Here is a 57,671-nt window from a genome sequence, read left to right as displayed (position 1 = left end):
GGGCAGGGTCGCGCGGCTGAGTGCCAGGTCCTCGCCGATGCTCGGCAGTGCGACGTTCGCGATCGTCACGTCGAGGATGACCATGAACTGCGCCAGGCACAACAGGACCAGGACGCGCCATCGTCCCGGGGTGGGTGCGGCGTGGCCGTGTCCGTGGTGCGTTGCGGGGGAGTGGCTCACCGGGAGCTCCATAAGTCGAACGGGCGTGTAAAGGGAAGCTAGCCCCGGTGGGCATCTAAGTCAAACAGGGCTGTAAAGGTTGCACAGTGGGGAGTGAGGGGGAGGGAGTGAAGGCGGGGGTTACAGGCAGTCGAGGGAGACGAGGGCCAGCAGGCCGGCGAACGCTCCGACGACCGGGAGGGTGACGGCTGCGGCGCAGGTGGCGGCGCAGGTCAGGCGGTTGAGCGCGCGGCTGCGGTCGCGGCTGGGGAGGGTCAGGCGGTGCAGGCGCACCTCGACCGCGTCGCGGCCCATCGCCAGCGCCGAGCCCGGCGAGCCGTGCTGGGACACCCGCACGAGCGCGGCCCGGACCACGTCCACGCCGCACGTCCGTGCGGCGACCGCGTCGGCGGCCAGTTCGACCAGGGCGCGGACGGCGGTCGGGACCTGCCGGAACAGGGGGAGGAACGGCAGCATCGTGGCGATGGCCTCGCTCACCGCGATGAGCAGGTGGTGCCGGCCGCGGAGGTGGGCGCGCTCGTGCGCGAGGACGGCGGTGACCTGGTCGTCCGTGAGATGGCGGTGCAGGCCCTCGGTGGCGACCACCACGCCGGGCGTCCCGGCGAAGCTGAACGCCAGCGGCACGTCGTGGTCCAGCCACAGGGTCGAGGGTGACCCGGGTTCCCGACGTGCGGCGACGTGCAACGCGGCCAGGTGCTCCCGGCGGGTGCGAGCCCTGCGTCGGGCGGCACGCACGCTCGTGATGGCGAGCCGGGTCAGCAGCGCGGCGAGGAGGGCTAGTCCGAGCAGGCCGCCCGTCTCCTCGTGGTCCGGGGTCATGCCGTGGTCGAGGGTTGACCAGCAGTCGTGCAGGAGGCGCAGGGTGTGCGTGCCGTGGTCGGGGATGAGGAGCAGCGCCACGGCGAGCGTTGCCGTGACGACCACGCCGACGGCCGAGGCCAGCCAGGCGGCGATCGAGACGACTGGGTCGATGTCCCGTGCGGCCAGCTTGCGGAGGAGTCGGGGTGCCAGCAGCCCGATGAGGGCCGCTGTCAGCAGCAGGGCCGCCGCGACCGTCACTTCTGGTGCGGCTTTCGTAGTTGGGGTGTGGGTGGGAGTCCTCGCGTGCTCCGCATGGGCTCATTCTAGCTTCGGGAGGTTGGGGTGACGCTCCGCTCTCGGGGAGTTACGCGCTGACGTGCTGGCGCGCTGGCGCGCTGGCGTGCTGGCGTGCTCTCAAGATGAAGATCAAGAGCGAAGAGCCAAAAACTGAAAAGCGGCGCTCGCCGCGCGGCAGGCCCCCGGGGGTGGAAGGGCGTCGGTTCGTTCCCGTGGCTTGGCAGCCCGTTGGAAGCGGATCGCCGGGGGGTTGTATACCCCTAGGGGGTATGTTACGGTCCTGCGCCGTAGGTACCCCCTGGGGGTATGTGAGAGACTGGAGGAGAGATGACTCCCGATCCGCGTCGGTGGTGGGCGCTCGGTGTGCTTGCCACCGCTCAGTTCATGGTCATCATGGACACTTCGATCATCGCCGTGGCGTTGCCGGACATGCAGGATCAGCTCGGCTTCACGCCCAGTGGTTTGCAGTGGGTGTTCAACGCCTACGCCGTCGCGTTGGGAGGACTTCTCCTGCTCGGCGGTCGGTTGTCGGATCTTTGGGGCGCTCGCAAGGTGTTCGCGGCGGGCTGGGGCGTCCTCACGGTCGGGTCCGTTGTGGCCGCTGCCGCGGGTGACGCCGGGACCGAGGTTGTCGGGCGTGCCGTGCAGGGTGTGGGTGCGGCCTTGCTCGCGCCTGCCGCGATGACGTTGTTGATGGTGTTGTTCGCCGGGCAGCCCAAGGAGTTGCCGAAGGCGTTGGCGTTCTACGGCGCTGCGGCACCCGCTGGTGGCACGGCGGGTGTGTTCCTCGGTGGTGTGATCACCGAGTGGCTGACTTGGCCGTGGGTGTTCATCATCTACGTCCCGATCGGTCTGCTCACCCTGGCGTTGACGCCCCGGCTGCTGCCCGCCGTGCCCGGACGGCCCGGTGGGTTGGACGTCGGGGGCGCGATCGCGGTGACCGGTGGGCTCGCGTTGGCCGTCTACGCGATCGTCCAGGCCCCCGAACGCGGTTGGACCTCGACCGCCACGCTGCTCTCGCTGGCCGGCGCGGCCGTGCTGCTCCTCGCGTTCACCCTGATTCAGCGCGGCGTCCGCAACCCGTTGATGCCGCTCGGGGTCTGGCGCACGCCCGATCTGGCCGCCGCCAACCTGGCGATGCTGCTGCTGGGCGCGGCGTGGATCCCGATGTGGTACTTCCTCAACCTGTACGTCCAGCAGGTGCTCGGGTTCGGGGCGTTCGCCAGCGGCGCGGCGCTGTTGCCGATGACGGCTCTCATGATGGTCCTCATGACGACCACCAGTGGTCGACTCATCGGGCGGTTCGGCACGAAGCCGCTGGTCGTCGTCGGGTTGGGCGTGCTCGCCCTGGGCCTGGGGGTGCTGGCCACGGCGGACCCGGGTGGCAGCTTCGTCGCCGACGTCCTGCCCGGTTCGCTGATCTCGGCGGTGGGCATGGCGCTGGTGTTCATCCCGGCCACCATGGCCGCCATCGGCGGCGTCGCGCCCGAGCGGGGCGGCCTGGCGTCGGGCATCGTCAACACCACCTACCAGGTCGGATCGGCGCTCGGCCTGGCCGCGATGACCGCCGTGGCGAACTCGCGGGGCGGCGACCGGCTCGGTGACGTCGTCGCCCTGACCGACGGCTACTCGGCCGCGTTCGTCGCGGCGGGCGTGGTCGCGCTCGGCGGGGCGGTGCTGGCCGCGGTCACGCTGGGTCGCAGGAAGGCCGCCGACCGGGCCGACGTGGCGCTGGTCGACTGATCCCCACCCCGGCGCGGGTGTGTTAGTGTCGCTGTTAGATACCCCCTGAGGGTATGAGACGGAGGATGTGTCGAGATGAGCAACGAGAACCCGGGCGTCGACTTCGTGGTTCAGGGCATGACCTGCGGCGGCTGCGCGGCCAGGGTCACCGGTGTGGTCCAGGGCGTGGCCGGCGTGACCGACGTCAAGGTCGATCTCAACGGCGGCAGGCTCTCCGTCGCCGGCTCGGCCGACGAAGCCGCCATCACCGCCGCGGTCGAAGGCGCCGGTTACGCGGTCTCGCGGGCCTGAAGCGCACGTGGTCGCCCCGGTTCCCCCGCGCGGGAGCCGGGGCGACGTCTTGTCCGGCACCAGCACGGGAGTGGGCATGAGGGGTCTGCGGGGCGGCGCGCTGGTCGTCCGGTACGAGAGCAGTCAGCGGGTCGCCCCGGTCGAGGAGCCCGCCTGCCCGCGGCAGTGGTTCGTGAGCGTGGACCACGTGGACGAGCACGGCGACACCGTCGAGACGGTCGGTTACGTGGTCCTGCGGGCGTCGGCGGAAGGGCTGGTCGTGGACGCCCTGCGGTTCAAGGCGCAGTGGCGGGAGCGCGGGCTCGAACCGCTTGTCGTGGGGATGGCGATCGACCACCTGGGCGCGGGACGGCCCGTGGTGTGGCGAGCGGGGGAACCCGGACCGGTCGAGCGGCTCGGGTTCGAGCCGGTCGGGGACGGCCGGTGGCGGCTGGACCCGGCGTCGGTGCGGCTCGCCGACGTGCTGGAGGACCTGCGGGCGGACCTCGCCTGAACCCCGCACCACGCCGTGGGCGTGGTGCGGGGGCGGGGATCAGCCCCTCAGGAGGGCGTTCATCTCGTCGATCTCCTTCTGCTGGGCCTCGATGATCTGCTGGGCCAGCTTCTTGGCCTCGGCGTTGACGCCCTGCTGGAGCTCGGTGTTGGACATGTCGATCGCGCCCTGGTGGTGCTTGACCATGCCTTCGAGGAAGAGCTTGTCGAAGTCGGCGTCCTTGGCCTGCTCCAGCTTCTCCATCTCCTCGTGGCTCATCATGCCCGGCATGGACGTGCCGTGACCGTCGTGCCCGCCGGTCGGGGCCGCGCCCCAGGCGGTCAGCCACGCGGTCATGGTCTTGATCTCCGGGTCCTGGGCCTGCTCGATGCGGGCGGCCAGGTCGAGCACCTTCGGGTTGGTCGTCCGGCCCTGGGCGAGCTTGGACATCTCGATCGCGCCCTCGTGGTGCGGGATCATCCCCTGGGCGAACGCGATGTCGGCGTCGTTGCGCTCGGTGGACGCGCTCGCCGTGGCGGCGGCGGTGGTGGTCGTGGTGTGCGTCGAGCCGTGGCTGCCGGAGTCGGAGCCGCCGCAGCCGGCGAGCACGACGGCGGTCAGGGCGGCCAGCGCCGTCCCGACCAGGTTCTTGCTGGTCATGGTGTCCTCTGTGAGTGGTCGTGTGTCATTCCTGTCCTGTGTGGACGGATTGCTCACAGTCGGAGGACGCAGAGGGTCGCCAGTAGTGCCGGTGTGCCGCGTGGTCCGGGTGGGCGGTGGACGGCGCGGGTGAGGGGTGTGCCGGGGCGTTCGGCGGTCTTCCGGAACGCGGCCAGGGCCAGTGCGGCCAGGGCCAGCGCGGCCCCGAGGACCGCTAGGCACAGGTGCAGGGTGTCGTGCTCGTGTTCTTGCGGCGCGTCGTGCGCACAGCAGGCGACAGCGGTCGTCGTGGTGTGTGCGGGTGGCTGTTGCGCGCTGAGGTGGTGCATGCCCACGACCGCGAACACGACCGTCCACACCAGGACCCAGTGCGGGACCCGGCTGCGGACGAGAGCGGACACGCGACCCAAGATACACAATCTACGATGACCCATAGTGGTGACCGGCCAACAGGCTGTGGTTGATCACACAGACGTGTTCGCGGGGCGGCGGGGAATGTTAGCCTTCCTCGCATATTACCCCCGTGGGGTATGGAAGCAGGGGAGAACCATGCAGGACGACCACGCAGCGCACCACGGCCACCAAGGGCATGAAGGGCACCACGGCCACCACGGCGGTCATGAGGGTCATGGGGCTCATGGTGACCACGGTGGACATGAGGGTCATGGTGCGCACGCTGGGCCGGTGAGCTGGGGGATGGCCGCGTCGGCGACCCTGCACTGCCTGACCGGCTGCGCGATCGGCGAGGTGCTCGGCATGGTGATCGGCACGGCCCTCGGCTGGGGCAACCTGCCCACCATCGCCCTCGCGGTGGCCCTCGCGTTCGTCTTCGGCTACGCCCTGACCATGCGTGGCGTGCTCAAGGCCGGTGTCGGCTTCCGCCAGGCGCTCAAGGTCGCGCTCGCCGCCGACACCGTGTCGATCATCGTCATGGAGGTCGTGGACAACGGCGTGATGCTGGTCGTGCCGGGCGCGATGGACGCCGGTCTGGGCAGCCTGCTGTTCTGGGGCGCGCTGGCCTTCGCGTTCGCGGTGGCCTTCGTGGTGACCGTGCCGGTGAACAAGTGGCTCATCGCCCGGGGCAGCGGCCACGCCGTCGTGCACGCCTACCACCACTGAGCGACGGGACCGGCCCGGGGACGGACCCCGGGCCGGTCCGACGCCTACCGCGTCGTCGAGAACAGGTACAGGCCGTCGTCGCGGTCGCTGCCGGCCACGTACGTCGTCCCGTCCCGGGTGAACGCCTCGACGCCCCAGAAGTCGTTGCCGGTCGGCGACAGGTAGCCGCCGGTCTCGACCAGTTCGCAGCTGTCCGGGCCGGTGCACATGATCTCCAGCGCGCGCATCCCGCCCGAGTAGTACGACAGGTACGCCCGCCGCGCGTGGTTCGGGTCGGTCGCCACCTCGTGCACGGTCAGGTCGCCGAACCCGACGGCCCGCGCCTCCCCCATGCCCTCCTCGATGGCGTAGGTGTCCAGCTCGGGGAACTTGCCGCCGGCGTCGAGCCGGTTGGCGAACAGGTGCACGTAACCCCAGCCGTCGAAGGCCGCGGTCGCGCGGACCCGTTCACCGACGGTGCCGATCGCCGGGCCGTCGGGGTAGGTGGTGCTCACCGGGGTGCCGAACATCCGGTGGTAGGCCTCGTGGCTGGTGCACACGGCGACCACCAGGTCGTCGAACCCGCCTGAGCCGCAGTACGGCGGGTTCTCCGGACCGCCGTGCCGCTGGACGACCACGACCGCGTCCCACCCGGCGGTCACGGCCTGGTGCGCCTTCTGGCCGGGGAAGCACGCCGGTTCGGGCGCGCTCGGGTCGCCGGCCGGCCCGCGTTGCAGGACGACGATCCTCTCCTCGCCGGGCTGCAACGACGCCTCGTAACCGGGGATCGAGCCCGGCGTCGGCACCGCGGCGGAGTCCGGGCAGCCGTAGCCGCCGTACACCACGGGCCCGTTGAGCACCTCGTCGGACAGCACCACGATCGGCGCGGAGCCGGGCACCGGGACCGACGGGTACGGTCCGGCGGAGGCGCCGGTCGAGATCGCGAAGTCCGTCGCGCCGTACGGGGTGAAGTCCTCGTCGGTGCCGAGGAAGTACTCGTCGTCGGAGGTGAACTCGGCCTGGTGGCCGTTGCCCTCGGGGGTGCGGGCCTGGCCGGTCGACTCCAGCAGCTGCGGGTCGGGGTGGCTGAAGTCGGTGTCGCCGATCAGCGTCGGCTGCGTCGGGTTGTCCACGTTGAACTGGATGTAGCCGCCGTCCCAGTAGGACAGCAGCAGCACCCAGTGCCCGTTGATCCGCTTGACGGTCATGTCGTGCAGGAACACCTGGGTCAGGCCCAGTTGCGGCTGGGTGAGCTGCGGGTACGCGGCGTTGATGTCGATCTCGTGGATCAGCCGCGGGCGGCGCGGGTTGGTGATGTCGAGGATGTCCACGTCCGGGCCGCCGGACTCGAAGTTGTCGGTCACCACGACGTAGGCGTTCGCGCCGGCGTCCCAGGCGAACGCGCTGTGGATGTCGTTGCTGTCGCCGAGCGAGAGGTTGGCGCGGTCGCCGAAGTGCTCGGAGAGCTTGACGGGCTTGGCCGGGTTGCTCACGTCGTACAGCGAGACACCGCCCTTGCCGTTCTTGCCGCAGTGCTCGTTGTTCATCACGAGCATCGTGCCGTTGTAGAACCTGGTGCCGATGGGGACCGCCTGCATGCCCTCGCCGGGCCGGCTGTCCTGGGAGTGGGGGATGAACCCGATCCGGCGCGGGTTGGCCAGGTCGGTGATGTCGACGACGTACGCGCCGGCGTCCGGGTCGCCGTCCTCGCGGTTGGCGTCGCAGGTCGGCTTGCCCCAGTTCGCCAGGTAGGCGTGGGTGGAGCGGGGGTCGATCGCCACGTCGGCGATCAGGTCGTCGGTGTCGGTCAGGTCCGCCTTGCCCAGCAGTTGCAGGTCGCCCCACGCGCCCGGTCCGAGCAGGTGGCCGTCGAGTGGACCGTGCTGTCCGGGATGGGCCGCGGTGACGGCGGGTGTCGCCATCGCGGCGGTGAGGGCGGCGGCGGTGAGTGCGGTGAGAAAGCGTTTGGTGCGCATGGTTCGTCTCCTCGGGAAGAGACCCCTGATGGAGTATCGCTCACCCGGGGACGCGGGTTAGCCGGGTCTTGACCGGTTCGGGCGGAACGGGTTTCGCCGCACCGGGCCCGGCAACTCTGCGTGCATGGCTCTCACCGCACCGTTCCGCCGGATCCGCGCCGCCCACGCCGCCGGGGAGGGACGTCCGCTCGGCGGGTACCTCGTCTCGCTGGCCTCCTACGCCGCGCTGGCCGGTGGCGCGGTGCTGGTGGGACGGCGGCGCGGGGTCCGGCCGCCCGAGCGGGTCCGGGTCGCCGACGTGGTGCTGTTGTCGGTGGCGACGCACAAGGCGAGCCGGTTGCTGACCAAGGCGTCGGTGACCGCCGTGCTGCGCGCGCCGTTCACGCGCTACGAGGAGCCGGCGGGGTTGGGCGAGGTCAACGAGTCGGTGCGCGGGGACGGGGTCCGGCACGCCGTGGGCGAGCTGGTGACGTGCCCGTTCTGCGCGGGGGTGTGGGTGGCGGGGGTGCTGACGGCCGGTCTCGTCCTCGCGCCGCGCGCCACGGGTGTCGTGGTGACGGTGCTGGGCGCCGTCGCGGGCTCCGACTGGCTGAACCTCGGGTACGCCCGCGTCAGGAAGGCGCTGGAGTGATCCGCCCCGGAGTGATCCACAGTGGACTCACCCGCCCGGCGCGAGGGGTGTCCTCGCGCCGGGCGGGTGGCTGTGGGTTCAGCGCCGAAGGGTTCAGCGCCGAACGCGGCCCGCGCGGGTGGCGGTTTCTCGGCAGCCCGCGCGGCCCGCGGAGGTCAGCGTCCGCGGGCGGGGGTCTGGCCGGCGACCCCGTGCCGCAGGGGCGTGTTCGGGTCGGGCGAGTGGGCCGGCGAGACTTCCGGTGTGCGGCGTGCGCTGTCGGCGGGCGGGGTGGCGCGTTGGTCGCCGCCGGCGGGTTCCGCGCCGCCCTCCACCTCGGACAGGCGGGCCGTCAGGGCTTCGACGACCGCCGTGCGGTGGGCGTGGGCGCGTTCGTGCTCCAGCACGACCCGGAGGTCTTCGGCCGTCAGCGACCGGATGCGGTGGCGCAGGTCGCCGAGCGCGAGGTGGTCGTAGTCCCGGATGGGGAAGGCGTCGTCCATTGCGGTCGGCTACCCGGGCCCGGGGTGCGAAAACCTCCCGACCGGGTAACCCGGGCGCACCGAGGAGGGAGTCCCACCATGACCGCACCGCAGGACGACCGCGAGCGCGAGTACGACGCCGCGAGCCGCGCGTCCCTGGACGAGCAGGCCGACGGGCCGCTGGACCAGGACAACCCGCCGGGCCGCTCCGACACCGGCTCCGCCCACCCCGAGGCCAACCCGACCGGCAGCATCGGCGTCGCCGACCACGCGGTGGGCGAGGACCCCGACCGCGGGTGACCGCGTGTTCACGCATTTCGCCGCCCTCGTCAACGGTTACACCCGACCGGACGAACGTCTCCTCGCCTGATCGGGTGCGACCATCGTGGCTCCCTGCACGCCGCCGCTTGAGGAGAGCCATGCGAAAGCTCCCGGGCACAACCCTGTTCGCGGCCCTGCTGGCCGCCGCGGTCCTTCCCGCACCCGCCTCCGCCGCCGGGGCCGAGTCCTACGTCGTCCTGCTCCAGGACGGCGCGGCCCTGTCCGCGTTCACCGCCGACCCCGCCGTCGCGGTCACCCACCGCTACGAGTCGGCGGTCCGCGGCTACGCCGCGCGCATGACCCCGGCCACCGCCGCCCGCCTCGCCCGTGACCCGCGGGTCGCGCTCGTGCAGCGCGACGGCGTGGCCACGATCGCCGCCCAGTCCGTGCCCACCGGCGTCGACCGCGTGGACGCCGAGGTCAGCCCGACCGCGCGCATCGACGGCGTGGACGAGCGGGTGGACGTGGACGTGGCCGTCATCGACACCGGCGTTGACCTCGACCACCCGGACCTCAACGTTCACACCGCCGGCGCGAAGAACTGCTCCAGCGGGCGTTCTGCGGACGACGGCAACGGCCACGGCACCCACGTCGCCGGCACCATCGGCGCGAAGGACGACGCCAACGGGGTCGTCGGCGTCGCGCCCGGCGCCCGCGTGTGGCCGGTCCGCGTGCTGAACAACAAGGGCAGCGGCTCGTTCTCCGACATCGTCTGCGGCATCGACTTCGTCACCGCGCACGCCGGCGAGATCGAGGTCGCCAACATGAGCCTGGGCGGCTCGGGCACCGACAGCGCCTGCGGCTCCAACCGCGACGCCATGCACGAGGCGATCTGCCGTTCCGTCGCCGCCGGCGTGACCTACGTCGTGGCCGCCGGCAACAGCGCCGCCGACTCGGCCACGTTCGTGCCCGCCGCGTACGACGAGGTCATCACCGTCTCGGCCCTGGCCGACTTCAACGGCAAGCCGGGCGGCGGCGCGGCGTCCACCTGCCGCGCCGACGTGGACGACACGTTCGCCGACTTCTCCAACTACGGCGCGGACGTCGACCTGATCGCGCCGGGCGTGTGCATCCTGTCCACCTGGAAGGGCGGCGGCTACAACACCATCTCGGGCACGTCGATGGCCAGCCCCCACGTCGCCGGCGCGGCGGCGCTCTACAAGGCGACCCACCCGACGGCCTCGCCCGCCGCGGTGAAGTCGGCCCTCCAGGCCGCCGGCACGTCGGACTGGACCACCTCCACCGACCCGGACGGCACGCACGAGGTGCTGCTGAACGTCGCGACCTCCTGACCCGATCAGTCCACTGTGGACCCCGGCTCGCCCGACGGGCCGGGGTCCACGCGCGTCCCGGGCACTCGTCACGGTGAACCTGGAAAAACGTGTCGTTCGGTCCGCGCCGCACCGGGTATCCCCCCACCAGAACGGAGGAGGTGGAGTGGTGATGGCTACCTGTGGCGATGCGGTGGCGATGACGGGGTTCTCCGGTGTTCGCGGCCGGGGTGCCAGGAGCCGCGGGCCCGCCCTCGCGTTCGCCGCCGCGGTGTTGGTGGCGGGGCTGGGGGCCCTGGTGGTGGACGGACCCGCGCACCCGGGCGACCTGCGGGCGCAGGTCAGCCTCGACGTGCCGGCTCCGGGCAACGGCTGGCAGATGGTCGCCGAGTGACGAACAGGGCGGCGGTCGCGGCCAGGAGGGTCGCGCTCGCGAAACCCGTCACGCCGCAGGTCCTCGACACGCTCGCCCGGCGGCACGGCCGTTTCGAGGGCTGCGAGGACGCCGTGCAGGAGGCCGTGCTGGCGGCGACCCTGCAATGGCCGGTGGAAGGGGTGCCGGACAACCCGCGCGGCTGGCTGGTGACCGTCGCGTCGAGGCGCTTGGTCGACCAGGTCCGCAGCGACCACGCCCGACGGGAACGCGAGTCGACCACAGCGGCCGAGGTGCCGCCCGGGGACGTCCCGGACACCGACGACACCCTCCTGCTGCTGTTCCTGTGCTGCCACCCCTCCCTGACGGCGGCCTCCCAGGTGGCCCTGACGCTGCGCGCGGTAGGCGGCCTGACCACCGCCGAGATCGCCCGAGCCTTCCTGGTCCCGGAACCGACGATGGCCGCCCGCATCAGCCGGGCGAAGCAACGCATCAGGGCGGCCGGCAGCGGGTTCCGCCTACCGGAGGCACAGCCGGAACGAGAGGAGCGCCTACGGGTGGTCCTGCACGTCCTGTACCTGATCTTCAACGAGGGCTACACGGCGACGTCCGGCAACGGCCTGCACCGAGCCGACCTGGCCACCGAGGCGATCCGCCTGGCAAGACTCGTCCACACCCAACTCCCGGACGACCCGGAGGTGACCGGCCTGCTGGCCCTGATGCTCCTGACCCACGCACGCCGAGACGCCCGAACAACGGAAACCGGCGACTTGGTGCCCTTGGCCGACCAGGACCGAACCAAGTGGGACCGGAGGCTGATCGAGGAGGGAACGACCCTGGCCAAGACTTCCCTGGCCGGCCCCGCGCTGGGCCCGTACCAGCTGCAAGCCGCCATAGCCGCCACCCACGCCGACGCCACCACTGCCGACGAGACCAACTGGGCCCAGGTGCACGCGCTCTACCTGATCCTGGAACGGATAGCGCCCAACCCGATGGTCACCCTGAACCGAGCGATCGCACTGGCGGAGAAGTCCGGACCAGAGGCCGGCCTGGCTCTCCTGTCCACTCTGGACGATGACACCCGAATGGCCGGCCACCACCGACTCCTCTCCGCACGGGCACACCTGCTGGAGAAAACGGGAGACTCGACGGCCGCATACGAGCACTACCGCTTGGCGGCGAAGGCCACGGCGAGCATCGCCGAACAGCGCCACCTGGAAGCCCGAGCAGCCAAGCTGAAACGCTGACCACCAGCGCGCAGCTTCCGCTCTTCAGGGCGCGCAGCGCCCTCGCTTTTGGGCTTTTCCGTCCTCCCCGTATGGCCTGCCCGAAGGGCTACCACACTTTCCCGGGGTTGGGCCAAAAAGTTTTGTGAGGAACGAGCAAAAGTTTTTCGACCAACCCCGGGAAAGTGTGGTCGGCTCCGCCAGGCCATACGGGGAGGACGGAAAAGCCCCCTCTTTTTCTTTTCCTCCCCCGGCGGCCTGCCCGCCGGCGAGGCTCTTTTACGCTTTGAACTGAACGCTGACGCTCTCAAGCCCACGCTTCGCGGGTCCTCACGCAACGCGCTCCGCTGTCTTGACCTCGAACGCGCTTCGCGCTTGGGAGCGCTTCGCGCTTGGGAGCGCTTCGCGCTTGGGAGCGCTTCGCGCGTTGAAGGACGCGCTGGCGCGCTCTAAAGCTTAAAAGCGGCCGGGAGGCCTCCAGTGGGGGAAGGGCCTGCGTGTTCCCCACCGTATGACCTGGCGGAGCCGACCACAGATTTCCGGGGTCGGTCGAAAAACTTTTGCTCGTTCCTCGCAAAACTTTTTGGCCCGACCCCGGAAATCTGTGGTAGTCCTTCGGGCAGGTCATACGGTGGGGAACACGGAGGCCCCTTGTGGCTGGGAGCCCGGCCGCGCGGAGCGCGGCGAAGAGCCGCGCTTCGCGCGAAAGCGTGCTGGTGGTGGCTAGCTGATCGACCACTGCTGTAGGGCCGACCCGCTGTTGACCTCCTGGGTCACCAGGGCGCCGTTGGCCGTGGACGCCGTGGTGAGCAACAGTCCAGAATGGACATTGGTCAACGTGTAGAGCCCGCTGGGCAGCTTCGTCGCTCGCCAGCGCTGGTTGGCCCCACCGGTGCAGGTCCATTGGATGACCTTCGTGCCCGGAGTGGTCGCGCCCGCGTAGTCGTCCACGCACAGGTTCGAGGCCGTGTTCACGATGGTGTACGTGCCGTCCGCCTGCTGCGTGAACAACCACCGCTGGTTGGCCCCGCCGTTCGGGGTCCAGGTGATGAGCTGCGTGCCGCTCGTCGTCGAAGACCCGGGGTTGTCCAGGGCCTTGCCCGACGTCGTGACGGTTCGGGTGCCGTTCAGGGACGGGTCCGCTGCTCCGCTCGGGGTGATGGTCAGGGTCTGTTCCGCCGCCGTCCGCGAGCCGCCGACCGGGTTGCCCGTCGTGTTGGTCCAGAAGCGGGCCGGGGTTGTCTCCGCTGTCCGGGTCGTGTCGGCGGAGAGGGCCAGGACCAGGCCGCTGTAGCGGTTGACCAGGCGGTGTGTCGTGCCGCTTCGGATGACGAACCACTGTTGGCCCACGGTCGGGGAGTTGCCGGCCGTCGCGGTCGGCTTCGTGCCCCACGCTCGGGTGGACGTCGAGGTCGTGCCGACGCCCAGGAGGTGGCCCGTGGCGGCGTTGGCGACGCGGTACGAGCCGTCGCCGTTGGCGGTGAAGCGCCAGTTCTCCGACGCCGCGCCGGTCGGCGCGCCGGACGTCGTGGCCGAGCTGCCCGAGACCTGGGACAGGACGCGGCCCGAGGCGCCGATCGTGTACGTCCGGGCCGGGTCGAACAGGACCGGTTCGCCCGTGCTGGACGTGATGGTCGTGTTGGCGTACTGGCCGTCGGAGTTGGTGCACGCGATCGAGCAGTACGAGCGGTAGTCCTTGCCGATGATCGTCGAGCCGGTCTTGCTGGTGCTGTCCAGGAACCAGCGGTACCAGGAGGCGTTGCGGTAGTTGCCGGAGTTGCCGATCAGCGTCCACTTCTGGGTGGTGAGGTCGTCGGTGGCGTAGACCTCCTGCGGCGCGTTGCCGGACTGGTCCACCGCCTGCGGGGTGCCGAGGTAGAGGCCCAGGTGGGCGTTGTAGGCGATGTTCATGACGAACAGCGGCGAGGTCGGCGGCATCTTGCCGGCCGCGATCTGCTCGCTGGACGTGCCGGTGTTGAGCGGGTTGTACTCGGCGGAGGTCGGGACGTACCCGTTCGGGTTGGTGGCGGTCGGCACCATCGTGCTCTCCCGGCCGCCCACGCCCGGCTGCGACCACGAGCCGTTGTACCACTTCTGCCACGACCCGGGCGCCATCTTCGACGCGATCGGCGCGCGGGCGACGTGCCCGTAGAAAGCCCGCCAGCTGCCGCCCTTGTCCACGATCCGCGAGCCGTAGAAGACGTAGAAGTAGCCCGAGGCCGTGTCCACGAACAGCCGCTGGTCACCCGCGCCGTAGTGGTAGGTCTGGTGCGGGAACGCCGTGGTGTCGCCGCGCTTGGTGCTGTACGGCGAGGTGATGACGTGGTCGCGGATGGTCCACGTCCGGCCCTGGTCGGTGGAGACGGCGTAGTCGATGGCGTCGTAGTGCAGGCCGTCGCCGAACGGCTGGGGCGTGAACTCGTTGTGCACCAGGCCGTACCAGTGGCCGGTGTCCGGGTCGACCCACACGCCGACCAGCACGCAGAAGTTGCGCTGCGAGTACCCGGACCCGGCGGGCGCGTAGGTGGACTCCAGGCCGGTCGGGCTGTTGTTGCACCGCCACGTGGTGTCGTTGTTCTTGTCGTTGCCGTTGGCGGGGTTCACCGCGTCGCTGATGGGGGAGCGGGTCGCGGTGTCGAAGTTGGTGCCGGTGAAGAACGCCCAGTAGCGGGGTTGCGTCGCGCCGTACAGGGAGGCGGACTGCTGGAAGTAGAACGTGCCGTCCTTGTCGATGAACGTGCTCGCGGGCGTGTCGGTCGGGTGCGCGTACGAGCCGGTGGAGCCGTAGGTGACGGTGTAGGTGGCGGCCTGTGCGGTGGGCGCCACGGCGGTGGTCACCACGACGGCGGCCACGGCCGCGTTCCGCAGTCTGTGCAGGGGTTTCATGCGTCGCTCCATGCTTTGCCCGATGGTGTCCACTGTGGACGGCCGGCGTGGGTGGGCGGGTCGGGTTTCGAGCAGGGTCCACCGGGGTGGACGGGAACGGCAATGGAGTTGCGGGGCGCGGGCTTGGACTTTTGGCGACCGCGGGGGAAACCCGGGTGAAGACGGCGGCGGTGTGCGTTACCTTGGTGGGGTGATGCAGCACCTGTTCTTCCTCTGAGAGACGACGCCTCCACCGGCGCCGCGGTCCGCGGTGCCGTTCTTCGTCGTTGCATCACTTCTTGTTGGAGGCAGTTCCTTCATGTCGTCGTCTCATGTTGCCCGGGTGCGTGCTGCGCACGTTCGGATGTCGGGCGTTCACGTCTCGTACGGCGGGCGGCCCGTGCTGGCCAGGGTGGATCTCGTCGCCGCCGGCGGCGAGCGGGTCGCCGTGGTCGGGGAGAACGGGCGGGGCAAGACCACGTTGTTGCGGGTGCTGGCCGGGCAGTTGCCGGCCGACCGCGGTGAGGTTCGGTGCGCGGGGTCGGTGGGGGTCGCCGACCAGCAGATCCCGCTGGGTCCCGCGGCCACCGTGGGCGCGTTGATCGATCTCGAACTGGCCGGCGTCCGGCGTGCGCTCGCGGACCTGGAGCGCGCGGGGGAGGCCCTGGCCGAGGACGTGCCGGGGGCGGAGGACGCCTACGCGGAGGCGTTGGCGGAGGTCGAGGCGCTCGACGCGTGGGACGCCGACCGGCGCGTCGAGGTGTCGTTGGCCGCGCTGAACGCCGTGGCGGACCGGGACCGGCCGTTGGGGACCCTGTCGGTCGGGCAGCGGCACCGGGTGCGGTTGGCGTGCCTGTTGGGGGCCGGGCACCAGGTGCTGCTGCTCGACGAGCCGACCAACCACCTCGACGCGTCCGGGCTCGACCACCTCACCGAGCGGTTGCGGGCGTTCCCCGGGGTGGTGGTGCTGGTCAGCCACGACCGGGCGCTCTTGGCGGACGTCGCCACGTCCGTGCTCGACCTCGACCCCTCCAGCGACGGCCGCCCACGGGTCTACGGCGGCGGTTACGCCGGGTACGTGTCCGGGCGGACCGCGGAACGCGCCCGCTGGGAGGCCGCCCACGCCGAGCAGGTCGCCGAGCGGGAGCGGTTGGCCGACGACCTCACGGCGGCGCGGAACCGGTTGCGGGACAGCTGGCGGCCGGGGAAGGGCCACGGGCGGCACACGCGGGCCACGCGTGCGCCCGGCCTGGTGCGGGCCGTGCACCGGCGGCAGGAGGAGTTGGCCGCGCACGTCGTGGAGGTGCCGGTGCCGCCCGGCCGGTTCGCCATGCCGGAGCTGCCCGCGTTGGACGGGGTCGAGCTGCTGCGGGCCGAGGGCGTGACGGTGGCGGGGCGGTTCGCGCGCCCGGTGGACCTGGTGGTGTCGTCCGGGGACCGGGTGGTGGTCGCCGGGCCGAACGGCTCCGGGAAGTCCTCGCTGCTGGCGGTGTTGGCGGGGGCGCTGCCGCCCACCACCGGGCGGGTCGCGCGGGCGCGGTCGGCGCGGATCGGGTGGTTGCGCCAGGAGTCCGACCTGCCCGCGCGGCGCACCGCCGGGTCGCTGTACGAGGAGCGGCTCGCCCGCGCCGGCGTGGACGGGCCGGCGTTGACCGAGCTGGGCCTGCTGGACCGCCACGACGCCGACCGCCCGGTGGGGGAGCTGTCGGTGGGCGCGCGGCGGCGGGTGGACCTGGCGCTGGTGTTGGCCGGGCAGCCGCACGTCGTCCTGCTCGACGAGCCGACCAACCACCTGTCGGTCGCGCTCGTGGACGAGCTGGCGACCGCGTTGGCCACGACCCCGGCCGCCGTCGTCGTCGCGTCGCACGACCGCTGGTTCGGGTTCCGCGATGACAAGGACGGCCCCGTGGCGGCCGGCCGGCGGGTGGTCACGGTGAGCTGAGCCAGCGTTCCAGCTGGGCGAGCAGGGCGGCGCGGTCGGGGAGGGACGGGTCGCGGCCGGCCGGCGGCAGGCGGTTGATCATGTCGCGCAGGGTGCGGGCCGCGTCCGGGGCCTGGTTCAGGAAGCGCCAGCGGGGGCGTTGGAGTTGGTTCCACAGCGATTGCCACGGGTACTCGCCGGTCCCGGTGGGGCGGGCGGTCTTGGTGGCGATCTGCTCGGCGTTCCACTCCAACGCTCCCCGCTCGGTCGCGGTCAGCGGTCTGGACGCCTGCGCCCGGTCCATGTCCTTGACGGCCTTGAGGAACTCCGGCGGGTTCGCCGAACCGCCACCCGAACCGCCGGAACCGCCCGACCCGCCGGAACCGCCGCCGGCCGCGTTGTTGGCCATCGACAGCACGTAGATCGCACCCGGCCCACCGGCCATCGCGGTCGCCACGGCACCCACGGGCACGGTCACCTGCGCCACCGCCAGCGTCCCGTTCGCCTGCAACCGCAGGACGTTCACCGTCACGTCCCCCACCTCGGCGGCGGCGCCGGCGATGGTGGTGGTCGAACCCGCCGCCGTCCCGTACATCAACACCAGCGTGGACACCAGTTCGGACACCTTGCGCACCTGGCCGGGCAACGGCAGCGCCTGGAACCTCGCCCAGTACTCCGGGCTGTCGGCGATCAGCTGCGCCACCGCGCCGGGCAGGTTCGCCAACCCGGCGATGGTCCGGATCGGGTGCGTGATCAGCTCCCGCAACCCGCGCGCCATCGCCACCACGGCGTCCTCGGCCCCGTCCAGGGCCGCGTTGACGACGTCGTGCTCCAGCCCCAGCTCGGCGACCGGGGGACCGGCGGCGGCCAGGCCCTCGTCCACCCGGTGGATGACGCCGCTGTTCGAGTAGTGGAACGCCCCCACCTCGTACGGCGGCGACGCCATCCGCTCCGGCGGGAACGCCCGCTGCAACGCCTCACCGGTCAGCGCCCGCGCCCAGTACCCGTCCGGCCGCACCACGACCAGCGGCGCGTACCGGGCGCTGCGCCGGTCCAGCTCGGCCCGCGGGACCGTCCGCCCACCCGCCTCGACCTCGCGCAACAGGTGCAACAGGCACCGCCGGGGCCCGAACCGCGCCAGCGACGCGGGCGCGGCGGCGAACTCGGCGATCATCCGCGTGGCGTCCGCGGGCGCGAGGTCGCCGATGCTGCGGTCGGCGGCCTGTTCGACGTGCTCGATGTGCCGCTGCACCCGCACACCGCCCAACGCCCTGGTCACCGACGCGTTCCCGATCAACTGCTGCCACGTGGTCACCACGTCCCGCGGCGCGGCGGCCCGCTGCACGGGCGCGCGGCGCTGCGCACGGCGTTCCCCCGGTTGCTCGTGCATCGCCACCCCGGAAGCGTGCTCCCGCCGCGACCGGCGGCACTAGGCCGATCGACCGTCCGCGGGGGCGGGGCGCGCTGCCCCCGCGGACGTGTCCAGGACTACTGCTTGCTCACCGAGGTGGGCTTCACGTAGTAGATGACGCGCCAGGGCGCGTCGCGCGGCGGGCCGTCGAGGCGGATGCCGTAGCGGGCGGCCATCTCGATGAAGAACCTGCCCTGCGAGTCGTCCTCGATGCGCTCGACCACGCCGCGCACCTCCAGGTAGCGGGTGGGGCGCTCGGGGTCGTTGACCGACAGCGCGACCTCCGGGTGCAGGGCGACGTTGCGGTGCTTCTTGCGGAACGTGGTGCTGGTGAACAGGACGTGCTCGCCGTCCCAGGCGAACCACATCGGGTTGACCTGGGGTCGCCCGTCCGGCCGGATCGTGGCCAGGTGGGTGTAAAGCGGCCGTTCCAGCAGGTCGCGGTGGCTGGCCGGGATGACGCTCATGTGCTCACCTTCGTGGGTTCAAGGGCGGTGTTCGAGGAGTTCGCGGACCCGCAGCAGTTGCAGGGCCAGCTGGATCTCCAGGGCCTGGTCCGGTTTCTGCCAATCCGGTCCCAGGAGGTCTTTGACGCGGTCCAGGCGGCGGGTGACGGTGTTGGTGTGGACGTGCAGCCGGCCCGCCGCGTAAGTGGGGCTGCCGCCCTCGTCGAAGTAAGCGCGCAGGGTCGGCACCAGGTCGGCGGAGCGCTCGCGGTCGTACTCGATCACCGGGCCGATGACCTGCTCGATGAACCCGGCCGCGTCGCGGTTGCCCGCCACCAGCGCGCCCACGAACCCCAGGTCGCGCGCCGAAGCCGCCCCGCCGGCGACCCCCAGCGCGACCACGGCGTCCACGCACCGCACCGCCTCGCGGTAGCCCTCGTGCAGGGACGCGGTGCCCAGCAGGGGACCGGCGGCGCCCACGGGTACCGGTGCGCCCAGCGCGGACTCCAGCGACGCGGAGGCGGTGCGGGCGGCGGTGCTCGCGTCCGTGCCGGGCAGCAGCAGGACCAGGTGGCCGTCCCGCGCGCCGCGCAGGCCACCGGTCCGCTGGACGTACCCGCCGGCCCACGCCCCGGCGCGGCGCACCAGGTCCGGTCCGGGCCGGGCCACGACGATCACGTACGGCTTGGCCAGGTCGAGGCCGATGCGGCGGGCCCGGTCGGCCAGCCGGTCCGGCGCGCGGTGCTCGTCGCCCAGCGCGTCCTCCAGCCACCGGTCGCGGGCGTCGCCGGTCCGGGCGAGGTTGTCCCGGCACAGGATCAGCACGACCGTGCGGGCGACGAGGTCCAGCCGGCCGCGTTCGGTCGCGGTCAGCTCGCCCCGGCCGCGCAGCACCAGCGTGCCCAGGTGCTCCTGCCGCCGGCACAGCGGGACCAGCCACGTCCGGTGGTCCACCGGGAACGGGTCGCTGGACCGGATGCCCGGCACGGCGGCCAGCACCGAGGTGTCCTCGACGTCGGCGGGCTCGCCGGCGGCGGTGCGCAGCGCGCCGTCCGCGTCGTAGACGGAGACGTTGCCGCCCAACCACCGCGCGCCGGTGGACGCGGTGGCGTGCAGGTCGTCTTCGGTGAACAGGATGTCCAGCAACGCGGTTTGCAGGTCGTGGTACTCGTTCAGGTCACGCGCGGTGGCGGACATCCGGGACAGCCGCGCCTCCGACTCCGCCGCGCGCGTCTCGGCGGCCAGCCGCAGGTGCGTGGTCTCCAGGTACAGCCCGGCGAGGATGCCCAGGGAGCTGATCAACGACCGTTCGTCGGCGGTGAAGTGGCGGACCTTCCGGCTCGCCACGTAAAGGACTCCGCGCGACGACGCGTGGTCGCCCAGCGGGACGGCGATGGCCGCGCGGAGGTCTTCGGCGCGGGCCATCTCCTCGAACTCCCGGCTCAGCACGATCCGGTCGTCGGTGAGCAGGTTGTGCGTGGCGAACGGGGCCCCGCCGGGCTGGGCGGGCGCCGCGATGCCGTCGGCCGGCAGGCGCAGGCCGACGCCGAGGCTGGAGGTGTGGCCGTCGGTGGCGACCACCCGGCTGTGCCGGCGGTCCTCCTCCAGCAGGGCGATGTAGGCCATGTCGACGCGCAGCAGTTGCCGCGCCCGCCGGGTGATGGCGTGCAGCAGGGCATCCACGGACTCGTGCGGCGCGGCCAGTTCCCTCGCGGCGTCGACCAGAGCGGCCAACCCGGCCTCCCGGCTGCGACCGCGCTGGATGTGCACGTGGACGCGCATCGCCCGCCACACCGCGGCTTTCACGTCGGGCACGGACCCGGCGAAGTCGTCCAGCCGGTTGTCGTCCAACAGCACCTCGAACGCGTCCGTCGGCGCGCCGGCGGCCAGCATGTCCAGCAACTCGGCGAAGAGATCACCGGTCGCGACTTCCCGGGACGTGAACAAACCCGTCATTCACCGACTCCGTTCGCATCCGTCGGGGAGTGGCGAGCGGGCGGAGGGGGGTGGCTCCGCCCGCTCGCCGGGCAACACCTCGCTCAGGCCCTCTTGCGCAGCCCGTGCGCGAGCAGCGTCAGCACGGCGCAGCCCACCATCAGCCAGATACCGGGGTAGAGGTCACCCAGTTGCGTGGCGGGCAGGATCACCGCGGTGACCACGGCGAGGCCGAACGCGCCGCCGATCTGGAGCGAGCTGTTGAGCAGACCCGCGGCGAGGCCCTGGTCCTCGTCGCGGATGCCCGCGGTGCCGGCCACCATGAGCGCCGCGAGGCTGAGCGCGAAGCCCAGGCCCCAGATCAGCGCCACCGGGACCAGCACGCCCCACAGGTCGGGCTCGGGGCCGATGCGCAGGAACAGCAGGTAGCAGGGGATGAACGAGACCAGGCCGACGACCAGGACCTTGTTGACGCCGAACCTGTCCATCAGCCAGCCGAGCTTGGGTCCGATGAGGATGGTCAGCGCCGTGCCGGGCAGGATGATGAACGACATCTGCCACGGCTCCCAGCCGTTCATGTTCTGCAGGTACAGGGCGAGCACGAACTGGAACGCCATCGCGCCGCCGTAGAGCAGGAAGGTGCTGAGGTTCGCGGCGACCAGGTTGCGGTTGCGGAACAGCTCTAGGCGGATCAGCGGTTCGCGGGTGCGGCGCTCGATGACCACGAACGCGACCAGCAGCGCGGCGGAGACCAGGAACCCGCCGATGGTGCGGGCGTTGGCCCAGCCGATCTCGGGCACCTCGACCACGGTGAACACCAGGATCAGCATGCCCAGCAACAGGGTCAGCGCGCCGCCGACGTCGAGCTTGCTGCGCTCGGTGCGCGGCGGGTCGGCCGGCACGAACTTCATCGCGCCCACCATCAGCACCGCGGCGACCACGGCCGGCAGGACGAAGGTGGACCGCCAGTTCAGCGCGGCCAGGAAGCCGCCGATCAGCAGGCCCGAGGAGTAGCCCGAGGCTTCGAAGACGTTGAAGATGCCGAACGCCTTGTTGCGCTGCGCGCCCTCCTGGAACGTGGTGGTGAGCAGGGACATCGCGGCCGGCGCGGTGAAGCCCGCCGCCACGCCCTTGACGAACCGGGTCAGGATGATCAGGAAGGCGTCGTCGGCGAACGCGCCGAGCAGCGAGATCACGGCGAACACGGCCATGCCGATGACGAACACCCGCTTGCGCCCGAACAGGTCGGCGCACCGGCCACCGAGTAAGAGGAACGCCCCGAACGCGAGGATGTAGGCGCCGGGCACCCATTGGGCGGTCGCCGCGGTGACCCCGAACGCCTTCTGGATCTCGGGGATCGCGACGGCGATCATCGAGTTTTCGAGCCCGTCGAGCATGATCGCCCCGCTGAAGATGACCAGCAGGACCCATTGTCGTGCGCTCCACCGCACGTCGCCCGGCGGAGCGGACCCGGTGGCCTCGCCCCTCTGCTCCTCGTTGGGGGTCAAGCTCGTGGACATGGTTGATCCATCCTTCGGCACGTTGGCCGGGACGCGGGAGACGGGCGCCCCGGCATGGTCGTCTGACGCGGTGCGAGGGGTGTCAGTGCAGGTGGTTCACAGCGCGAAGCGCGTGTCGTAGCCTTATCACACGCACGCTACCGGCGTCCGAAAAAGTCCCGCACGCGGCTTGTTGCATGCGACTCATGATGGCGTATGCAAGTACTTGGCCGCAAGCAGGGACCTGCCGCCAGGAGGGTCCGCCCATGAGGAAGTCCGACGATCCCGAGTCCAGAGCCCAGGGTTGGCGCACGTTGGCCGCGCTGCACGCCTGCATCGAGGACGTGTTGGAGCGCGACCTCCAACGCGAGCACCAGCTGTCGGTCAGCGAGTACGGGGTGCTCGACGTGCTGTCGCGACAGGGGGTGGTGGCCGGGCAGCGACTGCGGATGACGCAGCTCGCCCGGGCGGTGGTGCTCAGCCAGTCGGCGACGACCCGGTTGGTGAACCGGTTGGAACGGCGGCGGTTGGTGCGCCGGGAGTTGTCGGATGACGATCGGCGGGGGATCCACCTCCGGGTTACCGAGGCCGGCGCGGAGGCCCTGGCGCGGGCACGGTCGACCTATGACGAGTCACTGGGACGGGCACTGCGGGAGGCGGCGGAACTGCCCGAACTGGCCCCCCTGGTCGCCGCCCTGACCACCCTCGGCGTAGCGAGGTAACCCAACGACCAAGTCGGCCGCGCTTTTCGAAGGGCTGCCAAGCACAGGAAGGGCCTCGGTTCGTTCCCCGTACGGCCTGGGCGCAGCCCAACCGCGCTTGGGGGTTCTTGGCAACCAGCTTTTCCGGTTGCCAAGAACCCCCAAGGGTGGTTGCCTCCCGGCAGGTCGTACGGGGAACGAACCGACGCCCTTCCACCCCCCGGGGGCCTGCCCGCCGGCGAGGCGCTTTTGATCTTAAGAGCGCTTCGCGCGTTCTCTTGAAAGCGCGAAGTGCGTCTGCTTGAAGTGCTCGAAAAGCTTAAAAGAGCCTCGCCGGCGGGCAGGCCGCCAAAGATGACACAAAAGCAAAAGAAAGAGCGGGGGCTTCTTGCTTGTGCCATCTCCGCATGGCCTGGCGGAGCCTACCACACTTTTGGCCGGGTGCCGCTAAATTTTTCGCTCGTTCCTCACGAAAAATTCGGCCGCACCCGACCAAAAGCGTGGTAGCCCTTCGGGCAGGCCATACGGAGATGACACAAGCAAGAAGCCCGGGTCGGGGTGTGACCTCGCCAGGCCCGTTGGCGCTGCGCGCCTTGGGGTGGGTGGTGCTGTTTTTGCAGGTTGGGGGGTTGTTGGTTCGGCGACATGACAGATCATCGGTTGCTTTCTGGGGATGGGCTTCGCCGCTCGGTAACGTCGGTGGCGGCGCGGAACCGTGAATTCGTCGACACACCGTGCACGTCATCCCGGAGGAAGGAAACCCATGTCGACCGACGTGTCACCCGAGGCAATGCTGGAAGCCGTGCGGGAAATGATCCCCACCCTCCGCCAGAACGGTGCCGAGGCCGACCGGAACCGGTGGATCCCCGACGAGAACATCGCCCTGCAGGACAAGGCGGGCGTGTTCCGGATGGGTGTGCCCGCCCGGTTCGGTGGTCTGGCCTACTCCGCGGCCGACATGGTCGAGGTGCTCACCGAGATCAGCCGGGGTTGCGGGGCCACCGGGTGGGTCTCGATGGTGTGGGTGCACACCGCCTGGACCGTGCGGCTGTTCCCGGACAAGGCGCAGGAGGACGTGTTCGCCGGCGGGTCGGTGCGGGTTTCCGGCACCATCCCGCCGACCGGCAGGCTGACCCGCACCGACGGCGGGTACCTGATGACCGGCAAGTGGAAGTTCAACACCGGTGTCCGCGGCGCGGACTGGAACATGGTGACCGGTCTGTTCGAGGAGGAGGACGGCACCCAGACCTCGCTCATGACGCTGATCCCGGTCAGCGAGCTGACGATCCTGGACGACTGGGACGTCACCGGCGCCGCCGCCACCGGCAGCACGACTTCGGTGGCGGAGAACGTGTTCATCCCCGAGCACCGCGTGGTCAAGTACTCCGACCTGGTCGCGGGCACGGTCCCCGGGCGCAGTGACGACGGGTCCGACGGGCGCGGGTACGGGCTGATGAGCCTGGTCATGGCCAAGATCGCCGGTGTGTTCGCGGGCATGGCGCGGGGCGCGTACGAGGAGTTCCTGGAGCGGCTGCCCGGGCGTGGCATCACCTACACGTCGTGGACCGAGCAGAGCCTGCACCCGGTGACCCAGGTCGCGGTGGCCGACGCGAAGAACAAGATCGACGCGGCGGAGGCGTTCGCCTCGGTGTGGCTCAAGGTGATCCAGGACCGCGCGGACGCGCGGGAGGAGCTGACCCAGGAGGAGAAGGCCGTCGTGCGCGGCCAGACCACCTGGGCCGCGAACCTCGCCAAGGAGGCCGTGGAGGAGCTGTTCCGGCTCGGCGGCGGTTCGGTGATCCGCAACGACCAGGCGCTGGGCCGGTTCCGCCGGGACATCGAGGCGCTGTCGCTGCACGCGCTGATCCAGTACTACGGCAACATGGAGTTGCAGGGTCGCGTCCTGCTCGGCCTGGACCCCGACACGCCGTACCTGTGAGTCGTCGTCACGGCCGAAACCGGCACCCCCGCGGGGGTGCCGGTTTCGGTGTGCGGTCAGCGGCGGGTGGTCGCCGTGCAGGGGACGCGGTAGCGGGGGCCGCTGTCCATCGTGGACAGTTCGTCCAGCCACGAGTCGCGGGCGTCCAGCTCGGCCAGCGCCAGCACCGCGTGCGCGGCCGACGCCAGCGTGGTGTGCCGGTGCCAGCCCGCGAAGGACCGGCCGGTGAAGTCGCGCATGCCCACCCGGTCGGCGAACCGCCCGAAGTCGTGGTCGACCCGGTCGAGGAACCGGCTGGTGCGCAGCAGGCTCGCCGCGTCCGCGTCGGGCTGGTTGGACAGCCACAGCTCCGCCGGCCACGACTTGCCCGCCGGGCCCACGCCCAGCAGCACCAGGTCGCCCGCGCGCCCGCCGGGCACGCCCACGCGCGCGGTCGCGGCCAGCAACGGCCACCGGCCCGCCACCGGCTTGCGCGCCTCCCGCAACAGCCCCACGACCTGCTGCGCGGGCACCGGGTCCGCGCCGCGCCGCGGCGAGCCCGGGTCGAGGACGGTGAACAGCTGGGTCCCGCTGACCCGCATCAGCAACGGCGTCTCCGGGTGCAGCCGGGCCACGGCCGCGTGCACGTCGGTCCCGCGCGCGTCCATGACCAGCGGCCGGTCAGGGAAGGCCGGCCGCGCCTCGGCGCCCAGGAACGCCGCCACCGCGCACTCGCCGTCGGTCTCCGCGCGGACCCCGTCCGGGATCGCCGCGCGGCTGCGCCGGCCCGGGTCGGCGACCCACGCCTGGGACAGGTGCAGCCGCCAGTCCACCGGCACGGCCAGCTCGTCCGACACGGCCCACACGCCCATGGCCTGCTGGGCGTTGAGCGTCTGCCCGAGGTCGGGGCAGAACCGCCGGGTCACCCCGACGGAGTGCTTGCCCGCCTTGGGGATCAGCATCGGCCGCACCACCCAGGCGGCCGGCGGGGCGATCCGGCCGACGTGCGCGGCGAGCGCCTTGCGGACCGGCGCCCACCCCCAGGTCGAGTCGCTGATGAAGTGGTGCAGGTACTGCTCGGTCGCCTGGCCGCCGACGGCCTGGGCGATGTTGCGGATGGACTTGCGGCCCCTGGCGCGGAGCAGGCCGTTGAGGTACTCGACGCCCTTGCGCCGCTGGTCCTCGCGGGCGAACGAAGCGAACAGCGTGGAACTCAGCTCGGCGACGACCGGGTCTAACAGCAGGTCCGGTGCGGTGCGCGCGGCCATGTGCCTTCCCCCAGGCATGGAGCCTCACTTCACATTTGTGCGGACAGGGTTTGCCAACCCAACGTGGCTTGCGGAACGCGCGCGTGCCTAGATCCGGAGAGCACCATCCTGGCCGCCCCGGGGGTGGGCCGACGCCACCGCGCGGCGCCCGGCGGGCCGGCGCGCCGCCCGGACCGGGGTCGGGCGGTGTTCGGGCCACACGTCCATCCGGCCCGACCCGTTGCTCCACCCGACCGGCACGCGAACCGGACTCCGCTGGTCACAACGCCCAGACCGGGCGCGCGGGAACCGAAGTCCGCACTTCGGCGACCCGCGCCCGCGCGCGGACATGACGGAGAACAGCGGGACCTGACGTACTGCGTTCCCGGTTCGTTGCCCGTTGTCGGGCCCGCGTTCCACGATCGGCGTACCGACGAAGTCGTGTTCACCGCGAGCTGAGCCGCACGACCGCACGTCGCGCACATCACCGGTCGTGCCTCGTCCCTTCGTGATTGGAGTGTCAGTGGACAACGCCGTGCGCGAGGGCTCACCCAGGATCGCGCTGCAGCAACCGGATTGGGACGATCGCGAACTCGTGCACCGGGTGCGGGCCACGTTGGCCGCGCGGCCCGGCCTGGTCACCTCCGACGAGGTGGCGCAGCTGCGCGCCACGCTCGCGCTGGTGGCCGCCGGCGGCGCGCACGTCGTGCAGGCGGGTGACTGCGCCGAGGACCCCGCGGAGTGCGAGGCGGGGTACGTCGCCCGCAAGGCGGGGCTGCTGGACCTGCTGGCGGGTGTGATGAAGATGGCCACGCACCGCCCGGTGGTGCGCATCGGCCGGATCGCGGGCCAGTTCGCCAAGCCCCGGTCCAGCCCCACGGAGGTGGTCGGCGGCGTGACGCTGCCGTCGTTCCGCGGGCACATGGTCAACAGCCCCGAACCCGACGCGGAGGGCCGCCGCCACGACGTGCGCCGGGTGCTCGCCGGCTACGACGCGGCGCGGACCGTCACCACCCTGCTCGGGTGGGGCGGCGGCGGTTCCCGCCCGATCGACCCTCCGATGTGGACCAGCCACGAAGCCCTGCTGCTGGACTACGAGGTCCCGATGCTGCGCCGGGACCACACCGGCCGCGCGTTCCTCGCCTCGACCCACCTGCCGTGGATCGGCGACCGCACCCGTCAGGTGGACGGCGCGCACGTCGACCTGCTGGCGGGCGTGGCCAACCCGATCGCCTGCAAGGTCGGCCCGTCGATGACCACCGACGAGCTGCTGGAGCTGGCCGACCGGCTCGACCCGCACCGCGAGCCCGGCCGGCTGACGCTGATCTCCCGGATGGGCGCGAAGCTGGTCACCGAGCGGCTGCCCGCGCTGGTCGCCGCCGTGCGCGCGGCCGGGCACCCGGTGATCTGGCTGTGCGACCCGATGCACGGCAACACCGCGCTCACCCCCGACGGCCTCAAGACCCGGTACGTGGAGACCGTGGTCACCGAGATCGAGCGCTTCCAGCGGGTCCTGCGGGCCGAGGGCGGCGTGGCCGGCGGTCTGCACCTGGAGACCACGCCGGACGACGTCACCGAGTGCGCCCACGACGAGTCCGGCGCGGACCGCGTGAGCGACAAGTACACGAGCTACTGCGACCCGCGGCTCAACCCGGACCAGGCGGTCACCGCCGTGGCGGCGTGGACCGAGTGAGCACCGCGGCGGAGCACCGACGGAGGACCACGATGACAGGCATCCCCCCGATCGACCCCTACCCGCTGCCGACGTCGGACGACCTGCCCGCCAACACCGCGACGTGGACCGTGGACCCGCGGCGGGCGGTCGTGCTGGTGCACGACATGCAGCGGTACTTCGTGCGCCCGTTCCCGGCGGTCATGCGGGACCGGATCGTCGCCAACATCGCCGCGCTGCGCGAGGCGTGCGCGGCGCAGGGCGCGCAGGTCGCCTACACCGCGCAACCCGGTGGCATGAACGAGCGGGAACGCGGGCTGCTGCGGGACTTCTGGGGACCGGGCATGCGCGTCGACCCGGCCGACCGCGAGGTCGTCGACGAACTGGCCCCCGCCGACGGCGACTGGGTGTTCACGAAGTGGCGCTACAGCGCGTTCTTCCGCTCGGACCTGCTGGAGCGCATGCGCCGCGACGGCCGTGACCAGCTGGTGCTGTGCGGGGTCTACGCGCACGTCGGCGTGCTGGTGACGGCGTTGGAGGCCTACACCAACGACATCCGGACGTTCCTGGTCGCCGACGCCATCGGCGACTTCACCGCCGACTACCACCGGCTGGCGGTGGACTACGCGGCCCATCGGTGCGCCGTGGTGGCCACGACGGAGACCGTGCTGGCGCAGGTGGGCAGGCAGGCGGTGGCCTTATGAGCGACTTGCTGGACCGGGTGCTGACCGGGTCCGAGCCGTTCGCCCTGCTGCACCGCGTCGAGGCGGACCGGTCCGTGGTGGACGTCCTGGTCGGCGCAGTGACGACGCCGGAAGTGCTGGCGGACATCGAACTCCCCGACGGGCCGGTGGTCGGGCCGCGGCACGACGTGCTCGCGGTGGTGCCGTTCCGGCAGCTCGGCGAGCGCGGCTACGTGCACCGCGACGACGGCGCGCCGCTGCTCGCGCTGACCGTGACCGACCAGGCGGTGCTGCCGCTGGAGGACGTGCTGGGCCGGCTGCCGGACGTCCCGCTGGAGCTGGCCGGCGGCCGGTTCGACACCGACGACGAGGGCTACGCCGAGATCGTCCGCCGCGTGCTGGCCGACGAGATCGGCGAGGGCGAGGGCGCGAACTTCGTCATCCGCCGCGGGTACGTCGCCGACGTCGTGGACTACTCGCCGCGGTCGGCGCTGTCGCTGTTCCGCAGGCTGCTGCTGGACGAGACCGGCGCGTACTGGACGTTCGTGGTGCACACGGGCGAGCGCACGTTCGTCGGCGCGACCCCGGAGCGGCACATCAGCGTCACCGGCGGCACGGCCGTGATGAACCCGATCAGCGGCACCTACCGGTACCCGCCGACCGGTCCCGGGCTCGCGGGCGTGCTGGACTTCCTCGCGGACAACAAGGAGTCCGACGAGCTGTACATGGCGCTGGACGAGGAACTGAAGATGATGGGCCGCATCTGCGACGACGGCGGCCGGGTCGACGGGCCGTACCTGCGCGAGATGGCCCGGCTCGCCCACACCGAGTACTTCATCGTCGGCCGCACCGACCGCGACCCGCGCGAGGTGCTGCGCGAGACCATGTTCGCGCCGACCGTCACCGGCAGCCCATTGGAAAGCGCGTGCAAGGTGATCAGCCGCTACGAGCCGCACGGGCGCGGCTACTACAGCGGTGTCGTCGCGCTGATCGGGCGCGAGGCGGACGGGAGCCGGTCGCTGGACTCGTCCATCCTGATCCGCACGGCCGCGCTCGACGCCGCCGGCACGGTCCGCGTGGACGTGGGCGCGACGCTGGTCCGCCACTCCGACCCGATGGCCGAGGTCGCCGAGACCAGTGCCAAGGCGGCGGGTCTGCTGGCCGCGCTGGGGTCCGAGCCGCGCTTCCGCGGGGCGGACCGGCCGGGGTTCGCCGAGCACCCGGAGGTCCGGGCGGCGCTGCGGGCGCGCAACGTGGACATCGCGTCGTTCTGGTTGTCCGACGGCGGTGCGCGCGACCTGGTCGACCCGGCGCTGGCCGGGTTGCGGATGCTGGTCGTGGACGCGGAGGACACGTTCACCGCGATGCTGGCCCACCAGTCGCGCGCGCTGGGGCTGGAGGTCGTGGTCCGCCGGTTCGACGAGCCCTACGACGTGCACGACGCCGACCTGGTGCTGATGGGGCCGGGACCGGGTGACCCGCGCGAGGTCGGCCACCCGAAGATCGCGCACCTGATGTCCACAATAGACACGTTGTTGGCGGAACGGCTGCCGTTCTTGGCGGTGTGCCTGAGCCACCAGGTGCTCAGCGCGCGGCTCGGGCTGCCGCTGGTCCGGCGGGAGACGCCGAACCAGGGCGTGCAGCTGCCCGTGGACCTGTTCGGGCAGCCCCGGCGGGTCGGGTTCTACAACACGTTCGCGGCCAGCTGCGCGGGCGACGTGCTGCACCACCCGGAGGTGGGCGCGGTGGAGGTCAGCCGCGACCCGGTGACGAACCAGGTGCACGCGTTGCGCGGCAGGCACTTCGCGTCCATCCAGTTCCACGCCGAGTCGGTGCTGACCCAGGACGGCCCGGCGATCATCGGCGGCCTGCTGTCCGGCCTGTCGCGGCGGGCGCTGGTGGGGCGCGGCGTGCCCTGGCGGCGGGCGGGGCACTGGCCGCAGCCGCCGGTGTGAACGGGAGACCCGGTCGGGAGCGGGTGCCGGCCGTCGGTGCGAGCGGTCGCAGTGCCGTGGGGTCGGGGTGCCCGTCGCGCAGCGTGGCGGCGTGCGCGACGGGCGGCCTCGGTGCGTGGTCAGCCCACCGCCGGGAGGTCGGTGCTGAGCGTGTCCCGGATGCGCAGCAACCGCAGCGCGAGCTGGATCTCCAGCGCCTGCGCGGGTTTCTGCCAGTCCGGGCCGAGCAGCTCCTTGATCCGGTCAAGCCGGCGCGTGACGGTGTTGGTGTGCACGTGCAGGCGTTCGGCGGCGTAAGTGGGGCTGCCGCCGGCGTCGAAGTAGGCCTGAAGCGTGGGCACCAGGTCGGTGAAGCGCTCGCGGTCGTACTCCAGCACCGGCCCGATGGCGGCCTGGATGAACCCGGCCACGTCCTGGTCGGCGGACACCAGCGCGCCGACGAACCCCAGTTCCCGCACCGACGCCGCGCCGCCCTCGACGCCCAGCGCGGTCACCGCGTCCAGGCAGCGGATCGCCTCGCGGTAGCCGGGCTGGACGGAGTCGGCCCCGGTGAGCGGACCGGCCGCGCCCGCCGAGATGGGGGTGCCCAGGTCCGCGGCCATGGCGGCGGCCACGTCCCGGGCCGCCGCGCCGGCGTCGTCGCCGGGCAGCAGCATGATCAGGTGGCCGTTGCGGGTGCTGCGCAGCCCGCCCATGCGCCGCGCGTACGCCGACCCCCAGGCGTTGGCGCGCAACTGGATGCGGCTCTCCGGCCGGGCCACGACCATCAGGTACGGCCGGGACAGGTCCAGCCCGATGCGGCGGGCGCGTTCGGCGAGCAGGCGCGGCACCAGGCGCTCGTCGTCGAGCGCGTCGTCGAGCAGCCGGTCGCGGACCCCGCCGTCGTGGCCTGCGGCGAGCTGGTCGCGGCGCACGAGCAGCCCGGCGACCCGGGCGAACAGCCGCAGCCGGCGGCGGGCGGCGGGACCGAGGTCGCCGGGCACGGTCAGCACCAGCGCGCCGACCTGGTCCTTCGCGCTGCACAGCGGCACGACCCACCGGCCGCCGCCCAGCGGCGCGGGTTCGGTGGTGGGCGTGTCCAGGGCGGGCGCCTCCAGGTGGTCGTCGGCGCCGTCGCCCGCGGTGGCCAGCGGGTCCCCGGTGGCGCTGTAGACGGTCACCCGGCCACCCAACGACTCCGCGGCCTTGGCCGCCAGCGCGCGCAGGTCGCCCTCGGCGGCCAGCAGGTCCAGCAGCGACGCCTGGAGGTCGCAGTGCTCGCGGAACCCGTCGGCGGTCGCGGTGGACTGGGCGAGCCGGGCCTCCAGCTCGGTGGCGCGGGCGGCGGCGGCGAGGCGCAGGCGGGTGGTCTCCAGGTGCGTGCCGGCGAGGATGCCCAGCGACCCGACCAGGGAGCGCTCGTCGGCGGTGAAGTAGTGGACCTTGCGGCTGGCCACGTAGAGCCTGCCGCGCGGGGCGGTGGACCGGTCGCCGCAGGCCAGGGGGACCGCGATCATCGCGTGCAGGCCCTCGACCCGGACCATCTCCTCGAACGCCGGGTGCAGCGCGACCCCCTCGTCGGCCAGCAGGTCCGAGGTGGCGAACGGGGCGGCGCCCGCGGTGGTGCCGTCGTCGGCGGGCAGCCGCAGGCCGACGCTGAGCCCGGAGGTGTGGCCGTCGGCCGCGCGGACCCGGACGTACCCGGGCTCGTCGTCGGTGGCGATGTAGGCCATGTCCATGCTGAGCAGGTGGCGGGCGCGGCGGGCGATGGCGTGCAGCAGCGCCTCCGCCGAGTCGTAGGGCAGGGCCAGGTCGCGGGCGGCGTCGACCAGGGCGGTGAGGCCGGCCTCCCGGACCCGCCCGCGCTGGATCTGCGTGTGCACCCGCAGCGCCCGCCACACGGCGGCCTTGAGGTCGGTGGGTCCGGAGCCGAAGCGGCGGGCGTCGTCGAGGAAGTCCTCGAAGGCGTCCACCGGCGCACCGCTGGCCAGTAAATCGAGTAATCTGTCTAAGCCGCCGTTGACCGACGGCTGCGGAGGCACAAAGGTCTCCACGGTCAAGTTACCCCCAGTTCGCGCTACTGTCGTCACCCGATCGCACCACTACTTATGTCGGGTCACCACGGTGTGTGGACCGGCTGGCCGGTCTCTCTTCAGCCTAGCGAATTCGCGGGGCGAACAGCCTTCGTGCGCTCGCCGGGGAGTGCGTCAATAAACGTCCGCGCGCACCCGGAAACGTCCGGTTGCGCGGGCGGGTGGTCGTGAGCTGGGCGGGTGCGGCCCCGCAGGACCGCTCGGAGTTTCCACGCGGTGACGCATAATCGTCCGGTCGGCGGCCGTTGTCGCGCTTTCCGGCGGGACGGGGAGGCGTGCGCCGTCGAATCCCGGTGGTCCTTTCGACGTTTCTCGCCGGTCCGGCGAGTCGTCCGGACATTTGCGTTCGCCGGGTCGTGGTGGCGGTCGGCGCAATTCGCGGGTTCGGGAACACGAAATGGATTGCGACTTCCGTGTGGCGATGCCGCGGACGGCTTCCGGCGGTCGGGAAGCCCCGGGGGTTGCCGGTCCCCGGTATCATGGCCACGAGCACGTTACCAGCACGTGCAATAGTTGCACACACCGTGCTTGGTGGTGCCTCGGCGATGGGGGTGGCCTCGTGAACAGCGCTGACGACGGCGGCGTCGAGACCCGTGCGCAGGGCTGGCGCACGCTGGCCGCGCTGCACGCGCGGATCGAGGACGTGCTGGAGCGGGCGTTGCAGCAGGAGCACGAGCTGTCGGTGAGCGAGTACGCGCTGCTCGACGTGCTGTCCCGGCAGGAGCCCCGGCTGTTGCTGCGGATGAACCAGGTGGCGAAGGTCGTGGTGCTCAGCCAGTCCGCGACCACCCGCCTGGTGACCCGGTTGGAGCGGCGCGGGCTGCTCCAGCGGTCGCTGTGCGAGACCGACCGGCGGGGCATCTACACGGAGGTCACCGCGGCCGGCCGGGAAGCCCTGGAACGCGCGCGTTCGACGCACGACGAGACCCTCGCCCAGGCTTTGAAGGACGCGGCGCAACTGCCCGAACTGGCACCGCTCGTGGACGCCCTCGCCGCGCTCCCGCAGTCGGGGGCCACCCGCTAGCACCGCCCGACGCGTAGTCCGGCCACCAACCGCCGTTCGCTGCTCCACAGCGGACGGCGGTTTTTCGTGTGCCCGAACCCCGTTGCCCACCACGGGGTTCGGGCCGCGTCCGACATGACAGATCATCGCCCGGCGGCTGGGAACTCCGCTCCACGCCCGGCTAGCGTCGGACGCGAACTGGAGAACAGCGCGACCCGCCGACCCCGCCCCGAGAGCTGCCGACAGCCCTCGGTTCTAGAGCCTCGAAGTCGGCCAGTGATGCGATGTGGAGACCCAGCATGCGGCTTGCGCAAACGGTGGCAGAAGTGATGCGGCGCTACGCGGACCGTCCCGCCGTGGGTGAACGCGCCAAGGAGACCACTCGGGACCCCGACACCGGTCGCACCTCGCTTCGGCTGCTGCCCCGTTACGAGACAACGACTTTCGGCGAACTCTGGCAGCGCGTCCGCGCGGTGGCCGACGAGTGGCACGCCCGCGGTGTCGCGCCCGGCGACCGCGTCGCGCTGCTCGGCTTCGCCAGCCGCGACTACACGACGGTCGACCTGGCCTGCATCTGCCGGGGCGCGATCACCATCCCGTTGCAGACCAGCGCCCCGCTGCCGCAGCTCAAGGCGATCCTGGTGGAGACGGAGCCGACCGTCGTGGCGGCCTCGTTCGACCGGCTGGACGCCGCGGTGGAGCTGGTCCTGGCCACGCCCTCGGTGCGCCGCCTGGTGGTCTTCGACTACCACGAGGCCGCCGACGACCAGCGCGAGCGGTTCACCGCCGCGCGGCAGCGCCTGGACATCGACGTCGAGTCCTTGGTGGACGTTCTCGCCAGGGGCGCCGCGCTGCCCGAAGCGCCCCTGCACACGCCCGAAGAGGGCGAAGACCCGATGACCATGCTGGTCTACACGTCCGGCAGCACCGGCACGCCGAAGGGCGCGATCTACACCGAACGCCTGGTGGCCGCGATGTTCGGCGGCGGCGGGTGGGCCGACCTGTTCTCCGAGCAGCAGGCGGTCACCTTCCACTACATGCCGATGAGCCACGTCGCCGGCCACTCGTCGGTGAAGAACACGTTGGCGCGCGGCGGGATCAGTTACTTCACCGCGAGCAGCGACCTGTCCACGTTCTTCGAGGACATCGCCCTCGCCCGCCCCACCGAGCTGTCGCTGGTGCCGCGCGTGTGCGAACTGCTCTTCCAGTACCACCGCAGCGAGGTCGACCGGCGCGCGCCGAGCCCGGCGGAGCGCCCGGCGGTGGAGGAGGAGGTCAAGAAGCACATCCGGGAGAACGTCCTGGGCGGCCGGATCGGTTGGGCCAGTTGCGGTTCCGCGCCGCTGTCCAACGAGCTGCGCCTGTTCGTGGAGTCCCTGCTGGACTTGGAACTGCACATCCTCTACGGCACCACGGAAGTCGCGGGCGTGTCCGTGGACGGCGCGATGCTGCGCCCGCCGGTGATCGACTACAAGATCGTCGACGTGCCGGAGCTGGGCTACCACCGCACCGACCTCCCGCACCCGCGCGGCGAGCTGCTCATCAAGACCGAGGCCGCGATTCCGGGCTACTACAAGCAACCCGAGCTGTCGGCGACCATCTTCGACGAGGACGGCTACTACAAGACCGGCGACATCGTCGCCGAGATCGCGCCGGACAAGCTGGAGATCCTCGACCGCCGCAACGCCGTGCTCAAGCTGTCGCAGGGCGAGTTCGTCGCCACGCCGAGCCTGGAGGCGACGTTCGGCACCAGCCCGCTGGTCCGGCAGATCTTCGTCTACGGCAACAGCGAGCGCTCCTACCTGCTGGCCGTCGTCGTGCCCACGCCGGACGCGCTGGAGCGGCACGCCGGGGAGGTCAAGCAGCGGCTGAGCGAGTCGTTCCAGGAGATCGCCCGCGAGGCGGGCCTGAACTCCTACGAGATCCCGCGCGACTTCCTCATCGAGACCGAACCGTTCAGCCAGGCCAACGGCCTGCTGTCGGACCACCGCAAGCTGCTGCGGCCCCAGCTGATCGCGCGCTACCGCGACGAGCTGGAGGCGCTCTACGCCGACATCGCGCTGCGGGAGTCCGAGGAGCTGCTCGACGTGCGCCGCACCGGCGCGGACCACCCGGTGCTGGAGACCGTCCAGCGGGCCGCGCGGGCGCTGCTGGCCGGGTCCATGGCCGACATCAGCCCGTCCGCGCACTTCCGCGACCTGGGCGGGGACTCGCTGTCCGCGGTGTCCTACGCCAACCTGCTCAACGACATCTTCGGCGTCCGCGTCCCGGTGGACGTGCTCATCAGTCCCGCCAACGACCTGCGCCAGGTGGCCGCCTACATCGAGGCCAAGCGCGGCGCGGCGCAGGACCGGCCGACGTTCGAGTCCGTGCACGGCGGGGACTCCGCGGAGGTCCGCGCGGCCGACCTGACCCTGGACAAGTTCCTCGACGGGCGCACGCTCGCCGCCGTGGGCTCGCTGCCGCGGGTGTCCGGCGAGCCGAAGACCGTCCTGCTCACCGGCGCGAGCGGCTACCTGGGCCGGTTCGTCGCCCTGGAGTGGCTGGAGCGCCTGGCCCCGGCCGGCGGCAAGCTGGTCTGCCTGGTGCGCGGCAAGGACGACGAGGCGGCGGCGAAGCGGCTGCACGAGGCGTTCGCGGGCGGCGACTCGGACCTGGTCGCGAAGGTGGCGGACCTGGCCGGCGGCCTGGAGGTGCTGGCGGGCGACATCGCCGAACCCCGGCTGGGCCTGGACGAGCGCACCTGGGACCGGTTGGCCGGCGAGGTCGACCTGATCGTCCACGCGGGGGCGCTGGTCAACCACGTCCTGTCCTACGACCACCTGTTCGACGCCAACGTGGTCGGCACCGCCGAGCTGATCCGGCTCGGGCTCACCGGCCGGGTCAAGCCGTTCACCTACATCTCCAGCGTCGCCGTGTCCACCTCGGTGGACCCGGTGCTGGACGAGGACTCCGACGTGCGCGCGGCGATCCCGACGCAGCCGGTGCACGAGGGGTACGCGGGCGGGTACGCCACCAGCAAGTGGGCGGGCGAGGTCCTGTTGCGCGAGGCGCACGACCTGTGCGGCCTGCCGGTGACCGTGTTCCGCTCCAACATGATCCTCGCGCACAGCCGGTACGGCGGGCAGCTCAACGTCCCGGACGTGTTCACCCGCCTGTTGTTCAGCGTGATCGCCACCGGCATCGCGCCCGGGTCCTTCTACGCCGGTGACGCGTCGGCCGCGCACTACGACGGTCTGCCGGTGGACTTCACCGCCGCCGCGGTCGTGGCGCTGGGCGCGTCCACCGCCGGGTTCCGCACGTTCAGCCTGGTGAACCCGCACGACGACGGCATCTCGCTGGACACCTTCGTGGACTGGCTGGTCGCGGCGGGCCACCGGATCGAGCGCGTGGCGGACTACGCGGACTGGTTCGCCCGCTTCGAGAAGGCCACCCGCGGCCTGCCCGAGGCGTTGCGCCAGTACTCGGTGTTGCCGCTGCTGCACCGGTTCGAGCGCCCCGAACCGGTGGTGCCGGGTTCGGAGGTGCCGTCCGCGCGGTTCCACGCGGCCGTCCGCGCCGCCGGGATCGGGCCGGCGGGCGACATCCCGCACCTGTCCGAGCCGTTCCTGCGCAAGTACGCCGCCGACCTCAAGCCCCTGCTGTCCCTCTAGTCCCCGCTGTCGCTTCTGTCCCCGTTGTCGCTTCGGCAGTCCCGCTGTCCCTTGAGTCACCTGAGGAGAGCCATGACCCGGCAAACGTTCGACGACCGCTACCGCATCGGCCAGAAGCTGGTGGCCGAGTTGGGCCCGGCCGACACCGCGAACACCACGTTCGAACTCCTCGGCAAGGAGTGGGACCTGGTGCCCGGCGCCTACGCCCCCGCCCCGGGCACCGGCACCGAGTACTACACCACCGCCATCCCGTACCCGGTGGGCGGGCGGTTCCTGGAGGTCGGGTGCGGCGCGGGCGTCACCGCGGTGTGGGCGGCGCAACAGGGTTGCGCGCACGTGACGGCGACCGACATCACCGAGACCGCCGTGCAGAGCACGGTCCTCAACGTCAAGCGGCACGGCGTCGAGGACCGGGTCCGGGTGCTGCGCAGCGACGTGTTCGCCGACCTCGACCCGGCCGAGAAGTTCGACACGGTCTTCTGGAACTGCAGCGTGATCGAGGCGCCGCAGGACTTCGAGTTCACCCAGGACTTCGAGTGGGCGATCTTCGACCGCGGCTACACCGCGCTGAGCCGCTACCTGGCCGAGGCGCACGACCGGCTGCTGCCCGGCGGGCGCGCGCTGGTGACGTTCAACAGCCTCGGCGACCTCGACCGGGTCATGCGCCTGGCGCTGGAGGCCGGGGTGACGCTGACCCGGCTGTCCAGCTCCACGCGGCGGCTGGCGGGCGAGGACGTGACCTACAACGTCTTCGAGATCACGCGCTGAGCGGGGGGGAACGGTGACTACACGGCTGTTCACGTCCGAGTCGGTGACCGAGGGCCACCCGGACAAGATGTGCGACGCGATCAGCGACTCGGTGCTGGACGCGTTGCTGGCGGTGGACCCGCGGTCGCGGGTGGCGGTGGAGACGCTGGTGACCACCGGGCAGGTGCACGTGGCGGGGGAGGTGACGACGAACGCGTACGTCGACATCCCCGGGATCGTGCGGCAGGTCGTGCTGGACGTCGGCTACGACTCGTCCGCCAAGGGGTTCGACGGCGGGTCGTGCGGGGTGAACGCGGCCATCGGGTCGCAGTCGCCGGACATCGCGCAGGGCGTGGACACCGCTTACGAGTCCCGCCTGGAGCACGCGCTGGACGAGCTGGACCGGCAGGGCGCCGGTGACCAGGGCCTGATGTTCGGCTACGCCTGCACCGACACGCCGGAGCTGATGCCGTTGCCGATCGCGCTGGCGCACCGGCTGTCCAAGCGGCTGACCGCCGTGCGCAAGAACGGCGTCCTGCCGTACCTGCGGCCGGACGGCAAGACGCAGGTGACCATCGAGTACGACGGCGACGAGCCGGTGCGGTTGGACACGGTCGTGGTGTCCAGCCAGCACGCGGAGGACGTGTCGCTGGGCGACGACATCCGCGAGCAGGTGGTGGGTCCGGAGCTGGCCGACCTGGCGCTGGACACCTCCGGCGTGCGGGTGCTGGTCAACCCGACCGGCCGGTTCGTGGTCGGCGGCCCGATGGGCGACGCGGGCCTGACCGGGCGCAAGATCATCGTGGACACCTACGGCGGCATGGCCCGGCACGGCGGCGGGGCGTTCTCCGGCAAGGACCCGTCCAAAGTGGACCGCTCGGCGGCGTACGCGATGCGGTGGGTGGCCAAGAACGCCGTCGCCGCGGGCCTGGCGTCCCGGGTCGAGGTGCAGGTGGCGTACGCCATCGGCCGCGCGGCCCCGGTGGGCCTGTTCGTGGAGACCTTCGGCACGGAGAACGTGGACCCGGCGAAGATCCGCAGCGCCATCGCCGAGGTCTTCGACCTGCGCCCGGCGGCCATCATCCGGGACCTGGACCTGCTGCGCCCGATCTACGCGCAGACCGCGGCGTACGGGCACTTCGGGCGACCGGAACTGGACCTGCCGTGGGAGCGCACCGACCGCGCCGACGCGCTCAAGCAGGCCGCCACCAGTTGACCCCCTCGCGACAGGACACCACCATGCGCATCGCCGTGACCGGGTCGATCGCCACCGACCACCTGATGGCGTACCCCGGCAGGTTCACCGAGCACTTCATCTCCGACCACCTCGACACCGTGTCGCTGTCGTTCCTCGTGGACGACCTGGAAGTGCGCCGCGGTGGCGTCGCGGCGAACATCTCCTTCGGCCTGGCCCAGCTGGGCCTGTCGCCGGCGTTGGTGGGGGCGGTCGGCAAGGACTTCGACGACTACCGGGCCTGGCTCAACGGGCACGGGGTGGACACCCGGTTCGTCCGGGTGTCGCCGACCCGCCACACGTCCCGTTTCCTGTGCACCACGGACCAGGACCAGAACCAGATCGCTTCGTTCTACGCGGGGGCGATGCAGGAGGCCAGGGAGATCGAGCTGGCTCCGGTCGCCGCCGGGCTGGGCGGTCTGGACCTGGTCCTGGTGGCGCCGAACGACCCGGACGCCATGCTCCGGCACACCGCGGAGGCCCGTTCCCTGGGGCTGCCGTTCGCCGCGGACCCGTCCCAGCAGCTGGCCCGGATGGACGGCGAGTCGGTCCGGTCCCTTGTGGACGGTGCGACCTACCTGTTCACCAACGAGTACGAAAGCGTGATGCTCCAACAGTCCACGGGCTGGTCGGCCAACGACATCCTGGACCGCGTCGGCGCGTGGATCACGACTCTGGGCGGGGAGGGCGTGCGGGTAGAACGCCGCAACCACGCTCCCCTGACGGTCCGTGCCGTGGCGGTGGAGGAGGAGGTGGACCCCACAGGCCTGGGCGACGCTTTCCGCGCCGGCTTCCTGTGGGGCATGTGGGCGAGGCTGGGTTTGGAACGCGCCTGCCAGGTGGGGTGCGCCATCGCGGCCACGGCCTTGGAGTCGTTGGGCACCCAGGAGTACAAGCTGAGCCGCACGGCCCTGTCCGACCGCGTCGCGCGAGCGTACGGCGGCGGCGCGGCGGGAGAGATCGAAAGCCGCCTGCGGATCTGACCCCTCCGTGCACCGGGCGCTCTTCGTCCTGAGCGCTCCTTGTTCTGGGCGCTCCTTGTTCTGGGCGCTCTTCGCCCTGGGCGCCCGGTGCACGCACCTCTCGACAGCGAGGTAACCCATGTCGATCCCCACAGCCACCCGCTTCAGGTCCGCCATGCGCCTCCTGCCGACCAGTGTCGTGGTGGCGGCGGGCCTGTCCCCGACCGGCGAGCCCGTCGGCATGCTCCTGGGCAGCTTCACCAGCGTCTCCCTGGACCCGCTCCTGGTGGGTTTCCTGGGCGACAACAACTCCACCACGCTGCCCGCGCTCCTGGCGCTGGACTACTGGACGTTCAGCGTGCTGGCGGACGACGACGACCTGACCCCGGACGCCTTCCGGTTACCGCAGTCGGAACGCTTCGACAAGGTGAAGTGGTCGATCACCCCGTACAACACCCCGGCGATCGACAACGCGGCCCTCACCATCCACACCCGAAACCACTCCACCCTCCCCGCGGGCGACCACCGCTTGGTCCTGGCGGAAGTCCTGGACACCACCATCCCGGACACCGCGCGATCCCCGATGATCCACGTCCACGGCCGCATGACCCGCCTCGCCCCCTGACCGGCCGCGATGCGGGGTGGATCCCGATCGACACCGAGGTCGCGGACGGCTGACGGCGCCCGGTCAGTCGAGGCAGAACTCGTTGCCCTCCGGGTCTTGCATGACGATGAAGCCGCCGTCCAGGGGTGGGTTCGGCTCGTGGCGGCGGACGCGGGTGGCGCCCAGGGAGACCAGGCGGGTGCACTCCGCTTCCAGGGCCGTCATGCGGGCCTCGCCCTCCAGGCCCGGCGCGGCGCGCAGGTCCAGGTGCAGGCGGTTCTTGGCGGTCTTGCCTTCTGGGACCTGTTGGAAGAAGAGGCGCGGGCCCTGGCCGGCGGGGTCTTCGATGGCTGCCCGGCTGTTGCGTTCGGACTCCGGGACGCCGATCTTCTCCAGGAAGGTGTCCCAGGCGGCCAACGGGTCGGCCCCCTCCGGGAGGGTCACGCCCGGGGGCGCGGGGTGGACGTAGCCCAGGGCGTCGCGCCAGAAGGTGGAGAGGGCGCGGGGGTCGTGGGCGTCGAAGGTCACCTGGAACTGGCGGGTCATGAGTGCTCCGCTTGGTCGTCTTGGGGCTGGACGATCCCACTGTCGCACTGATTGCGGTCAGGGGCTGTCCGGGTTTGGGGCAGATCGGGTGAAGAAGCTGATCGCGGCCAATTGCGCACAAAGGGCGAAGCGCAGCCTTTCATCACAGTGTTATCGTTCGCGCAGAGGGCGCTGACCTGGGGGTGGGCTGTGGTTGATCAGGTGGCTGTGGTGCGTGAGGTGTTGCCCGGAGTGGCGCGGCGGTTCGTCGGGTTGGTTCGGCGGTTGCCCGCTGACGCCAGGGCGACCGCCGAGTGGACCGTGGCGGACACCGCCGCGCACGTCGCCTCCATCACCACCATGTACACCTCGATCCTCGCCCCCGGCGGCGGTCCGGTGCCGTTCAAGGCGTTGGTCGAACCGGTGCGGACGGTCACCGTGGACACCGTCGCCGATCTGAACGTCATGGCCTTGCGGCACTTCACGAATCGCGACCCGCAAACGCTCACCGACGGCCTGCTGTCCGACGTGGACACGATCCTCAAGATCACCGACGGCACCGACCACGACCGCACGGTCCCGTGGCTGGGCGACTCCCGCGTCCCGGTCGGCGGCGTCCTCGCCCACCTGGTCAACGAACTGCTCGTCCACGGCTGGGACATCGCCCGCGCCCAGCGCGTCCCGTGGACGACGCCACCCCGCGAGGCCGCGCCGTTCTTCGCCCTCTTCCTCGTCGGCATGATCCGCAACGGCACCGGCTCGCTGCTCGACGGCCCGCCGCCCAGCGACCGCCGCATCGCCGTCGCCTTCCGGTCCCGCTACACCGACCCCGTCACGCTCGTGCTGCACGGGGACCGGGTCACCGCCGAGGACGGCCCCGCCGACGTCACCGTGCGCTTCGACCCCGCCGCGCTCAACCTCATGATGTTCGGCCGGGTCAGCCGCGCCCGGACCGCGCTGACCGGGAAGGTGGTCGTCTCCGGGCGACGGCCCTGGCTGCTGCCCGCCTTCCTGCGCAAGGTCCGGCTGCCCACCAACGCCCGGCCGTTGTCGTAAATCGGCCGCGCGCCGGGGGACCCGTCCGTCAGACTGCCCAGCGTGTTGCTGACCTTGACCACGACCCACCAGCCGGCCACCGACCTGGGGCACCTCCTGCACAAGCACCCCGACCGGGCGCAGGAGTTCAAGACCTCGGCGGGGACCGCGCACGTCTTCTACCCCCGCGCCGACGAGCAGGAGTGCACGGTCGCGCTCCTGCTGGAGGTCGACCCGGTGGCGCTGGTGCGAGGTCCCGGCAGCACGCTCACCCAATACGTCAACGACCGGCCGTACGTGGCCGGCTCGCTGTTCACCGTCGCGCTCGGCTCCGTCTTCCGCACGGCCATGAACGGGCGCAGCCAGTCGCGCGCCGAGCTGGCCGCGACGCCGATCCCGCTGCGCGTGCACGTCCCGGTGCTGCCGCACGCCCTGGTCGAGCGGCTGTTCACGCCGTTGGGCTGGGCGGTCGCGGTCGAGCCGATCGCGCTGGGTGACGGCACCAACTCGCGCTACGCGAGCGTCACGCTCACCGGCACCCTCCTGCTGTCCGACGCGCTCAAGCACCTCTACGTCCTGCTGCCCGTGCTCGACGGCAGCAAGCACTACTGGGTGGACGAGGACGAGGTGGACAAGCTGCTGCGCGCCGGCGACGGCTGGCTCGCCGCCCACCCGGACCGCGAACTGATCACCACCCGCTACCTGGCGCGCAAGAAGCCGCTCGTGCAGTCCGCCCTGGCCCGCCTGGCCGACGTGGACGACGTCGAGCCGGAGGAGCTGGACAACGCGCTCGCCGAGCCGAAGGTCTCCCTGGCCGTGCAGCGCCGGGACGCGGTGGTGGCGGCGCTGCGGGCGGCCGGGGCGCGGCGCGTGCTCGACCTCGGGTGCGGCGGCGGCGCGTTGCTGCGCGCCCTCGTGCAGGTGCCCGAGTTCACCGACATCCACGGCGTGGACGTGTCGGCGAGGGCGTTGCGGGAGGCGGCGCGCAAGCTGCGGCTGGACCGGATGTCGGACCGGCAGCGCGAACGGGTCGTGCTGCGCCAGTCGTCGCTGACCTACGCCGACCCGGAGCTGGCCGGCTACGACGCGGCGGTGCTGATGGAGGTCGTGGAACACCTCGACCCGGCGCGGCTGCCCGCGCTGGAGCACTCGGTGTTCGTCGTGGCGCGACCCCGGACCGTGCTGGTGACCACGCCCAACGTGGAGTACAACGCGCTGTTCGAGACGCTGCCCGCGGGGCAGTTGCGGCACAACGACCACCGGTTCGAGTGGACGCGCGCCGAGTTCCGCGAATGGGCGCACGGCGTCGCCCAGCGGCGCGGCTACACCGTGTCGTTCGAGCCGATCGGACCCGAGGACCCGGCGCTGGGCGCGCCGACGCAGCTGGCCGTTTTCACCGTGGTGGGGGAGCAGGACTGATGGAGCTGAAGATCCCGGACCTGTGCCTGGTGGTGCTGGTCGGCGCCTCCGGCTCGGGCAAGTCGACGTTCGCGCGCACGCACTTCGCGCCGACGCAGGTCCTGTCCAGCGACTACTTCCGCGGCCTGGTGGCCGACGACGAGAACGACCAGGCGGCCTCCGGTGACGCGTTCGACGTGCTGCACTACGTGGCGGGCAAGCGGCTCGCCGCCGGGCGGACCACCGTGGTGGACGCGACCAACGTGCAGCGGGCCGACCGCGCGCTGCTGGTGGAGATCGCGCGCGAGCACAACGTGCTGCCGGTGGCGATCGTGCTCGACCTGCCCGAGGAGGTGTGCCTGGCGCGCAACGCGACCCGGCCGGACCGCGACTTCGGCCCGCACGTCGTCCGCCGGCACCGGACCGCGCTGCGCAAGTCGCTGAAGTTCCTCGGCAAGGAGGGCTTCAAGAAGGTCCACGTGCTGCGCAGCCAGTCCGAAGTGGACGAAGCGACGATCGTCACCGAGCGGCTGCTCAACGACCTGCGCCACGAGACCGGGCCGTTCGACGTGATCGGCGACGTGCACGGCTGCCGCCAGGAGCTGGAGGACCTGCTGGGCGAGCTGGGCTACGACCTGGTGCGCGACGCCGAGGGGCGGCCGGTCGACGCGGTGCCGCCGGCGGGGCGGCGCGCGGTGTTCGTCGGCGACCTGGTCGACCGCGGGCCGGACACCCCGGGCGTGCTGCGGCTGGTGATGGGCATGGTCGAGGCCGGGCACGCGTTCGCCGTGTGCGGCAACCACGAGCAGAAGCTGGTGCGGGCGCTGCGCGGCCGGGACGTGCAGGTCAAGCACGGCCTCGCGGAGTCGCTGGCGCAGCTGGCCGCCGAGCCGGAGGAGTTCCGGCGGCGGGCCGAGCGGTTCTGCGACGGGCTGGTGGCGCACTACGTGCTCGACGGCGGTGACCTGGTCGTCGCGCACGCCGGTCTGCCGGAGCGCTACCACGGCCGCGCTTCGGCGCGCGTGCGCAGCTTCGCCCTGTACGGCGACACGACCGGCGAGACCGACGAGTACGGCCTGCCGGTGCGCTACCCGTGGGCGACGGAGTACCGCGGGCGCGCGACCGTCCTCTACGGACACACGCCGACGCCGGAAGCGGAGTGGATCAACAACACCATGTGCCTGGACACCGGTGTGGTGTTCGGCGGCAAGCTGACCGCGCTGCGCTACCCGGAGCGGGAGGTCGTGTCCGTCGCGGCGCGCGAGGTCTGGTACGAGCCGGTGCGGCCGTTGGTCGCGGCCGTCCCCGACCGCGAGCCGGACGTGCTCGCGCTCGGCGACGTCTCCGGCCGGCGCGCGATCGAGACCGCGCACCGCGGCCGGATCGCCGTGCGGCCGGAGCAGGCAGCGTCCGCGCTGGAGGTGATGAGCCGGTTCGCCGTGGACCCGCACCGCCTGCCGTACCTGCCGCCGACGATGGCGCCGACCGCCACGTCCCGGCGGCCGGACGTGCTGGAGCACCCGGAGGACGCCTTCGCCGAGTACCGCGCGGCGGGCGTGCGCGAGGTGATCTGCGAGGAGAAGCACATGGGGTCGCGCGCCGTCGTGCTGGTGGGCAAGGACTCCGGCGCGGTCTACACGCGGACCGGTCGACCGTTCTTCGACGGCGAGCTGGGGGAGGAGCTGCTGGCGCGCGTGCGCTCGGCGGTGACCGACGCCGGCCTGTGGGCGGAGTTCGACACCGACTGGCTGCTGCTGGACGCGGAGCTGATGCCGTGGAACGCCAAGGCGACCGGGCTGATCCGGGACCAGTACGCGGCCGTCGGCGCGGCGGCGGTGGGCGCGTTGGACCCGGCCGTGGCCGCCCTGGCGACCGCCGCCGGGCGCGGCGTGGACGTGTCGGCGCTGTTGGCGCGCACCGAGTCCCGCCTGGCCAACGCCGTCGGGTACCGGGACGCCTACCAGCGGTACTGCTGGCCGACCACGGGATTGGACGGCGTGCGCCTCGCGCCGTTCCAGCTCCTGGCCACCGCGGGCCGCGCCTACCACGACCGTTCGCACCTGTGGCACCTGGAGACGTTGGCGCGCCTGGACTCGCCGCTGTTCACCCGGACCCGGCACCTGGTGGTCGACACGGGCGACGAGGAATCGGTGGCGGCCGGCGTCCGGTGGTGGGAGGAGCTGACGGCGGCGGGCGGCGAGGGCATGGTCGTCAAGCCGCTGGCCAACCTGACCCGCGGCGAGCGCGGCCTGGTGCAGCCCGGCGTGAAGGTGCGGGGCCGGGAGTACCTGCGCATCATCTACGGCCCGGACTACACCGAACCGGAGAACCTCGACCGCCTGCGCCGGCGCGGGTTGGGCGCGAAGCGGTCGCTGGCGCTGCGCGAGTACGCGCTGGGGTTGGAGGCGTTGGAACGGGCGGCGCGCGGCGAGCCGTTGTGGCGCGTCCACGAGTGCGTGTTCGCGGTCCTGGCGCTGGAATCCGAGCCGGTGGACCCGCGTTTGTAACCAGGACTGCCGTACCACCCGTGCGGACTACAGGTACCGACCGCCGGTAATCGGCGGGTAACGCCCGACCCGAACGGCGGAATGACCGGCGGGTGCCGGCCACCCGGAAAGCTGGGCCCCGGAACGCGCCAGGCGAGGGGACGGGTGGATGAGCGAGTACACCGGCAAGAAGGCCGTGGTCACGGGCGGCACGCACGGGATGGGGCGCGCGGTCGTCGAGCTGCTGCTCCGGGGTGGCGCGGAGGTGCTGCTCACCGGCAACAACGAGGACAACCTCGCCAAGGCCCGCGAGGAGCTGCCCGCGACCGCGCACGTCCTGCGCTCGGACACCACCGACGTCGCGCAGATCGACGCGCTCGCCGAGGAGGTGGAGAGCCGCCTGGGCACGATCGACCTGCTGCACGTCAACGCGGGTTACGCGGTGCTCGAACCGTTCCACCTGGTGACGCCCGAGTCCTACGACCGCACGTTCGACGTCAACGCCAAGGGCGCGTTTTTTACCATCCAACGCCTCGCGCCGCTGGTCAACGACGGCGGCGCGATCGTCTGCACCACCTCCATCGCCAACGACACCGGCAACGTCGGCATGACCCACTACGCCGGCGCGAAAGCCGCGTTGCGCGCGTTCGTCAAGGGCTTCGCCACCGAACTGCTGCCGCGCGGCATCCGGGTCAACGCCGTCAAACCCGGCTTCATCGACACCCCGTCGATGGGCATCTCGGGCCTCGCCGACGCCGACCGCGCCGCGCTGACCCAGGTCGGCGACGCCATCACGCCCATGCACCGGCACGGCACGCCGGAGGAGGTCGCGCGGGCGGTGCTGTTCCTCGGCTTCGACGCCACCTTCACCACCGGCGCGGAGTTCACCGTCGACGGCGGTCTCGGGCACGGCCTGTCCGCCACGCCCGCCCAATGACCGAAGGGGAATCAATGACCTGCCCGTACGCCATCGACCCGACCGGCAAGGACGTCCACGGCGAGGCGGCGATGCTGCGCGAACGCGGCCACGCCACGCTGGTCGAGCTGCCCGGCGGCGTCCCGGCGTGGGCCATCACCGGCCACGCCCTGATCAAGCGGCTGCTCACCGACCCGCGCGTGTCGCGCGACAGCTACCAGCACTGGCCCGCCTGGGAGAACGGCGAGGGCGAGCTGGCCAAGACCTGGCAGCTCGCGATCTGGGTGGCCGACCGCAACATGATGACCGCGTACGGCAAGGAGCACACCCGCCTGCGCAAGCTCGTGGTGAAGGCGTTCACCGCCCGCAGCACGGCCCTCATGCGCCCCCGCGTGGAGGAGATCACCAACGACCTCCTCGACGCGATGGCCGCCGAGGGCCGCGACGGCGGGCAGGTGGACCTGCGCGCGTCCTTCGCCTACGCCCTGCCCACGCAGGTGATCTCCGAGCTGCTCGGCATCCCGATGGAGCTGCGCCCGAAGCTGCTCGAACTGGTGCACGGCATCTTCGACACGACGCTCAGCCCGGAAGCCGCCGAGGCCAACGTCACCGCCGTCTACGACACGATGGCCAGGCTGCTGGAGCTGAAGCGCGCCGACCCCGGCGACGACCTCACCACCCGCCTGATCACCGTCCGCGAGGGCGGCGACGGCCTGACCGAGCGGGAGCTGGTCGACACGCTCCTGCTGCTGTTCACCGCCGGCCACGAGACCACGGTCAACCTGCTCGACCACGCAGTGTTCGCCCTGCTCACCCAGCCCGACCAGCTCAAGCTGGTCCGCGAAGGCGAGGCGAGCTGGGACGACGTGATCGACGAGGCCCTGCGCTGGCAGGCCCCGCTGGTGAACATGCCGCTGCGGTTCGCCGTCGAGGACATCGAGCTGGACGAGGTCACCATCCCGAAGGGCGACGCGATCCTGATCGGCTTCGGCTCGGCCGGCCGCGACCCGCTGGTGCACGGCGACGACGCCGACAGCTTCGACATCACCCGCGCGACCCGCCGCGACCACCTGGCGTTCGGCCACGGCGTGCACTTCTGCCCCGGCCAGGCCCTGGGCCGGCTGGAGGCCGCGGTCGCGCTGTCGGCGCTGTTCGAGCGCTTCCCGCACCTGGCGCTGGCCAAGCCTGCCGACGACCTGCTGCCCATCGAGAGCTTCATCTCCAACGGCCACCGCGAACTGCCCGTCGTGCTGGGCACGCCGGTCCCCGCCTGATCCCCTACCCCGGAGGAAAAATGTCAACGAACGTCAGCGCGGTGGCCCCGGTGCTCGACGCGCTCCGCGAGTTCTCGCCGCGCCTGCGCGAGAACGGCCTGGAGGCCGAGCGGCGCGGCTGGCTGCCCGACGAGAGCATCGAGCTGATGGAGAAGGCGGGCGTGTTCGGCGCGAGCGTGCCGGCCCGCTTCGGCGGCCTGGACCTGGGCGCGGCCGACCAGTGCCGGGTCATCACCGAGGTGTCGCGCGCGTGCCCGTCGACCGGCTGGACGTCGATGGTGTACCTGTCCAACACCTTCGCCGCCACGCTGTTCCCGGCGCGCGTGCAGGAGGAGATCTTCACCAGCGGTTCCATGCGGGTGACCGGCGTGTACTCGCCGACCGGCGCGCTGACCCCGGTCGACGGCGGCTACCGGCTCAACGGCCGCTGGCGGTTCAACTCCGGCTGCCGGGCCGCGCACTGGAACGTCGTGGTCGCCATGCTCGACGGCACGGCGGACGTCCTGGTGGCGGCGGTGCCGTTGAGCGACCTGGAGGTCATGGACGACTGGGACACCACGGCCGCCGCGGGCACCGGGAGCTGCTCGACGGTCGCCTCGGACGTCTTCGTGCCGGCCCACCGCGTCATCGGTTTCGGCGAGGCCCTGAACACCGCCGTCCCGGGCCGCGACGACGCGCCCGGACGCGACTACGGCCTGATCAGCCTGGCCGTGACGCAGTGCGCGGCGGCTGCGGTCGGCATGGCCAAGGGCGCCCTGGAGCTGTACCTGGACCGCCTGCCGGGCCGCGGCATCGTCTACACGAAGTGGTCCGAGCAGAGCGAGACGCCGCTGACCCAGATCCAGGTGGCCGGCGCGGACGCCCGCATCGCCGCCGCGCAGGCGCTGGTGGACACGTGGGCCGGGCGCATCCAGGACGCGGCCGACGCCAACCGCCAGCTGACGGCGGAGGAGAAGGCCGAGGCACGGGCGCACGGCGCTTACGCCATCCAGTTGGCGAAAGAAGCGGTCGAGCAGCTTTATGACGCCAGTGGCGCTTCGGTGATCGGGCGGAACGTGCCGATCCAGCGGTTCCAGCGCGATTTGCGGGCTTTCTCGCTGCACGGGCTCCTTCTGCTCACCACGAACTTGGAGGTGCACGGACGGGTTCTGGTCGGCCTGGACGCCGGCACGCCCATTCTCTGACCCGAAGAAAGACCGAGTCAGCCCGACGCCGGTGTTAGGCGTCGGGCTGGTTCACGTTGCGTACAAGCGCGATTACCAGCCAGTGACCGGGCTTCGGAAGAATCTGCGCTAAGTGGCTGTCAACGGGGTGGAGTGCGCGATCATGGGCGCTGGGGAGTTCGACTACGTCGTCGTCGGGGCGGGGTCGGCCGGGTGTGTGCTGGCCGCCCGGCTCAGCGAGGACCCGCAGGTCCGGGTGGCGTTGGTCGAGGCGGGCGGGGTGGACTCCGACCCCGCGATCGGCGTGCCGGCCGACCTGTTCGCGCTGTTCGGCTCCGCCGCGGACTGGGCGTTCGGCACCGTCCCACAGCCCGGCCTGGGCGGGCGGAGCGTGCCGTGGCCGCGCGGGAAAGTGCTGGGCGGGTCCTCCGCGATCAACTTCCAGATGTGGATCCCGGGCCACCACGCCGATTTCGACACGTGGGGTCCGGAATGGTCCTGGGCCGTTGTCGAGCCGTATTTCCGGGCCACCGAGTCCTGGACCGGTGAACCGGGTTCGGGGAAGACCTACGGCACTTCCGGGCCGCTGAAGATTTCGCCGCCGCGCGATCCCGACCCGCTCAACGCCCGGTTCTTCGCCGCGTGCGCCGAAATCGGGTTGAGCGAGGTCGCGGGCGGTCTCGGCGGCGGTGATCCGACCGGGACGGCGCTGACCCCGCTCAACCAGCACGACGGGGCGCGGTGGAGTTCGGCGGACGGCTACCTGCGGCCCGCGCTCGACCGGCCCAACCTGACCGTGGTCACCGACGCCCTCGTGCGCCGGGTCGTCATCGAGGACGGCCGGGCCACGGGCGTCGAGACCGCCGACGGCGTGCTCACCGCCACGCGCGAGGTGCTGCTGAGCGCGGGCGCGGTCGGGTCGCCGCACCTGTTGCTGCTCTCCGGCGTCGGTCCGGCGGACGACCTGCGCGCCCACGGGATCGACACCGTGGTGGACCTGCCCGGCGTCGGCGCCAACCTGCGCGACCACATGTCGGTGTCGCAGGTGGTGACCGCGACCGGTGACTTCCCCCTGGCCGACGCCTACTCCGAGGCCAACCGCGAGCGCTACGACCGGGAGCGGCGCGGGCCGTTGACGTCCAACTTCGCCGAGGCGGTCGCGTTCGCGCGGCTCGACGGCGGGCCGGGCGCGCCGGACGTGGAGATCATCTTCTCGCCGGTGGCGTTCGGGGCGGACGGTCCCGCGCCCGGCTTCGGGTTCACCGTGGTCCCGTTGCAGCCGGAGAGCACCGGCCGGGTCAGCCTGGCCAGTGCCGACCCGACGCGGGCGCCGCTCATCGACCCCGGGTACCTCACCGCCGAGGCCGACCTGCCGACGTTCGTGCGGGCGCTGCGGTTCAGCGAGCGCCTGTTCGACACCGAGGCCTTCAAGCCCGTCGTGCGCGGACCGCTCGCGCCCTGGCCGGGGAAGGTCGACGACGACGCCCTGGCCCAGACCGTCCGCGACCTGGCCAGCACCATGTTCCACCCCGTCGGCACCTGCCGCCTCGGGCGCGACGGCGACGCCGTCGTGGACCCGGAGCTGCGCGTGCGCGGGGTGGCCGGGCTGCGGGTCGTGGACGCCTCCGTCATCCCCACCCCGCCCCGCGGCCACAGCCACGCCGTGGTGGCCATGCTCGCCGAGCGGGCCGCGGGGTTCGTCCGGGAAGCCCGGCGCCGACCGCCGCGCGCCCAGATCCGAGAAGAGAAGTGAACGTGGAAAAACAAGGCGCACTGGTGAAACAGCTCATCCCGTTGGCGGTGGCCCTCTTCGCGGTCGGCACCGACGGCTTCGTCATCGCGGGCCTGCTGCCGCAGATCGCGGCCGACCTCGGGGTCGGCGTCTCCGCCGCCGGCCAGCTCGTCACCGCGTTCGCGCTCGCGTTCGCCGTGTCCGCGCCGGTCCTGGGCGCGATGACCAGCGCGATGGACCGCCGCACGGCCCTGCTGGTCGCCCTGGCGATCTTCGTCGTCGGCAACGCCCTCACCGCCGTCGGCCCGAACTACACCATCGTCATGATCGCCCGCGTGGTCACCGCGTTCGGCGCGGGCCTGATCGGCGCGGCGGCGTTCAGCGCGGCGGCGGCCATCGCGCCCGAGGAGCGGCGCGGTCGGGCGCTGGCGTTCGTGATGGGCGGGCTCACGCTGGCCATCGCGTTCGGCCTGCCCGCGGGCACGCTCATCGGCGGCGCGGACTGGCGGCTCACGCTGTGGGCGGTCGCGGCGCTGGGCGTGGTGGCCGCGGTGGGCATCGCGATCGCGCTGCCGTCGATCTCGCTGCCCGCCGACAGCCTGTCCGCCCGCCTGGAGCCGCTGCGCCAGCCGTGGGTGTTCGGCGTGCTGTCGGTGACGGTGATGGCGCTGGCCGGCACGCACCTGCTCTACACCTACATCAGCCCGGCGCTGGAGGGCGCGACGGCCGGCTCCACGACGACGCTGACCGTCATCCTGCTGGCCTGGGGCGTGGGCAACATGATCGGCAACAACGTGGCCGGCCGCCTGGCCGACCGCTACCCGCCGCACCGGGTCGTCTCCGGTGGTCTGGCCGCCGCGGCGCTCATGCTCGGCGTGAGCCCGCTGGTGGTCGGCAGCCTGGTGCCCGCGGTCGTGTGGGCGGTGCTGTGGGGCATCACGGTGTCGCTGCCGGTCGTGCCGCAGCAAAGCCGGTTCGTGGCCTACGCGCCCAGCGCCTCCGCGGTGCTGCTGGGCCTGAACTCGTCGGCGATCTACGTCGGCATCGCGGTCGGCGGCGCGCTCGGCGGCCTGCTCCAGGAGCAGTTGACGCCCGCCCGGCTCGGCCTGGTGGCGGCGGCGGTCAGCCTCCTCGGGGTGCTGCTCAACGCGCCCACGGTCAAGCGGCGGACGGCGGCGGCCCCGGAGCCCGCACCGGTCACCGGCTGACCTCCCCGAGCACGGCGAAACGGGCGGTCACCTCCACGGCGACCGCCCGTTTTCGCTGGGGGACCTCAGAAGGCGCCGTCGGCGTCGAGGCCGAGGATCGCCCGCCCGTACAGCTCCATGTTCGTGGTGAGCAGGGACAGCCCGTGCAACGAGAGACCCTGGATGTCGCGGTGGAACCGCTGGATCGGAACGGACAGCATGATGGCCGAGGCGCCGCTGGCGTTGTAGAGCGTCTCCACGGCCTCGCGGGACAACTGCATGGCGTAGGCGCTGTCGCCGCGCACCTTCGCCTTCTCCAGCGCCGTCAGCTCCACGCCCTCGTCGGCGCGGCGCTGGATCAGCTCGACCACCCCGGCGGACAGGGCCTCCGCGGCCGTGATCTTCGACGCGGCGGTGGCGACCTGGATCTGGGTCAGCGGGTGCCGGCTCTGGTCGGTCCACTCGGTGTAGGTGATGCCGCGGCCGGGGAGCCGGTCGAGGAACAGCTCGTAGGCGCCCCGGGCGATGCCGATGTAGACCGACACCGACTGGGCCACCGCGAACTCGCCGAGCGTGTACTGGCGGTTGGTGGTGCCCGGCTCGGACCGGCTGCCGACGCCTTCCATCACCACTTCGAGCTTCTGCACGCGGTGGGCGGGCACGAAGACGTCCTTGGCGCGGCTGGTGGCGCTGCCGGTGGCGGCGACGGAGGAGACCTTCCAGTCGTCGTCGATGGTCAGCTCGGACATCGGCACGACCATGGCGACCTGGTCGGTGGTGCCGTCGGGCAGGGTGCGCATGGCGCTGATGCCGTTCCAGTCCGCGCCCCGGCAGCCGGTGTTGAACCGCCAGAACCCGTTGAGCAGGTAGCCGCCGTCGGTCGGGGTCAGCGTCGCGGTCGGGGTGAACACGCCGGAGACCCGCACGTCCGGGTCGGCGAACACCTCGCCGCGGGTCTGCTCGTTGTGGCCGCGCGCGACCCACGAGCTGGCCAGCCACACCGACGCGACCCAGGCCGTGGAGCCGCAGCCGCGGGCGATCTCGGTGAGCACCGCGTTCTGCTGCGCCAGCGAGGCGTCGAACCCGCCGTGCTGCCGCTCGGTCGCCATGCGGAACACGCCGGCCTTGTGCAGGAGCTGGAGGTTCTCCTCGGGCACCCAGCGGTCCTGCTCGGCTTGGAGGCCGTTCTGCCGCAGCGTGGGCACGATGTCCCGCACCGCGTCCAGCACGGCGGTGACTTCGAGTTCGGCCGTCGTCATAGGAAGTCCTTCACTTCTCGCTCATCGCGGATCGACTGTCTCTGCGGTCGAGCATGCGCGAGCGGACACCCCCGCCGGTCTCGCCCGGGTAATCGCGCGCACCGCGCGGCAACGCTTCCGGACAGTCCCTTGTGGACGGTCAGCGGTGGCCGTGGCCGCCGCCGGTCATCTGGCGGTAACGCCGGCGGCACTGCGCCGGGGAAGACCGGGCAGTGCCGCGCGGTCGGTAGACCTGGGTCGACAACGGTGGGAATTGCGACCCGTGGGAGCGGAAATGACCGTGGATGGCGACCTGGCGCCCGTGCTGGACGCGGTGCGCAGCATCGTCCCGGTGCTGCGCAGGAACGGCGAGGAGTCCGAGGCGCGGCGCTGGATCGTGGACGAGAACGTCCAGCTGCTGGACAAGGCGGGCGTGTTCCGCATGGCCACGCCGCGCCGGTTCGGCGGGCTGGACCTGAGCGTCGCCGACCAGGCGAAGGTGCTCACGGAGATCTCGCGCGGCTGCCCGTCGACCGGCTGGGTGTCGTTCGTGTGGCTGACCAGCGACTGGACCGCGACGCTGTACCCGGACCGCACGCAGGAGGAGGTGTTCGCCGCGAGTTCGGTGCGCATCTCCAGCGCGTTCGCGCCGACCGGGACCGTCAAGCCGGTCGAGGGCGGTTACCGGCTGTCGGGGACGTGGCGCTACAACTCCGGCTGCAAGGGCGCGGACTGGAACTTCGTGGCCGCCATGCGCGGCGAGCACGACGAGGTCATGGCCATCGTGCCGATGTCCGACCTGACCACCGAGGACGACTGGGACGTCACCTCCGGTTCGGCGACCGGCAGCGTCACGTCCAAGGCCGACGACGTCTTCGTGCCGGAGCACCGGGTGGTCGGCTTCGGCGACGCGTTCGCGGGCACCACGGGCGACCGGTCCAACACCGGTGCCACCGGCCGCAACTACGCCCTGCTGTCGTTCGTGATGGCCGAGGCGGCGGCGGTGTTCCTGGGCATCGCGAAGGGTGCTTACGACCTGTTCGTGGAGCGGGTGCACGGCCGGGGCATCACCTACACGAACTGGACCGACCAGAGCGCCCACCCGCTCACCCAGATCCAGGTGGCGACCGCGGCCAACAAGATCGCCGCCGCCGAGGGCATGGCCGCGGGGTGGTTGAAGGTCATCCAGGACCGGGCGGACGCGGGCGAGCAGCCGACCGACACCGAGAAGGCCGTGATCCGCGGCCAGGTCGGGTACGCGATCCAGCTCTGCAAGGAGGCGGTGGAGCTGCTCTACAGCGTCAGCGGCGGGTCGGTGATCCGGCGCGACGTGCCGATGCAGCGCTTCCACCGCGACATCCAGGGCTTCTCGCAGCACGCCCTGGCCGCGCTGAACCCGAACCTGGAGGTGCAGGGCCGCGTCCTGCTGGGCCTGGACCCGGACACCTACTTCCTCTGACCCGCCCCGGCGCCGGCCCGGCCGGCGTGCGACGACCCCCGATGCGACACACGGCACCGGGGGTTGTCGGTATGCGCGGGAAACCCTCCCGCCGTTGTGCGGGCACGCACCGAATTCGGTCAAGTGGATACAAGTTCACTAGATCGGAGTATAAAGGTATCTGCGGGTGCACGCAGGGTGCTGCCGATAATGGGTTGAGGCGGGCGTGCGGGTCCTCCGGACCTGTTAATCTGCCCATATCGCCGCCGCGGCGGCAAGGTGAATCCGGCTCGCGACGGTGGTGGCCACGCAGGGTGATCGAGCAGCACCCGGTCATCGAGTGGCAACGGCGTGGTCGCGGTTTTGTCCACGCCGAGGAGGAACCGGTTGTCGGTCGGCGGGGGGAGGTGGACCGGGTGGCTCGCGGCGCTGTCCGCAAGAAGTCGGTGTCCGCCATCACAGCAGGCTGGGCGCGGTCGGACCTGCCGGGAGCGGTCGCGGCGCGCCTACGATCGCGGGTGTTCGACGCGTTCGGTCAAAGGTCTGTACCAGTGGGCGGTGGGTTCTCCCGACCCCACGTGATCGAGGGGGGAGTGTGATGACCGGTCGGTTTCCCGCCCGAGTGGTAAATCCTCGCGGGTTCACCCGACCGTGTGCGACCGAGAACCGAAGCGGTTAATTTTTCCTGGGGGAATCAGATGTTCTTTCGAGTTCTAGGTCCACTGGAATGGTGGGACAGGGGGGAGACGGTACAGCTCGGCGGCATCAAACAGCGGTCCGCGCTCGGTTTCCTCTTGTTACACCCCAACCAGGTGGTCGCGACGAGCAGGTTGGTCGACGCGCTGTGGACGGGCGAGGACGTGCCCGCCTCGGCGCGCAAGGTGCTGCAGAACGCGGTCTGGGGGCTGCGCGGCATCCTCGCGGGCACCGCGGACGCCTCGCGTTCGGTCGACCTCCAGACCCGGGCGCCGGGCTACCGGCTCAGCGCCGACCCCGACCAGATCGACCTGTTCCGGTTCCGCCGGCTGGTCGCCGAGGGGCAGGCCGAGCTGGCGGCCGGCGCCCCGGAGCGGGCGGTGCGGCTGCTGCGCGACGCGTTGGCGCTGTGGCGGGGTCCGGTGCTGGCCGACCTCGTGGAGTCCGGTGTCACCTGGCCGGAGCTGTCGCTCATCCAGGGGTCGCGGTACACCGCGATGGAAGACCTGTTCGAGGCCGAGCTGTCGTGCGGCAACCACTACGCGGTGCTCGGCGACCTGGAGGCGCTGCTGGACGCGGAGCCGTTCCGGGAACGCGTGTGCGCGCAGCTGATGCTGGCGCTCTACCGGTGCGGCAGGCAGGCCGACGCGCTCAACGTGTACTCCCGCCTGCGCACGACGATGGTCGACGAGCTGGGGCTGGAACCCGGGCGGGAGTTGCAGGAGTTGCAACAGCTCATCCTCGCCCAGTCGCCCACGTTGGCGCTGCCCGGCCGGATCGCGGTCGTGCCACCGCGCGCCGCGCCCGCCGCGGAGGTCGCCCCGTCCCGCCCGCAGGCGGTGCGGGTCGAACGCGCCACCGCGGTGATCTTCCGCGCCGAGGCGGTGGGCGGGTTCGGCGGTGCGTCCAGTGTGGACGACATGCTGGCGGGCCTGGGTTCGACCATCCGCGCGGAGACCGCCCAGCTGTCCGGTGAGGTCGTGGCGTCGATCGGCGACTTCACGGTGGCCCTGTTCCGGGGCCAGGGGCACGCCAAGCGGGCGGTCCTCGCGGCCCTGGCCGTCCGGGAGAACGCCAAGCGCTCGGACATCGGCGACCACCCGCCGGTGCGCACGGCCGTGGCCTCCGGAGAGACCCGGCCGGGCGAGGACCCGACCGGCCTGCCGTCGGTCAACGGGACGCTGATGCTCAAGTGCCAGTCGCTGCTGCGCTTCGCCGCGCCGGGCGACATCCTGGTGTGCGACGACACCCGCGCGGCGACCAGCGCGGTGGCGTCCTACACCAGGGTCGGCGACCCGGACGACGGCTGGCGCGTCCGGTCCCGCCGGGCGCCGATAGCGGCGTCCCCGGCCACCGGCCACGAGCCGGAGCTGGACGTGCTGGAGAGCCTGCTGGACTGGGTGATCCGCCGCGCCCGACCGCACCTGGTCTCCGTGCTGGGCGGTCCGGGCAGCGGCAAGAGCGAGTTCCTGTCGGCGTTCCAGGCCCGGATCTCCCGGGACGGCGCGGACGGGCCTCTGGCGGTGCGGATGCCGCCGTTCGCGGGCGCCTGGGGGCTCCGCGCGTGCATCCTCGCGGCCTGCTGCGGCATCGAACCGGGTGACTCGCCGTCGGTCACCCGGGAGAAGCTGGAGCTGACCGTGCGCCAGTGGTGCGGCGACAAGGGCAGGGTCGGGGCGACCGTGGAAAGCCTCTCCCTGTTCCTGGAGCCGGGCGACGACGGCTACCGCCTGGAAGGCAGGCAGGAAGCCGCGAGGGAGTGGAGTTCCCTGGTGACGCGGATCGCGATGGACCGACCGGTGGTCGTGTTCATCGACGACCTGCACACCACGGACGACGCCCTGCTGGACTTCATCGAGGGCTTGGCGGACTCCGTCGGCGCAGTACCAGTGATGGTCATCGCCGCCGCCCGGCCCGAGCTGCTGGACCGCAGGGCCGACTGGGGCGGCGGCAAGCTGCACGGGACGATGATGACGCTGGACCGCAAAAGGCGTGAGGAGGACCGGCTGAGCCGAGCCGTCTCCTGACCTGCTCTCCGCAGTAGACCGGTCGTTGTCAACGGTCGGTTGGGCCATCCCGTCGAGTGCGGGGTGGCCCTTCGCGCTTTACGGCAATACCCCAAGCGGGCAGTCCACCGAAGGGGACACAACCCAAGCTGGGCTTCTTGCTTGTGTCATCTCCGTATGGCCCGCCCGAAGGGCTACCACACTTTTGGTCGGGTGCAGCCGAAATTTTTGTGAGGGACGAGCAAAAA

Annotated in this window: 47 protein-coding genes (1 of these 47 running past the window's edge); 32 read left to right on the top strand and 15 right to left on the bottom strand. The window is 71.8% G+C overall.

The annotated features are described in order from the left end of the window. Positions 1-180: the 5' end (the start) of an MFS transporter gene (locus ABD126_RS32845; RefSeq protein WP_343938386.1), read on the bottom strand. It extends 1,290 nt beyond the left edge of the window; only the first 180 of its 1,470 coding nucleotides appear in the window; its start codon is at positions 178-180; the stop codon falls past the left edge of the window. Between the two features lie 120 nt (positions 181-300). Continuing rightward, a complete protein-coding gene (locus ABD126_RS32840; RefSeq protein WP_343938384.1) occupies positions 301-1,239 on the bottom strand; it encodes a M56 family metallopeptidase in 939 nt (312 codons plus the stop codon). A 423-nt stretch (positions 1,240-1,662) separates the two neighbouring features. Between ABD126_RS32840 and ABD126_RS32835 the strand changes: the two genes are divergently transcribed. From ABD126_RS32835 to ABD126_RS32825, 3 genes are all read left to right on the top strand, one after another. After that, the gene (locus tag ABD126_RS32835) at positions 1,663-3,021 is read left to right on the top strand and encodes an MFS transporter (protein ID WP_425542916.1); all 1,359 of its coding nucleotides are present in this window, start codon (positions 1,663-1,665) and stop codon (positions 3,019-3,021) included. A 75-nt stretch (positions 3,022-3,096) separates the two neighbouring features. Beyond that, a complete protein-coding gene (locus tag ABD126_RS32830; protein WP_343938380.1) occupies positions 3,097-3,312 on the top strand; it encodes a heavy-metal-associated domain-containing protein in 216 nt (71 codons plus the stop codon). 76 nt (positions 3,313-3,388) lie between these two features. Continuing rightward, positions 3,389-3,805 carry a hypothetical protein gene (locus tag ABD126_RS32825; protein ID WP_343938378.1) on the top strand — a complete coding sequence of 139 codons (417 nt, stop codon included), beginning with the start codon at positions 3,389-3,391 and terminating at the stop codon, positions 3,803-3,805. 39 nt (positions 3,806-3,844) lie between these two features. On the opposite strand, the gene ABD126_RS32820 is transcribed toward ABD126_RS32825, so the two are convergent. Then, entirely contained in the window at positions 3,845-4,444 is a 600-nt protein-coding gene (locus ABD126_RS32820; RefSeq protein WP_343938376.1) for a DUF305 domain-containing protein, read from the bottom strand. Between the two features lie 53 nt (positions 4,445-4,497). Beyond that, positions 4,498-4,845: a hypothetical protein gene (locus ABD126_RS32815; RefSeq protein WP_343938374.1), complete on the bottom strand. Its 348-nt coding sequence runs from the start codon at positions 4,843-4,845 to the stop codon at positions 4,498-4,500. Positions 4,846-4,967: 122 nt separating this feature from the next. Between ABD126_RS32815 and ABD126_RS32810 the strand changes: the two genes are divergently transcribed. Together ABD126_RS32810 and ABD126_RS32805 are read left to right on the top strand one after the other, a co-directional pair. Continuing rightward, on the top strand, positions 4,968-5,132 hold the full coding sequence (locus ABD126_RS32810; protein ID WP_343938372.1) for a hypothetical protein: 165 nt from the start codon (positions 4,968-4,970) through the stop codon (positions 5,130-5,132). A gap of 8 nt (positions 5,133-5,140) precedes the next feature. Then, positions 5,141-5,563 carry a DUF4396 domain-containing protein gene (locus ABD126_RS32805; protein ID WP_343938511.1) on the top strand — a complete coding sequence of 141 codons (423 nt, stop codon included), beginning with the start codon at positions 5,141-5,143 and terminating at the stop codon, positions 5,561-5,563. Positions 5,564-5,607: 44 nt separating this feature from the next. Here ABD126_RS32805 and ABD126_RS32800 read toward each other — a convergent pair whose 3' ends face one another. Then, positions 5,608-7,518 carry an LVIVD repeat-containing protein gene (locus tag ABD126_RS32800; RefSeq protein WP_343938370.1) on the bottom strand — a complete coding sequence of 637 codons (1,911 nt, stop codon included), beginning with the start codon at positions 7,516-7,518 and terminating at the stop codon, positions 5,608-5,610. A gap of 124 nt (positions 7,519-7,642) precedes the next feature. Between ABD126_RS32800 and ABD126_RS32795 the strand changes: the two genes are divergently transcribed. Further along, complete coding sequence (locus ABD126_RS32795) at positions 7,643-8,149, top strand: DUF1360 domain-containing protein (protein ID WP_343938368.1); 507 nt, start codon at positions 7,643-7,645, stop codon at positions 8,147-8,149. Positions 8,150-8,304: 155 nt separating this feature from the next. Here the strand turns inward: ABD126_RS32795 and ABD126_RS32790 are convergent, their stop codons facing one another. Continuing rightward, positions 8,305-8,631, bottom strand: a complete 327-nt coding sequence (locus tag ABD126_RS32790) for a DUF8129 domain-containing protein (RefSeq protein ID WP_343938366.1) — start codon at positions 8,629-8,631, stop codon at positions 8,305-8,307. Positions 8,632-8,709: 78 nt separating this feature from the next. On the opposite strand from ABD126_RS32790, the gene ABD126_RS32785 reads away from it, so the two are divergent. From ABD126_RS32785 to ABD126_RS32770, 4 genes are all read left to right on the top strand, one after another. Beyond that, on the top strand, positions 8,710-8,910 hold the full coding sequence (locus ABD126_RS32785; protein ID WP_343938364.1) for a hypothetical protein: 201 nt from the start codon (positions 8,710-8,712) through the stop codon (positions 8,908-8,910). A 119-nt stretch (positions 8,911-9,029) separates the two neighbouring features. After that, the gene (locus tag ABD126_RS32780) at positions 9,030-10,223 is read left to right on the top strand and encodes a S8 family peptidase (RefSeq protein ID WP_343938362.1); all 1,194 of its coding nucleotides are present in this window, start codon (positions 9,030-9,032) and stop codon (positions 10,221-10,223) included. A gap of 151 nt (positions 10,224-10,374) precedes the next feature. Beyond that, on the top strand, positions 10,375-10,596 hold the full coding sequence (locus ABD126_RS32775) for a hypothetical protein (RefSeq protein ID WP_343938360.1): 222 nt from the start codon (positions 10,375-10,377) through the stop codon (positions 10,594-10,596). Then, positions 10,593-11,822: an RNA polymerase sigma factor gene (locus ABD126_RS32770; RefSeq protein WP_343938358.1), complete on the top strand. Its 1,230-nt coding sequence runs from the start codon at positions 10,593-10,595 to the stop codon at positions 11,820-11,822. Before ABD126_RS32775 ends, ABD126_RS32770 begins: the two co-directional genes overlap by 4 nt. 702 nt (positions 11,823-12,524) lie before the next feature. Here ABD126_RS32770 and ABD126_RS32765 read toward each other — a convergent pair. After that, positions 12,525-14,687, bottom strand: a complete 2,163-nt coding sequence (locus tag ABD126_RS32765; RefSeq protein WP_343938356.1) for an RICIN domain-containing protein — start codon at positions 14,685-14,687, stop codon at positions 12,525-12,527. Between the two features lie 298 nt (positions 14,688-14,985). Between ABD126_RS32765 and ABD126_RS32760 the strand changes: the two genes are divergently transcribed. Further along, positions 14,986-16,608, top strand: a complete 1,623-nt coding sequence (locus ABD126_RS32760) for an ABC-F family ATP-binding cassette domain-containing protein (protein ID WP_343938354.1) — start codon at positions 14,986-14,988, stop codon at positions 16,606-16,608. Here the strand turns inward: ABD126_RS32760 and ABD126_RS32755 are convergent. The 4 genes from ABD126_RS32755 to ABD126_RS32740 all read right to left on the bottom strand — a co-directional run bounded on the left by ABD126_RS32755 (position 16,595) and on the right by ABD126_RS32740 (position 21,899). Next, the gene (locus ABD126_RS32755; RefSeq protein ID WP_343938352.1) at positions 16,595-17,983 is read right to left on the bottom strand and encodes a hypothetical protein; all 1,389 of its coding nucleotides are present in this window, start codon (positions 17,981-17,983) and stop codon (positions 16,595-16,597) included. The two genes, ABD126_RS32760 and ABD126_RS32755, sit on opposite strands and share 14 nt — an antisense overlap. A gap of 92 nt (positions 17,984-18,075) precedes the next feature. Next, entirely contained in the window at positions 18,076-18,465 is a 390-nt protein-coding gene (locus ABD126_RS32750; RefSeq protein WP_343938350.1) for a PPOX class F420-dependent oxidoreductase, read from the bottom strand. Positions 18,466-18,483: 18 nt separating this feature from the next. Continuing rightward, a complete protein-coding gene (locus ABD126_RS32745; RefSeq protein ID WP_343938348.1) occupies positions 18,484-20,400 on the bottom strand; it encodes a helix-turn-helix domain-containing protein in 1,917 nt (638 codons plus the stop codon). Positions 20,401-20,483: 83 nt separating this feature from the next. Beyond that, positions 20,484-21,899, bottom strand: coding sequence for an MFS transporter (locus tag ABD126_RS32740; protein ID WP_343938346.1), 1,416 nt, complete (start codon positions 21,897-21,899; stop codon positions 20,484-20,486). Between the two features lie 245 nt (positions 21,900-22,144). Between ABD126_RS32740 and ABD126_RS32735 the strand changes: the two genes are divergently transcribed. Beyond that, positions 22,145-22,600 (top strand): MarR family winged helix-turn-helix transcriptional regulator, encoded by a 456-nt coding sequence (locus tag ABD126_RS32735; protein WP_343938344.1) that lies wholly within the window; start codon positions 22,145-22,147, stop codon positions 22,598-22,600. 742 nt (positions 22,601-23,342) lie between these two features. Further along, entirely contained in the window at positions 23,343-24,518 is a 1,176-nt protein-coding gene (locus ABD126_RS32730) for an acyl-CoA dehydrogenase family protein (protein WP_343938342.1), read from the top strand. Positions 24,519-24,574: 56 nt separating this feature from the next. Here ABD126_RS32730 and ABD126_RS32725 read toward each other — a convergent pair whose 3' ends face one another. Then, positions 24,575-25,783: an IS701 family transposase gene (locus ABD126_RS32725; protein WP_425542915.1), complete on the bottom strand. Its 1,209-nt coding sequence runs from the start codon at positions 25,781-25,783 to the stop codon at positions 24,575-24,577. A 484-nt stretch (positions 25,784-26,267) separates the two neighbouring features. Here ABD126_RS32725 and ABD126_RS32720 point away from each other — a divergent pair, with 484 nt between their 5' ends. The 3 genes from ABD126_RS32720 to ABD126_RS32710 are packed head-to-tail and all read left to right on the top strand — an operon-like array spanning position 26,268 to position 30,054. After that, complete coding sequence (locus tag ABD126_RS32720; protein WP_343938338.1) at positions 26,268-27,437, top strand: 3-deoxy-7-phosphoheptulonate synthase; 1,170 nt, start codon at positions 26,268-26,270, stop codon at positions 27,435-27,437. A 32-nt stretch (positions 27,438-27,469) separates the two neighbouring features. Further along, positions 27,470-28,120 (top strand): isochorismatase family protein, encoded by a 651-nt coding sequence (locus tag ABD126_RS32715; RefSeq protein WP_343938336.1) that lies wholly within the window; start codon positions 27,470-27,472, stop codon positions 28,118-28,120. After that, positions 28,117-30,054, top strand: a complete 1,938-nt coding sequence (locus ABD126_RS32710) for an anthranilate synthase family protein (protein ID WP_343938334.1) — start codon at positions 28,117-28,119, stop codon at positions 30,052-30,054. The genes ABD126_RS32715 and ABD126_RS32710 overlap by 4 nt, the downstream gene beginning before the upstream one ends. Positions 30,055-30,173: 119 nt before the next feature. Here the strand turns inward: ABD126_RS32710 and ABD126_RS32705 are convergent, their stop codons facing one another. Next, complete coding sequence (locus ABD126_RS32705) at positions 30,174-32,006, bottom strand: helix-turn-helix domain-containing protein (RefSeq protein ID WP_343938332.1); 1,833 nt, start codon at positions 32,004-32,006, stop codon at positions 30,174-30,176. A gap of 679 nt (positions 32,007-32,685) precedes the next feature. Here ABD126_RS32705 and ABD126_RS32700 point away from each other — a divergent pair. The 6 genes from ABD126_RS32700 (at position 32,686) to ABD126_RS32675 (ending at position 40,350) form a co-directional block, all read left to right on the top strand. After that, positions 32,686-33,150: a MarR family winged helix-turn-helix transcriptional regulator gene (locus ABD126_RS32700; RefSeq protein WP_343938330.1), complete on the top strand. Its 465-nt coding sequence runs from the start codon at positions 32,686-32,688 to the stop codon at positions 33,148-33,150. Positions 33,151-33,365: 215 nt separating this feature from the next. Beyond that, positions 33,366-36,782, top strand: a complete 3,417-nt coding sequence (gene car, locus ABD126_RS32695; RefSeq protein WP_343938509.1) for a carboxylic acid reductase — start codon at positions 33,366-33,368, stop codon at positions 36,780-36,782. Between the two features lie 72 nt (positions 36,783-36,854). Continuing rightward, on the top strand, positions 36,855-37,550 hold the full coding sequence (locus ABD126_RS32690) for a methyltransferase (RefSeq protein ID WP_343938328.1): 696 nt from the start codon (positions 36,855-36,857) through the stop codon (positions 37,548-37,550). A gap of 25 nt (positions 37,551-37,575) precedes the next feature. After that, complete coding sequence (metK, locus tag ABD126_RS32685) at positions 37,576-38,745, top strand: methionine adenosyltransferase (protein WP_343938507.1); 1,170 nt, start codon at positions 37,576-37,578, stop codon at positions 38,743-38,745. A 23-nt stretch (positions 38,746-38,768) separates the two neighbouring features. Further along, complete coding sequence (locus ABD126_RS32680) at positions 38,769-39,746, top strand: carbohydrate kinase family protein (RefSeq protein ID WP_343938326.1); 978 nt, start codon at positions 38,769-38,771, stop codon at positions 39,744-39,746. Positions 39,747-39,864: 118 nt separating this feature from the next. Then, positions 39,865-40,350: a flavin reductase family protein gene (locus ABD126_RS32675; protein ID WP_343938324.1), complete on the top strand. Its 486-nt coding sequence runs from the start codon at positions 39,865-39,867 to the stop codon at positions 40,348-40,350. Positions 40,351-40,413: 63 nt separating this feature from the next. On the opposite strand, the gene ABD126_RS32670 is transcribed toward ABD126_RS32675, so the two are convergent. Next, the gene (locus tag ABD126_RS32670; protein WP_343938322.1) at positions 40,414-40,875 is read right to left on the bottom strand and encodes a VOC family protein; all 462 of its coding nucleotides are present in this window, start codon (positions 40,873-40,875) and stop codon (positions 40,414-40,416) included. Positions 40,876-41,085: 210 nt separating this feature from the next. Between ABD126_RS32670 and ABD126_RS32665 the strand changes: the two genes are divergently transcribed. The 8 genes from ABD126_RS32665 (at position 41,086) to ABD126_RS32630 (ending at position 52,066) form a co-directional block, all read left to right on the top strand. Beyond that, positions 41,086-41,910, top strand: coding sequence for a maleylpyruvate isomerase family mycothiol-dependent enzyme (locus tag ABD126_RS32665; RefSeq protein WP_343938320.1), 825 nt, complete (start codon positions 41,086-41,088; stop codon positions 41,908-41,910). A 42-nt stretch (positions 41,911-41,952) separates the two neighbouring features. Beyond that, positions 41,953-43,308 carry a 3' terminal RNA ribose 2'-O-methyltransferase Hen1 gene (locus ABD126_RS32660; protein ID WP_343938318.1) on the top strand — a complete coding sequence of 452 codons (1,356 nt, stop codon included), beginning with the start codon at positions 41,953-41,955 and terminating at the stop codon, positions 43,306-43,308. Then, positions 43,308-45,794, top strand: a complete 2,487-nt coding sequence (locus ABD126_RS32655; RefSeq protein WP_343938316.1) for a polynucleotide kinase-phosphatase — start codon at positions 43,308-43,310, stop codon at positions 45,792-45,794. The genes ABD126_RS32660 and ABD126_RS32655 overlap by 1 nt, the downstream gene beginning before the upstream one ends. Before the next feature lie 148 nt (positions 45,795-45,942). Beyond that, complete coding sequence (locus tag ABD126_RS32650; protein ID WP_343938314.1) at positions 45,943-46,710, top strand: SDR family NAD(P)-dependent oxidoreductase; 768 nt, start codon at positions 45,943-45,945, stop codon at positions 46,708-46,710. A 14-nt stretch (positions 46,711-46,724) separates the two neighbouring features. Next, on the top strand, positions 46,725-47,963 hold the full coding sequence (locus tag ABD126_RS32645) for a cytochrome P450 family protein (protein WP_343938312.1): 1,239 nt from the start codon (positions 46,725-46,727) through the stop codon (positions 47,961-47,963). Positions 47,964-47,983: 20 nt separating this feature from the next. Further along, positions 47,984-49,147 carry an acyl-CoA dehydrogenase family protein gene (locus tag ABD126_RS32640; protein WP_343938310.1) on the top strand — a complete coding sequence of 388 codons (1,164 nt, stop codon included), beginning with the start codon at positions 47,984-47,986 and terminating at the stop codon, positions 49,145-49,147. Positions 49,148-49,259: 112 nt separating this feature from the next. Then, entirely contained in the window at positions 49,260-50,879 is a 1,620-nt protein-coding gene (locus tag ABD126_RS32635) for a GMC family oxidoreductase (protein WP_343938308.1), read from the top strand. 23 nt (positions 50,880-50,902) lie between these two features. Then, positions 50,903-52,066 (top strand): MFS transporter, encoded by a 1,164-nt coding sequence (locus ABD126_RS32630; protein WP_343938306.1) that lies wholly within the window; start codon positions 50,903-50,905, stop codon positions 52,064-52,066. 65 nt (positions 52,067-52,131) lie between these two features. Here the strand turns inward: ABD126_RS32630 and ABD126_RS32625 are convergent, their stop codons facing one another. After that, complete coding sequence (locus ABD126_RS32625) at positions 52,132-53,304, bottom strand: acyl-CoA dehydrogenase family protein (protein WP_343938304.1); 1,173 nt, start codon at positions 53,302-53,304, stop codon at positions 52,132-52,134. 274 nt (positions 53,305-53,578) lie between these two features. Here ABD126_RS32625 and ABD126_RS32620 point away from each other — a divergent pair, with 274 nt between their 5' ends. Then, complete coding sequence (locus ABD126_RS32620; protein WP_343938302.1) at positions 53,579-54,742, top strand: acyl-CoA dehydrogenase family protein; 1,164 nt, start codon at positions 53,579-53,581, stop codon at positions 54,740-54,742. A 791-nt stretch (positions 54,743-55,533) separates the two neighbouring features. After that, on the top strand, positions 55,534-57,444 hold the full coding sequence (locus ABD126_RS32615) for an ATP-binding protein (protein WP_343938300.1): 1,911 nt from the start codon (positions 55,534-55,536) through the stop codon (positions 57,442-57,444). Positions 57,445-57,671: the final 227 nt, after the last annotated feature.

It is taken from the genome of Saccharothrix mutabilis subsp. mutabilis (assembly GCF_039521145.1).
Classification (GTDB): domain Bacteria; phylum Actinomycetota; class Actinomycetes; order Mycobacteriales; family Pseudonocardiaceae; genus Actinosynnema; species Actinosynnema mutabilis.
This window is presented reverse-complemented; position numbering and strand designations above follow the sequence as displayed.

Coding starts and splice junctions, on each gene's coding strand:
- ABD126_RS32655 (WP_343938316.1), top strand. CDS start 43,308: ATGGAGCTGAAGATCCCGGACCTGTGCCTGGTGGTGCTGGTCGGCGCC.
- ABD126_RS32760 (WP_343938354.1), top strand. CDS start 14,986: ATGTCGTCGTCTCATGTTGCCCGGGTGCGTGCTGCGCACGTTCGGATG.
- ABD126_RS32670 (WP_343938322.1), bottom strand. CDS start 40,875: ATGACCCGCCAGTTCCAGGTGACCTTCGACGCCCACGACCCCCGCGCC.
- ABD126_RS32690 (WP_343938328.1), top strand. CDS start 36,855: ATGACCCGGCAAACGTTCGACGACCGCTACCGCATCGGCCAGAAGCTG.
- ABD126_RS32795 (WP_343938368.1), top strand. CDS start 7,643: ATGGCTCTCACCGCACCGTTCCGCCGGATCCGCGCCGCCCACGCCGCC.
- ABD126_RS32745 (WP_343938348.1), bottom strand. CDS start 20,400: ATGACGGGTTTGTTCACGTCCCGGGAAGTCGCGACCGGTGATCTCTTC.
- ABD126_RS32820 (WP_343938376.1), bottom strand. CDS start 4,444: ATGACCAGCAAGAACCTGGTCGGGACGGCGCTGGCCGCCCTGACCGCC.
- ABD126_RS32790 (WP_343938366.1), bottom strand. CDS start 8,631: ATGGACGACGCCTTCCCCATCCGGGACTACGACCACCTCGCGCTCGGC.
- ABD126_RS32645 (WP_343938312.1), top strand. CDS start 46,725: ATGACCTGCCCGTACGCCATCGACCCGACCGGCAAGGACGTCCACGGC.
- ABD126_RS32740 (WP_343938346.1), bottom strand. CDS start 21,899: ATGTCCACGAGCTTGACCCCCAACGAGGAGCAGAGGGGCGAGGCCACC.
- ABD126_RS32805 (WP_343938511.1), top strand. CDS start 5,141: ATGGCCGCGTCGGCGACCCTGCACTGCCTGACCGGCTGCGCGATCGGC.
- ABD126_RS32640 (WP_343938310.1), top strand. CDS start 47,984: ATGTCAACGAACGTCAGCGCGGTGGCCCCGGTGCTCGACGCGCTCCGC.
- ABD126_RS32710 (WP_343938334.1), top strand. CDS start 28,117: ATGAGCGACTTGCTGGACCGGGTGCTGACCGGGTCCGAGCCGTTCGCC.
- ABD126_RS32775 (WP_343938360.1), top strand. CDS start 10,375: ATGGCTACCTGTGGCGATGCGGTGGCGATGACGGGGTTCTCCGGTGTT.
- ABD126_RS32830 (WP_343938380.1), top strand. CDS start 3,097: ATGAGCAACGAGAACCCGGGCGTCGACTTCGTGGTTCAGGGCATGACC.
- ABD126_RS32730 (WP_343938342.1), top strand. CDS start 23,343: ATGTCGACCGACGTGTCACCCGAGGCAATGCTGGAAGCCGTGCGGGAA.
- ABD126_RS32675 (WP_343938324.1), top strand. CDS start 39,865: ATGTCGATCCCCACAGCCACCCGCTTCAGGTCCGCCATGCGCCTCCTG.
- ABD126_RS32800 (WP_343938370.1), bottom strand. CDS start 7,518: ATGCGCACCAAACGCTTTCTCACCGCACTCACCGCCGCCGCCCTCACC.
- ABD126_RS32765 (WP_343938356.1), bottom strand. CDS start 14,687: ATGAAACCCCTGCACAGACTGCGGAACGCGGCCGTGGCCGCCGTCGTG.
- ABD126_RS32680 (WP_343938326.1), top strand. CDS start 38,769: ATGCGCATCGCCGTGACCGGGTCGATCGCCACCGACCACCTGATGGCG.
- ABD126_RS32780 (WP_343938362.1), top strand. CDS start 9,030: ATGCGAAAGCTCCCGGGCACAACCCTGTTCGCGGCCCTGCTGGCCGCC.
- ABD126_RS32735 (WP_343938344.1), top strand. CDS start 22,145: ATGAGGAAGTCCGACGATCCCGAGTCCAGAGCCCAGGGTTGGCGCACG.
- ABD126_RS32715 (WP_343938336.1), top strand. CDS start 27,470: ATGACAGGCATCCCCCCGATCGACCCCTACCCGCTGCCGACGTCGGAC.
- ABD126_RS32725 (WP_425542915.1), bottom strand. CDS start 25,783: ATGCCTGGGGGAAGGCACATGGCCGCGCGCACCGCACCGGACCTGCTG.
- ABD126_RS32650 (WP_343938314.1), top strand. CDS start 45,943: ATGAGCGAGTACACCGGCAAGAAGGCCGTGGTCACGGGCGGCACGCAC.
- ABD126_RS32785 (WP_343938364.1), top strand. CDS start 8,710: ATGACCGCACCGCAGGACGACCGCGAGCGCGAGTACGACGCCGCGAGC.
- ABD126_RS32750 (WP_343938350.1), bottom strand. CDS start 18,465: ATGAGCGTCATCCCGGCCAGCCACCGCGACCTGCTGGAACGGCCGCTT.
- ABD126_RS32825 (WP_343938378.1), top strand. CDS start 3,389: ATGAGGGGTCTGCGGGGCGGCGCGCTGGTCGTCCGGTACGAGAGCAGT.
- ABD126_RS32835 (WP_425542916.1), top strand. CDS start 1,663: ATGGTCATCATGGACACTTCGATCATCGCCGTGGCGTTGCCGGACATG.
- ABD126_RS32620 (WP_343938302.1), top strand. CDS start 53,579: ATGACCGTGGATGGCGACCTGGCGCCCGTGCTGGACGCGGTGCGCAGC.
- ABD126_RS32625 (WP_343938304.1), bottom strand. CDS start 53,304: ATGACGACGGCCGAACTCGAAGTCACCGCCGTGCTGGACGCGGTGCGG.